Below are 56490 nucleotides of genomic sequence, written 5' to 3' on the forward strand. Positions count from 1 at the left end.
CGGCGCCAGCCTGCTGGCCGGGACGTCGATCTCCGACGGCTCCTACCGGGTGCAGACCGGCGGCAAGGACGTCGTCCCGATGTGCCTGCTGGGCACGTTCGCCCCCTACATCACCGTGCACGAGGCGTCGGTGATCAAGATCGACCCGAACATCCCGCTGGAGGTCGCCGCGCTGGTCGGCTGCGGCGTGACCACGGGCTGGGGCTCGGCGACCAAGGTGGCCGACGTCCGCCCGGGCGAGACGGTCGTGATCATGGGCGCCGGCGGCGTGGGCATGAACGCCGTCCAGGGCGCCGCGGCGGCCGGGGCGCTGCGCGTGGTGGTGATCGAACCGGTCGTCGCGAAGCACCAGTGGGCCAAGGACTTCGGCGCCACCCACGTGTTCTCCAGCGTCGAGGAGGCCACGCCGGTGGTCAACGAGATGACCTGGGGCCGGATGGCGGAGAAGGCGATCATCACCGTCGGCGACATCCAGGGGGAGGACATCCAGGCCGCGGTCTCGATGATCGGCAAGGGCGGCCGGGTCGTCGTCACCGGCATGGGCAACGCGGCCAACATGGACGTGAAGCTGAACCTGTTCGAGTTCACCCTGCTGCAGAAGGACCTGCAGGGCGCGATCTTCGGTGGCGCGAACCCGCGCGCGGAGATCCCGGCCCTGCTCGCCCTCTACCAGGCAGGTCAGCTCAAGCTCGACGGGCTGGTGACGCAGAAGTACTCCCTGGCCGAGATCAACCAGGGCTACCAGGACATGCGCGACGGCAAGAACATCCGCGGGATGGTCGTCTACACCGACGCCGACCGCTGACCGGACCCGCGCCCCGTCGGCGGACGGGGCGCGGGCCGCACGGCGGCACCCGCCTGCGCCGGGACCAGCGGGACGGCGGTGCGCAGCACGGCCGGGCCCAGCCGCAGGACGCCGTCCGACCGTGGTGCGCAGCGGACCCCCGCCCGCCCGCGGAGCCCGCGGTGTGCGCCGGGGGTGAGCGCGAGGTCCAGCCAGGCGCACGGGTGGGCCGGCCGCCCACCGGCCAGGACGACGACCCCCTCTCCGCAGTCCAGGCTGAACGGCTGGCCGCGCAGCACCTCGACCTCCGCACCCCGCAGGACGACGTTGCGCCGGGCGGCGAGCGGGTCCAACGGCCCGCTGCCCAGCTCGTCGCCCAGGTGGTCCAGCCCCTCGGCGGCGAGCACCGTCACCGAGGCGTCCCGGTGGGCGGGCCGGCCGAAGTAGCGGTCGCCGACGATGCCCAGCCCGGCCCGCACCTCGACCCGGTCGGTGCGCTCGACCGGTCCGGCCAGGGCAGGGTCGGGCCGGCCGTCCCAGCGGTGCGCCGGCGAGGCGAGCAGCCCGACGACCTCGACGTCGTAGCGGTACGGCAGGTCCTCGTCCGTCACCCGCCGATCGTCCCCCCTCGACTCCCTCGACCACCAAAATGGCCATTTTGGTGGTGGGCTCGGGGGGCAAAGTCGCGACTTTGGCCCGGGTGGGCGGCCGGGGCCGAGGACTGCGAACGTGGACGGCGTGGACCGCCAGACCGCCCTCGCCCGTGCCGCCGAGCAGCTCGACTCCGGCGCCTTCCTGACCGACCTGGCCCGCCGGGTCGCGCTGCCGACGGAGAGCGCCGACCCCGCCCGCGAGCCGGTGCTGCGGGAGTACCTGACCGCCGAGATGGTGCCGCTGGTGGAGCGGCTGGGCTTCACCGCGCGGATCGTGGAGAACCCGGTCTCACCGCGCCACCCCTTCCTGGTCGCGCGGCGGGTCGAGGACCCCGGGCTGCCCACCGTGCTCACCTACGGCCACGGCGACGTGCAGCCCGCCCACCCGGAGCAGTGGCGAGAAGGGCTCGATCCCTGGCGGGTCGTGGTCGAGGGCGACCGCTGGTACGGCCGCGGCGTCGCCGACAACAAGGGCCAGCACAGCGTCAACCTGGTCGCACTGGAGCAGGTGCTCGCCGTGCGTGACGACCGGCTGGGCTACAACGTCACGCTGCTGCTGGACATGGGCGAGGAGTTCGGCTCCCCCGGCCTGGACGAGGTCTGCGACCAGCTGCGCGACGAGCTCGCCGCCGACCTGCTGATCGGTTCGGACGGCCCGCGGGTCGCCGCCGACCGGCCCACCGTCTTCCTGGGCACCCGGGGTGCGGTGAACCTGACGCTGTCGGTGCGTGCCCGCGCCGCGGCGCACCACTCCGGCAACTGGGGCGGCGTGCTGAGCAACCCGGCCACGGTGCTGGCCAACGCGCTGGCCAGCCTGGTCGACGGCCGCGGCCGGTTGCTGGTCGAGGGCCTGCGCCCGGACGGCGTCCCCGAGCCGGTGCGGCGGGCGCTGGTGGACGTGCCGCTGGACCAGGGGCCGGACGCTCCCGCCATCGACCCGGAGTGGGGTGAGCCCGGGCTGACGCCCAGCGAGCGGCTGTTCGGCTGGAACACCCTCGAGGTGCTGGCGATGACCGCCGGTGACCCGGACGCCCCGGTCGGCGCCATCCCGCCGTCGGCCCGGGCACACTGCCAGCTGCGCTTCGTGGTCGGCACCGACGGCGGGTCGGTGGCCGACCAGGTGCGCGCCCACCTGGCCGCGGCCGGCTTCGGTGCGGTCGAGGTAAGCCAGGAGCTCGCTATGGCCGCCACCCGCCTCGACCCGGAGGACCCCTGGGTGACCTGGACGCTGGCCTCCCTGGAGTGCACCACCGGCGTCCGGCCGGCGTTGCTGCCCAACCTGGGCGGGTCGCTGCCTAACAGCGCCTTCGCCGATGTGCTCGGGCTGCCGACGGTCTGGGTGCCGCACTCCTACCCCGGCTGCGCCCAGCACGCCCCGGACGAGCACCTGCCGATCGGGCTGGTCCGGGAGGCGCTGCAGGTCATGGCCGGCCTGTGGTGGGACCTCGCCGAGCTCGCCCCCGCCTGGCCCCCGCCGTCCCACCCGGCCTGACCGACGACCACCACCAGAATGGCCATTGTGGTGGTGGGCTCAGGGGCCGAAGTCGCGACTTCGGCCCCTCCTAGCGGTCGGCGGTGCGGTGGATGGGGCCGGCGACCTCGGCCAGCCGCTCGCCGGTGCCGCCCCAGCGGCCGGCGATGATCTCCGCGGCGATCGAGACGGCGGTCTCCTCGGGGGTGCGGGCGCCGAGGTCCAGCCCGATCGGTGAGGCGAGCCGGACCAGTTCGTCCTCACCCAATCCGGCCTCGCGCAGCCGGGCCAGCCGCTCGTCGTGGGTGCGCCGCGACCCCATCGCGCCGACGTAGGCCACCGGCAGCCGCAGCGCGACCTCCAGCAGCGGGACGTCGAACTTCGGGTCGTGGGTGAGCACGCAGAGCACCGTGCGCTCGTCGATCGCCCCGGCGTCCACCTGGGCCTGCAGGTACTTGTGCGGCCACTCCACGACGACCTCGTCGGCGTCGGGGAAGCGGCGGGCGGTGGCGAACACCGACCGGGCGTCGCAGACGGTCACCCGGTAACCGAGGAACGACCCCACCCGGGCGACGGCGGCGGCGAAGTCGATCGCGCCGAACACCACCATCCGGGCCGGCGGGGCGAAGGAGGAGACGAACAGGGTCAGCTCGTCGCCGCGCCGCTCGCCGTCGTGGCCGTAGGTGAGGGTCGCCGTCCGGCCGGCGGCGAGCATGCCGCGGGCGTCGTCGGCGACGGCGTCGTCCAGCCGCTGGGCGCCGAGCGTGCCCGAGGCGCGGTCCGGCCAGAGCACCAGCCGCTTGCCGAGCCGGTCGGCCGGGCCCTTGACGCAGGTGACGACGGCGACCGGCTCGTGCGCACCCACCGACGCGGCCACGTCACCGAGCTCGGGGAAGGACTCGCGGGAGATCGCCTCCACGTAGACGTCGAGGATCCCGCCGCAGGTCAGGCCCACGGCGAAGGCGTCGTCGTCGCTCACCCCGTACCGCTCCAGGGTGGGCTCGCCGCTGGCGAGGACGTCCTGTGCCTCGGCGTAGACCGCGCCCTCGACGCAGCCGCCGGAGACGCTGCCCACCGCCGTCCCGTCCGGGCCGACCAGCATCGACGCCCCCGCCGGGCGCGGCGCGGAACGCCAGGTGCCCACCACGGTGCCCACGCCGACGGTCTCCCCCGCCTGCCACCACCCGACCAGGTCGTCAAGAACATCGCGCATGAGAGAACTCCTTCCGGCCTCGTCCAGAGGCTCGTCCCGAGCCCGCGAGGGATGAGGAGGACGAGGTCCTTCCACCTTCAGGCACGCGTGATCACTCCTGCCAGTTCCTCGAAGGCGGCCAGGCTGTGCCCGGCGACGAAGCAGTCCACCGACGGCAGCGCCGCCACCATCCCGCCGGTCAGCGGCTCGTAGCCGGCCCGGCCCTTGTGCGGGTTCACCCAGACGACGGCGTGCGCCAACCGGGCCAGCCGGGCCATCTGCTCGCCCAGCAGCTCGGGGCCACCACGCTCCCAGCCGTCGCTGCAGACCACCACGATCGCGCCGCGGGCGGTGCCGCGCTGGCCCCAGCGGTCCAGGAACGCCTTGAGCACCTCGCCGATCCGGGTGCCACCGGACCAGTCGGGGATCGCCGAACCGCTGGCGGCCAGCGCCTTGTCCGGGTCGCGCAGCCGCAGCTCGCGGGTCACCCGGGTCAGCCGGGTGCCGATGGTGAACACCTCGGTGCTGGCCGGCCGGGCCCGGACGGCGGCGTGCCCGAACCGCAGCAGCGCGTCGGCGTAGGGGCTCATCGACCCGGAGACGTCGATCAGCAGCACCACCCGACGCGGGCGCGGCCGGGCCCGGTGGTGCACCAGCCGGGTGATCTCGCCGCCGTCGCGCAGCGCCCGCCGGACGGTGCGGGCCCGGTGGATCGCCCCGTGCGCCGACGGGCTGCGCCGCCGTGACGCACGCATCGGGCTGGCCGGGACCAGCAGCGCGAACAGCCGGCGCAGCTGGTCGCGCTCGGCCACGGTCAGCTCGGCGACGTCGCGGTGCCGGAGCACCTCCTCGCCGCTGGCCTGGGTGGCCAGCTCGGTGGGCTCCCCGCCCTCCTGGCTGCCCTCGCCGGTCTGCAGCGGCGCGGACTGCGCGACCCGCTGCTCCTCCGCCCCCGACGGCCGCCGGGCCCGCGGCGCCTCGCCCCCGAAGTACGCGGCGAAACCGGCGTCGTAGCGCTCGAGGTCGTCGGGGCTGGCACAGAGGGTCAGCCGACCGGACCAGTAGACGGCGGTGGGGTCGAGGACGTCGAGGTGCGCGACCGCGGCGAGCATCGCCTCGACCCGGTCGGGGGAGGCGTCGACGCCGGCGTGCCGCAGCGTGCGGGCGAACCCGAGCACGGTCGTGACGACGTCCCGCTGCTCACCCGGCACCGAACAGCGCTCCCCGGGCGAGGGCGTGCACGCGGTCGGTGTCCTCCCGGTACTTCAGCACCGCCCCGAGGGTGCGGGCCGCGGTGTCCGGGTCGAGCTCACGGGCGCCCAGGGCGTGCAGGGCGGTCGCCCAGTCCATCGCCTCGGCGACCCCGGGCGGCTTGAGCAGGTCGAGCTCGCGGAGCCGGGCCGTGGCGCGGGCGACCTGACGGGCCAGCTCCTCGGTGACGTCGGGCAGCCGGCGGCGGAGGATCGCCACCTCGCGCTCGAAGTCGGGGTGTTCCAGCCAGTGGTAGAGGCAGCGGCGCTTGAGCGCGTCGTGCACCTCGCGGGTGCGGTTGGAGGTGAGGACGACGAGCGGCGGCGTCTGCGCCCGGATCGTGCCCAGCTCCGGGATGGAGATGGTGAAGTCGCTGAGCACCTCGAGCAGGAACGCCTCGAACTCGTCGTCGGCCCGGTCGACCTCGTCGATGAGCAGCACCGAGGGGGAGTCCTCCAGCGCCTGCAGCAGTGGGCGGGCCAGCAGGAACCGGCGGTCGTAGAGCGAGGCCTCCAGCTCCTCGGCGCGCTCGGCGGTACCGGCGGCCTCGGCAGCGCGCAGGTGCAGCAGCTGGCGGCCGAAGTCCCAGTCGTAGAGGGCGTGGCTGGCCTCCAGGCCCTCGTAGCACTGGAGCCGGTAGATCGGCCGGCCGGTGACGTCGGCGAGCGCCCGGGCCAGCGCGGTCTTGCCGACCCCGGCCTCGCCCTCCAGGAACAGCGGGCGGTGCATCACCAGCGCCAGGTAGGCCGCCGTCGCCAGGCCCTCGTCGGGCAGGTAGCCGGTGCCCTCCAAGGCAGCGGCCAGGGCTGCGGGGTCGGCGGGCAGCGTTGGCTCGGTCACAGGTCGCAGCATCCCATCCGCACCGCGATGGTGATCAGTCCGCCGTCATGACCGTCAGGTACTCGTCGTAGCTGGCGATGACGTCCTCCAGGTCGACGGTCTCCGGGAAGTCGGCGACGTCCTGGTGCCTGCGCAGGAACTGCACGGTGCGCAGGACCACGTCCTCCTCGTCGTCGGCGCCGAGCTGGTCCATCACCTCGGGGGTCACCTTGAACCAGGTGCGCACGTCCTCCAGCTCGCTCGGCTGGGTCACGAGGTAGCCGTGCTCACCCTGGGCATCGATCTCGATGTCGTCGGCCATGCACCCGCCCTACCCGCGTTGCTCACGCCAAACGCGGGTCGACCCGCCCCGCTGACCGTTGAGCCGCGCTGTGGCACGGCGCAACGGTCGGTCCAGCGGCTCAGGCTCGACAGCGGAGCTCAGGCTCGGCCGCGCGGCTCGGGGTCGGCCGGGTCAGGGCCGGTCCAGCAGGATGGGCCCATGCCGGACCTCTCCCTCGGTGACGACCTGCGGGCCTTCGTCGACACCTCCCCGTCCCCGTCGCACGCCGTCGCGGAGCTCGCCCGGCGGCTGCGCGCGGCGGGCTTCACCGAGCTCGGCGAGGCCGACCGGTGGGAGCTGGCGCCCGGCGGTCAGCACTTCGTCGTCCGGCACGGCAGCCTGATCGCGTTCCGGGTCGGCAGCACCTCCCCGGCCGAGGCGGGGCTGCGGCTGGTCGGCGCGCACACCGACTCCCCCACGTTCAAGGTGCGGCCGCGCGACGACGTCCGGCAGGCCGGGTACCGGCTGGTCGGCGTCGAGCCCTACGGCGGCGGGCTGTGGCACACCTGGCTGGACCGGGAGCTCACCGTGGCCGGCCGGGTGGCACTGCGCGGCGGCGGCACCGCACTGGTGCGGCTGCCCGGCGCGCCGCTGCGGCTGCCGTCGCTGGCGATCCACCTGGACCGCAGCGTGCGCGACGGCCTGAAGCTGGACCCGCAGCGGGAACTGGTGCCCGTCTGGTCCCAGGACCTGGGCACCGAGCCGGCCCTCCGGGAGGCGCTGGCCACCGAGGTGGGCGCGGCCGTGCAGGACGTCGTCGGGCACGACCTGGTGCTCGCCGACACCCAGCCCGCCGGTCGCACCGGCGCCGACGGCAGCTGGATCGCCGCGCCGCGGCTGGACAACCTGGCCAGCTGCCACGCCGGGGTGACGGCGCTGATCGCCGCGGCGGCCACCCGCCGCACCCAGCTGCTGGTCGCCAACGACCACGAGGAGGTGGGCAGCGGCTCGATGTCCGGGGCGCGCGGCAGCTTCCTGGAGGACGTCGTCCGCCGGCTGGTGGCGGTCCTGGACGCCGCTGACCCGCAGGCGCTCCCCCGGGCACTGGCGCAGTCCCGGCTGGTCTCGGCGGACATGGCGCACGCCGTCCACCCGACCCGTTCCGACCGGCACGAGCCCGGCCACCAGCCGCAGTTGGGCAGCGGGCCGGTGCTGAAGGTGAACGCCAACCAGGCCTACGCCACCGACGCGGTGACCAGCGGCTGGTTCGCCGAGCGCTGCGCGGAGGCGTCGGTGCCGGTGCAGTGGTTCGTCACCCGCGCCGACCTGCCCTGCGGGAGCACGATCGGCCCGCTGACGGCGACCCGGCTGGGCATCGCGACCGTCGACGTCGGCGCACCCATGCTGGCCATGCACTCGGCCCGCGAGCTGGCCTCGGCCCTCGACGTCCCGCTGATGGTCGGCGCGCTGACCGCCTGTTTCGCCGACTGACCGGTCCCCCGGGCGGGGTCAGGCGTCGAGGCGACTGCGGCCGGTGGCCCGGCCGACCCCGACGGCGACCAGCAGCGAGCCGAGGAACAGGCCCACGGCGACCAGCAGGGCGCCGACCATGAAGAGCCCGGTCTCGTCCTGCAGCGCGGCGTCGACCGTCCAGCAGAGGGTGAACGGCACGGTCACCACGAGCGCAGCGACGAGCGGCCGCTGCACCCACCCGGCCAGCACCGCCGCGGCCAGCAGCGTCAGCACGCAGCCGACGACCTGCCACTCCGCGTAGGGGCCGGAGGTGGTGCTGGTGGCCGGGTCGAACTGGTACTCCCGGTCCCAGGCGAGCCACGCGGCCCAGGCGAGCACGCTGAGCGCGGCCGCTCCGGCGGTCCAGGTGCGTCGACGTCCGGTCATGCGGCGGAGGATAGGGCGACAGGCGTCCGGCCGGTGGGACGCGCTCAGGCGCGAGCGGCGATCGCGGCGAGGTCCAGGCCGGCGTCCAGCGCCCCGTACCCGAGGCTGCGGTCGGCCCCGAGACGGGCCGCGACGAACCCGTCGGCGACGGCGGCCGGCGCCTCCCGGATCAGGACGGCCCCCTGCAGGGCGAGCGCCAGCGCCTCCACGACCCGGCGGGCGTGCTGCGGCGCGCTCCCCGGGTCGGCCTGCACCCGGCCGATCAGGGCCCGGGTGGCCTGCACGTGGGCGTCGAAGGCCCGGTGCTGGCCCAGCGCCGAGGCGACCTCTTCGTCGACGGCGGCCACCGACTCCGGCTCGCGGGCCAGCGCCCGGAGGACGTCGAGGGCGATCACGTTGCCCGAGCCCTCCCAGACCGCCATCACCGGCTGCTCCCGGTAGCGGCGGGCGAGCGGGAATGCCTCGGTGTAGCCGTTGCCGCCCAGGCACTCCAGCGCCTCGTAGGCGTGGTGCGGCCCGCGCTTGCACACCCAGTACTTCGCCACGGGGGTGGCGAGCCGGCGGAACGCGACCGACTCGGCGTCCTCGCTGTCGTACGCCGCGGCCACCCGCAGCGCCGTCCAGGTGGCGGCCTCGGCCTCCAGCTGCAGGTCGGCGACGACGGCGGTCATCGCCGGCTGGTCGATCAGGGTGGCGCCGAAGGCGCTGCGGTGCCGGGTGTGCCAGGCGGCCTCGGCGACGGCCTGCCGCATGCCGGCGGCGCTGCCCAGCACGCAGTCCAGCCGGGTCTGCCCGACCATCTCGATGATGGCGCGGACCCCGCGCCCCGCCTCCCCGACCAGCCAGCCGACCGTGTCCTCCAGCTCGATCTCCGAGGAGGCGTTCGACCGGTTGCCCAGCTTGTCCTTGAGCCGCTGGATGCGGAACACGTTGCGGTCACCGCCCGGCAGGACGCGGGGCACCAGGAAGCAGGAGAGGCCGGTGCTGGTCTGGGCGAGGACCAGGAACGCGTCGGACTGCGGGGCCGAGCAGAACCACTTGTGCCCGGTCAGCCGCCAGCTGCCGTCGCCGGCGTCGACGGCCCGGGTGGTGTTGGCCCGCACGTCCGAGCCGCCCTGCTTCTCGGTCATCGCCATGCCGAAGACCGCGGAGGACTTGGTGGCCGGGTCGCGCAGCTCGGGGTCGTAGTCCCGGGAGAACACCTTGGGCAGCCACACGTCGGCCAGCTCCGGCGCCGCGCGCAGCGAGGGGACGACGGCGTGGGTCATGCTCACCGGGCAGGCGTGCCCGGGCTCGACCTGGGCGAAGAGCATGAACACCGCCGCCCGGGCGACGTGCGCACCGGGCCGCGGCTCCGCCCAGCAGCTGGTGTGCGCGCCGTGCGCGATCGCCGCGGCGCTGATCCGGTGGTAGGTGGGGTGGAACTCGACCGCGTCGACCCGGTTGCCCCAGCGGTCGTGGCCGGCGAACACCGGCGGATGGGTGTTGGCGAGTTCGGCGTCCCGCTGGAAGTCGGCCTGCCCGACGAGCGACCCGACCTCGGCGAGGTGGTCGGCGGCCCATCCGGCGCCGTGGCGCTCGACCGCCTCGGTCAGGGCCGGGTCGGTCGAGTACTCGTCCAGGTCGACCCGCGGCGGCGCCTGGTTGAGGACCTCGTGCGTGCTGCTCACTGCGCCTCCTCACCGACGTGGTCCCGGTTCCCCAGGAGTGGACCACGGCGGTTCGCCGGATCGGCTGATCAGGCGTCCCGGGGTTCAGGGCTGCGAGCCCTGGGCAGGGCGAGAAGGGGCCTGCGACGGCGGGCCCGCCACGACGACGGAGAGGACGACGATGCAGGCGACCCTCGTGGTGCTGGGCGGGACGGGCGACCTCACCGGCCGCCTCCTCCTCCCGGGGCTGGCCCAGCTGGTCCAGGCAGGTGCGCTCGACGGCGACGTCAACGTGCTGGCGGTGGGCCGGGACGACTGGTCGGAGCAGGAGTACCGGGAGTGGGCGCGGGCCCGGCTCGCCGAGCACGCCGGCCACGTGCCCGAGGAGGCGCAGGACCGTCTGGTCGAGCTGCTCGGCTACGAGCGCGGCGACGTGACCGCCCCCGACGACCTGCGACAGGTGCTGGCCCGCGTGCCGGGCCGCCCGGTGGTCTACCTGGCCCTGCCGAACACCGTCTTCCTCCCCACCCTGGAGGCGCTGACCGAGGTCGAGCTGCCCGAGGGGACGACGATCGCCGTGGAGAAGCCCTTCGGCCGCGACGAGGCCGATGCCCGGGAGCTCAACGCCGTCCTGCACCGGCTGGTCCCGGAGGAGCGCGCGTTCCGCACCGACCACTTCCTGGCCAAGCAGACCGTGCTCAACGTCCTGGGGCTGCGCTTCGCCAACCGGCTGTTCGAGCCGGTCTGGAACGCCTCGCACGTCGACCGCGTCGAGATCGTCTTCGACGAGACGCTGGGCCTGGAGGGGCGCGCCGGCTACTACGACACGGCGGGCGCGCTGCGGGACATGCTGCAGAACCACCTGCTCCAGCAGCTGGCCCTCGTGGCGATGGAACCGCCGAACGCGGTCGACGGCGCCAGCCTGTCCGCCCGCAAGGCCGACGTCCTGCGGGCGGTCCGGCCCCCGGCCGACATGGCGCGGGACACCGTGCGCGGGCGGTACACCGCCGGGACCGTCCAGGGCCGGGAGCTGCCCGACTACACCAGCGAGGAGGGCGTCGACCCGGCGCGGGAGACCGAGACGCACGCCGAGTTCACGGTGACGATCGACAACTGGCGCTGGGCGGGCGTGCCGTTCCGGCTGCGCAGCGGCAAGGCACTGGGCGCGGGCCGGCGGGAGATCGCCATCTGGTTCAAGCCCGTGCCGCACCTGGCCTTCGGTGACCAGCAGCTCCAGCCGGACGTGCTGCGGCTGGGCCTCGACCCCGACCACGTCACGCTGGAGCTGAACCTCAACGGGGCCGGCGAGCCGTTCGATCTCGAGCGCCGCGCCCTGGACATCGACCTGCCCCCGAACGACCTGTCGGCCTACGGGCTGCTGCTGCGGGAGGTGCTGGCCGGGGACTCCACCCTGTCCATCAGCGACGTGGAGGCCGAGCAGTCCTGGCGCATCGTCGAGCCGGTCCTGGCTGCCTGGTCGGCGGGTGAGGTGCCGCTGCGGGAGTACCCGGCCGGGTCGGCCGGCCCTGACCACGGCTGAGCCGCCCCCTACGTCGGGGGCTCCAGCAGGAACAGCCGGTGGACCACCTCCGACCAGGCGGCCCGGACCTCTGCGGGCCGGTCGGCGACGAGGTCCCGGATGCAGGCGAGGACCTCGCGCCCCTCGCTGACGACGCCCTGGAACGCCAGGCCGAACACCAGGGACCGGATCTCGTCGAGCTGCAGGCCGGCATCGAGCAACGGCTGGACGACCCACTGGTGATCGTCCCGGGCGAGCGACTCCACACCAGACGTTCGCCGGCAGGTGCCGGGTCGGATGCAGACGCGCCGGGACCGGCGACAGCTCGCCGGTCCAGCGCACGTAGCGTGAAGGGCATGAGCCGCTCTCGCCGTGACCCCGGTACGCCTCCGGTACTGGCCCCCAACGGCCTGCGGGTCGTCGCCCTCGGTGGCCTGGGTGAGATCGGCCGCAACATGACCGTCTTCGAGCACGCCGGCAAGCTGCTGATCGTCGACTGCGGCGTGCTCTTCCCCGAGGAGCACCAGCCCGGGATCGACGTGATCCTCCCGGACTTCACCTCCATCCGGGACCGGCTGGACGACATCGTGGCCGTCGTCCTGACGCACGGGCACGAGGACCACATCGGCGGCGTCCCGTACCTGCTGCGGGAGCGGCGGGACATCCCCGTCATCGGGTCGAAGCTGACGCTGGCCTTCATCGAGGCCAAGCTCAAGGAACACAAGATCACCCCGGTGACCGAGCAGGTCGCGGAGGGCGACGAGCTGCGGCTCGGCCCCTTCGACCTGGAGTTCCTGGCGGTCAACCACTCCATCCCCGACGCGCTCGCCGTGGCCATCCGCACCGCCGCCGGCCTCGTGCTGCACACCGGCGACTTCAAGATGGACCAGTTCCCGCTGGACCAGCGGATCACCGACCTGCGCGGGTTCGCCCGGCTCGGCGAGGAGGGCGTGGACCTCTTCCTCACCGACTCCACCAACGCCGACGTCCCCGGCTTCACCACGTCGGAGGGTGAGCTCACCCCGGCGATCGACACGGTCTTCCGAACCGCCCCCAAGCGGGTCATCGTCTCCAGCTTCGCCAGCCACGTGCACCGCATCCAGCAGGTGCTCGACGCCGCGCACGAGCACGGCCGCAAGGTCGCCTTCGTCGGCCGGTCGATGGTCCGCAACATGGGGATCGCCCGCGACCTGGGCTACCTGCGGGTGCCCAAGGGCCTCGTCGTGGACATGAAGGTGCTGGAGAAGCTGCCCGCCGACCAGGTGTGCCTGATCTGCACCGGCTCCCAGGGCGAGCCCATGGCGGCGCTGTCCCGGATGGCCAACCGGGACCACGTCATCCGGATCGCCGAGGGCGACACGGTGCTGCTGGCCAGCTCGCTGATCCCGGGCAACGAGAACGCGATCTACCGGATCATCAACGAGTTCACCCGGATCGGTGCCAACGTCGTCCACAAGGGCAACGCCAAGGTGCACGTCTCCGGGCACGCCAGCGCCGGCGAGCTCGTGTACTGCTACAACATCGTCAAGCCGCGCAACGTCATGCCGGTGCACGGGGAGTGGCGGCACCTGCGGTCCAACGCCGACCTGGCGATCCGCACCGGCGTCGACCCGAACCGGGTCGTCATCGCCGAGGACGGCACGGTGGTCGACCTGGTCGACGGCCGGGCCACCATCACCGGCAAGGTGCCCGCCGGCAACGTCTACGTCGACGGCTCGACTGTCGGCGGGGCGACCGAGGCCTCGCTGAAGGACCGGCGCACCCTCGCGGAGGAGGGCGTGATCACCGTCGTGGCGATCGTCGACGCGAACACCGGGAAGCTCGTCGAGGCCCCCGACTTCCTCGCCCGCGGCTTCGTCCACGAGGCCGCGTCGTTCGACGCGGCCGTGCCGCTGATCGAGCGGGAACTGGACCGCGCGGCCGCCGACGGCGTCAAGGACGCCGCCCAGCTGGAGTCGCTGATCGCCAAGGCCGTCGGCAACTGGGCGAACCGGGCCCACCGCCGCACCCCGATGATCATCCCGGTGGTCATCGACGCCTGAGCCCGGCCGCTGGGCGGTCCGGCCTCATCGGGCGGGGGCCGACGCCTCCGATCGCGGCCCGCGGTGGCTCTCGATGCGGTTCCGCCCCCGGGCCTTGGCCCGGTAGAGGGCGCGGTCGGCCTGGGCGATGAGGGCCTCGACGTCCTCGTGCTGGGCAGTGGCGACGCCGAGGGAGACGGTGAGCCGGTCGGCGGTGGACGCGGACACCAGCCGCCGGATCCGGTCGGCGATCAGCAGGCTGCTGGCGTGGTCGGCGCTCAGGACGACGGCGAACTCCTCACCGCCGATCCGGTGCACGCCGTCCACGCTCCGGCAGGCCCGCTCCAGCGCGCGGGCGACGCAGACGAGGGCGCGGTCTCCGGCGGGGTGCCCGTGCTGGTCGTTGTACGCCTTGAAGTGGTCGATGTCGGCCAGCACGAGGGTGACCCCGGCCGGGTCCCCGAGACGGCGACGGCCGGCGATCCCCTGGAGGCGGGCGCGCAGGTCGTCGTCAAAGGCACCCCGGTTGCCCAGTCCGGTCAGGGCGTCGGTGCGACAGCGCCGCTCGAGCTCCTCGATGACCCGCCGGGAGCGCCGGGCGTGCCGGTGCAGCAGCACCAGGGCCGCCGTCCCGGGCAGCACGGTGACCAACCGGCCCGTGGCGGTCCCCGTCGACCACCGCGCAGGACCCCAGCCCTCCGGGCGGGGCGAGGCGACCAGCGGGAGCGCCGTCAGCGCCGTGATCTGCCAGGCGGTGCGCACCGCCCCCCGGGACGAGTGGTCGCTCACCTTGCCTGGTCGGCCGGCGGCAGCGTGCTCAGCGGCCGGCCCAGCGCCACGGCGCGGCCGATGGCCGTTCCGCGCGCGAGGGCGCTGCCGTCGGGCTGCGGCCTCATCGGCGGCGGCGTGCGGGCGATGAGCGACACCCCCGCCGCATCGGCGATGGCCCGCGCGGCGGGCTGCGGGGTCCGGCTGACGTCGACGACCAGGGACAGGTCGCCGACGTGCTGGGCGTCCGGGGTGGTCTCGTCGTCGACCCCCAGTCGCGCAGGCCAGCGGCTGCTGAGCGGCGTCAGCGTCTGACAGGCGGTGGGAGCCAGCAGCTCGCGCAGCCGGCTCGCCGCCAGCCGGCTCGCCCGGCCGAAGGGGCGGTAGATGCCGACGACCACGTCCTCGGGCGGCCCGGGCAGGTCACGCAGATGGGCGGCGGCCCGGTCGGCGAGCTCGACGAGGCCGTCGAGCTCGAGGCTCGGCGCCGGGGCCGACGTGGTCGTGTCGATGTCGGGGTGGAGAGAAATGGTCGTGCTCCGGTCTGGTCGGACGGGTTCGGTCGGGTGCGGGGTCAGCCGCCGACGGGCAGGTCGGGCAGGTGCCGCCAGATCTCCCGGGGACTGGTGAACTGCCGATCCGGGAGGGCGTCGAGCAGGAACAGGACCTCCTGGTCGGCACCGGTCGCCAGTGCGGCCTCCCGCATCTCGTCGCTGGTGACCGGGCCGTGGCCGAATGCGGCCTCGATGTGGTCGAGGACCTGGGTCCGGGTCGTCGTCATGGGTCTCCTCGGTGTCGGTCAGGTGCGCGACTGGGGGCGCACGGCACGGGGGCGGTACTCGGCCGGCAGCGGTGCGTTGGCGCGCTCCGACCGGAGCAGCGCCTCGGCGTCGCAGTTGGTGCAGCAGTGGGTCTCGGTCCACCCGACGACCGACAGCTGGGTGCCGCGGGAGAACTGGGTGAGCACCTGGGGTCGCAGCACCAGGTCGGTGCCGGCGCAGGTCGCGCACCGCAACTGGCGATCGCGCAGGAACCGGCCCCCACAGCTGCCACAGGTGATGCCGATGCCCTCCACACCGCGGTCGCCGACGAGGTCGTCGGTCTCGCCGCACTGCGGACACTCGATGTGCAGGGGCATGACGTCCTCCTCGGTCGGGAGCCACCCGCGAGCGGTCTCGACGCGAACCTACCCTTACGTAAAGGTCGAGTGCGCGTCAGTCGGACCCGCTCGACGCCCGGGCTCGCGAACCCCCGGGGGACCGCTCACGCACCGTGATGGCTTTCACAACTCGCCGTCGCATGCGGGTTGACCAGTGCCGATGCACGCCCGGCCGGCCGGCTGCGACAGACCGCGGAGCACCCCCACCGCACACTTCCCTCACGTGAGGGTTATGTTCTTGGCGACGAAGACGGGCACGGCGGCCCGTCGATCCGGACCACCGACGTTCCGGGCCCCGCCGCCGGCGGCTCCGCGCCCCGACGTCGGACCGATGAAGCGCGACGTCCTGGACGACGCGCCACCCCAGCTCTCCTGGCACCCCGCGGTGCCCCTCCGCCGCGCCTGCGGGCGCACGACCTGAAGACGGTGGTATGTCCTCTGCCCTGCCGGCGCTGCCCAAGCCGCGCCTGACCCGACCCACCTGGCTCTCCCCGAACGTCGCCCGCACCGAGGTCCTCGCCGGGATCGTCGTGGCCCTCGCGTTGATCCCCGAGGCGATCAGCTTCTCCATCCTGGCCGGGGTCGACCCCCGCGTCGGCCTGTTCTCCTCCTTCGTCATGGCCGTGGTGATCGCCTTCACCGGCGGCCGGCCCGCCATGATCACCGCTGCCACCGGGGCGATCGCGCTCGTGGTGGCACCGCTGGCGCTGCAGTACGGCGTCGAGTACCTGCTCGCCGCCGTCGTCCTGGGCGGCGTGTTCCAGGTGCTGCTGGGCCTGTCCGGCTTTGCCCGGCTGATGAGGTTCATCCCGCGCAGCGTCATGGTCGGCTTCGTCAACGCGCTGGCCATCCTGATCTTCACCGCGCAGCTGCCGTACCTCACCGACGTATCCTGGCTCGTCTACCCGATGGTCGCCGCCGGCCTGGCGATCATCTTCCTGCTCCCCCGACTGACCACCGCGATCCCGGCACCGCTGGTGTCGATCGTCGTGCTCACCGGGCTCACCGTCGCGGCCGCCCTCACCGTGCCGAACGTGGGCGACCAGGGCGAGCTGCCCGACAGCCTGCCCTTCTTCGGCATCCCGGCCATCCCGTTCACCTGGGAGACGCTGACGATCATCGCGCCCTACGCCCTGGGCGTCGCCTTCGTCGGGCTGATGGAGTCGCTGATGACGGCGAAGCTCGTCGACGACCTCACCGACACCCCCTCGAACAAGACCCGCGAGTCCTGGGGCCAGGGTGTCGCGAACATCGCCTCCGGGTTCTTCGGCGGCATGGGCGGCTGCGCGATGATCGGCCAGACGATGATCAACGTGAAGTCCGGCGCCCGCACCCGGCTGTCGACCTTCCTGTCCGGGGTCTTCCTGCTGATCATGGTCGTCGTCCTGGGCGACATCGTCGCGCTCATCCCGATGGCCGCACTGGTCGCCGTGATGATCTTCGTGGCGATCGCCACCTTCGACTGGCACAGCCTCCGCACCATCCACACCATGCCCCGCAGCGAGACGATCGTGATGGTCTCCACCGTGGCGGTCACCCTGATCACCCACAACCTGGCCATCGGCGTCGCCGTCGGCGTGCTGGTCGCCTGCGTGCTCTTCGCCCGCCGGGTGGCCCACCTCGTCGAGGTCACCAGCGTCTCCGACCCGGACGGCGACACCCGGGTGTACTCGGTCCACGGTGCGCTCTTCTTCGCCTCCAGCAACGACCTGTACACCCAGTTCGACTACGCCGGCGATCCCGAGAACGTCGTGATCGACCTGTCCGGCGCCCACGTCTGGGACGCCTCCACGGTCGCCGCCCTGGACGCGATCACCCACAAGTACGCGACCCGCGGGAAGCAGGTGGAGGTCATCGGGCTCAACGGGCACTCCGCCTCCCGCTACGAGCGGCACAGCGGACAGCTCGCCGGCGCGCACTGACCCCCGGCCGGCCCTGCGTACCACCGCGGGGCCGGCCGATCGACCTCCGAGGCGGTCGGCTGCTGGCCGCCCGGCCGTCTCGGAGCCCCCCTCGCTCGGCGTCATCAACTCTTCTTTTACGTTAGAGTTGACTGCAGATCGGGCCGTCGTAACGGCGCGATCTGGATCGGAGGCACCCCATGGGTGATCGGCACATGCAGATCGGCGAGGTCGCCGAGCGCACCGGGCTCAGCGTCCGCACCATCCGCTTCTACGAGGAGAGCGGCCTGGTCACCCCGACCGCACGCAGCAGCGGCGGCTTCCGGCTCTACACCGACGGCGACGTCGAGCGCCTGATGGTGATCCGCCGGATGAAGCCGCTGGACTTCAGCATCGAGGAGATCCGCGACGTGCTGCAGATCCTCGACGTCCTCCGCGGCCGAGAGCGGGGGACCACCACGCCGCCGGACCCCGAGCTCGTCGAACGGCTCGCCATGTACCGGGAGCTCGCCGACCAGCGCGTCGCCACGCTGCACACGCAGTGGTCGTCCGCCGCCGCGTTCGCCACCAGCCTGCGCCTCGAGGTCGAGCAGGTGCACGCACCGCAGGGCAGACCGCGATGACCGCCACCGCCACCCACGGGACGGCGGCGGACCCGGAACCGGCCGACGCCGCCACCGGTGAGGTGCTGGCGCAGGCCGCCCGGCGGCGGACGTTCGCGGTGATCAGCCACCCCGACGCCGGGAAGTCGACGTTGACCGAGGCCCTGGCGTTGCACGCGCGGGTGATCGGGCAGGCCGGTGCGGTGCACGGCAAGGCCGGTCGGCGGGGCACGGTGTCGGACTGGATGGACATGGAGAAGGCCCGCGGCATCTCCATCACCTCCGCGGCGCTGCAGTTCGAGTACCGGGACACCGTGGTGAACCTGCTGGACACCCCCGGGCACGCGGACTTCTCCGAGGACACCTACCGGGTGCTGACCGCCGTCGACGCGGCGGTGATGCTCATCGATGCGGCCAAGGGCCTGGAGGCCCAGACGATGAAGCTGTTCGCCGTCTGCCGGCACCGCGGCATCCCGGTGATCACGGTGGTGAACAAGTGGGACCGGCCGGGCAAGGACGCCCTGGAGCTGATGGACGAGGTCGCCGAGCGCACCGGGCTGGCGCCGACCCCGCTGACCTGGCCGGTGGGCATCTCCGGGGACTTCCGGGGGGTGCTGGACCGCCGCGACGGCACCTACCGCCGGTTCACCCGCACCGCCGGCGGGGCGACCATCGCCCCCGAGGAGACGCTCACCCCCGCCGCCGCCGAGGCCCGGGAGGGCATCGACTGGACCCGGGCGGTCGAGGAGGCGGAGCTGCTGGTCGCCAGCGGCGCAGACCACGACCAGGAGACCTTCCTGGCCGGCTACAGCACCCCGGTGCTGTTCGCCTCGGCCGTGTCGAACTTCGGCGTCGCCGCCCTGTTGGACACCCTCGTCGACCTGGCCCCCGCCCCGGCGGACCGGACCGACGCCGAGGGCCGGCCGCGGGCCCTGACCGATCCCTTCAGCGCCTTCGTGTTCAAGGTTCAGTCGGGCATGGACGCCGCCCACCGCGACCGGCTGGCCTACATCCGGATCTGCTCCGGGGTGTTCGAGCGCGGCATGGTCGTCACCAACAGCACCACGGGACGCCCGTTCGCCACGAAGTACGCCCAGCACGTGTTCGGCCGCGAGCGGGAGAGCATCGACCTCGCCCACCCCGGCGACGTCGTCGGCCTGGTCAACGCCGCTGCCCTGGGGGTCGGCGACACCCTGTTCACCGGCCCTCCGGTCACCTACCCACCGTTGTCGACCTTCGCGCCCGAGCACTTCGCCGTGGCCCGGGCGATGGACACCGGCCGGCACAAGCAGTTCCGGCGGGGGATCGACCAGCTGGAGTCCGAAGGGGTCGTGCAGGTGCTGCGCTCGGACCGCCGCGGCGACCAGGCACCCGTGCTCGCCGTCGTCGGCCCCATGCAGTTCGAGGTCGCCGCCCACCGGATGGAGCACGAGTTCCACTCCCCGGTCGCGCTGGAACCGCTGCCGTACACGGTCGCGGTGCGCACCGACGCCGACTCCGCCCCCGCGGTCGCCGCGGCGCGTGGCGTGGAGATCCTGGCGCGCGGGAACGGGGAACTGCTGGCACTGTTCCGGGACAAGTGGGACCTGCGCTCGCTCCAGCAGCGCAGCCCCGAGCTCACCATCGAGCCCATGGTGGCCGCACAGCTCGACTGAGTAGCCGCGCGACCGCGACACCCGTCCACGAGCAGTCGACGACGCCTGCCCTGTCTGCGCCGCAGACCCACCAGCCGCAGACCCACCAGGAGAGGCACTCCCACGTCCCGCTCGGCTCCCGCCCGCTCGCATGCCACGACCCGCAGCCCCCGCCGGGACGGCCCCCGTGGACCCGAGGGCTTCTACGGCTGGCACATGGTGGGCGTCTCGGCGGTCGCGCTGGCAGCCACCGCGCCCGGGCAGACCGCGGCGATCTCCGCGTTCATCGACCCGATGACCGAGAACCTGGGCATCAGCCGGTCGGCCATCTCCACCGCCTACCTGATCGGCACGCTGATCGGCGCTGCGGCCATGCCCCTGGTCGGGCGGGCACTGGACCGGTTCGGCACCCGGGCGACCATGGCCGTCATCGGCGCCGTCTTCGGCACGGTGCTGCTCGGCCTGGCCGCGGTCTCCGGCCTGGTCGGCCTGACCGCGGGCTTCGTCGGCGTCCGGATGGCCGGTCAGGGTGCCCTCGGGCTCACCGCGACGACCGCGGTCGCCGTCTGGTTCACCCGGCGCCGGGGGCTGGCGCTCGGACTCGTCTCCGCGACCGGTGCGGCGTGCATCTCCCTGGCGCCGATCGGGCTCGAGGCGCTCATCTCCGCCACCAGCTGGCGGACCGCGTGGGCGGTCGAGGGTGTGGCCGTGTGGCTGATCGTCGTCCCGCTGGCGCTGTTCGGCGTGCGCAACGACCCGGCGTCCCTCGGTCAGCGCCCGGACGGCGAGCAGGTCACCGATGCCGCCGCACCGGCGGCACCGGTGGGCCGCACGCTCGGCGAGGCGGTCCGGACGCCGTTCTTCTGGGTGGTCGTCTCGGGGGTCGCCGTCTCGGGGATGCTGTCCACCGCCGTCGCCTTCCACCAGATCGACCTGCTCGGCGAGCGGGGGCTGAGCGCTGGTGCCGCCGCGGCGAACTTCCTCCCGCAGACCGTGGCGTCCCTGCTGGCCACCTTGGCGATCGGTGCCCTCGTCGACCGGGTCAACAGCCGCTGGCTCACCAGCGCCTGCATGCTCGCCCTCACCGCCGGCCTGCTGTGGGGGACGTCGGTCGACCCGGGCTGGTCGGCGATCGGGTTCGGCGTGCTCATCGGCGCCTCCGGTGGCGCGATCCGCACCCTGGAGGCGGGCGCCTTCCCGCGCTACTTCGGGACCACCCACCTGGGCACCATCCGCGGGGTCGTGGCCGCGGTGAGCGTCGGCTCGACCGCCTTCGGGCCGGTGGCCTTCGCGGTGGTGCACGACGCCACCGACGGGTACGGCGCGGCCCTCCTCGGCGGAGCGGCCCTCCCGCTGCTGGTCGCACTGGCGGCCCTGGTGCTCCCCACGCCGACGCTGCCGGCACCCCCCGCCCCTACGCCGGAGGACGGCCCGATGCCGCCGGTGGACGCCGCACCCACGGTCGACCCCCTACCGCCGGTGGACGACTCGCCCGTCGTCACGGAGGAGTTCGGGTCCGCGCCTGCCACCGCCGGTCGACCCCAGGCCGAGCCGGGCTGAGCGCCGTCCCGGGCCGACGCCCGATGGTCGCTGTGACCAACCACCCGTCGTGGTGATGCAACAACTACCTCACGTCAGGGTTAGATTGTCCCGGGCGTTCGCGCGGAGGAGCCCGCGCTCGGGTCGCTGTCGACCTGCGACCGATGCCCTCCCGACCCTCGGTGCACCGCCGCACCAACCCCTCGTAGGCACGCGCTCGCGCGGACCCCCGCGCCGACGGCGCACGACCCGAAGACGGTGGCATGTCCCTCCCGACCGCACTCTCCGCACTCGGCCGCCCCGCGTGGCTGGCGCCGAAGGTGGCCCGCACCGAGATCCTCGCCGGGATCGTCGTGGCCCTCGCGTTGATCCCCGAGGCGATCAGCTTCTCCATCCTGGCCGGGGTCGACCCGCGGGTGGGGCTCTACTCGTCGTTCGTGATGGCCGTGGTCATCTCCTTCACCGGCGGCCGCCCGGCGATGATCACCGCCGCGACCGGGGCGATCGCGCTGGTGGTCGCGCCGCTGGCACTCGAGTACGGCGTGGAGTACCTGTTCGCCGCGGTCGTGCTCGGCGGTGTCTTCCAGGTGACGCTCGGGCTCGTCGGCTTCGCCCGGCTGATGCGGTTCATCCCGCGCAGCGTGATGGTCGGCTTCGTCAACGCGCTGGCCATCCTGATCTTCACCGCACAGCTGCCGTACCTGGTCGACGTCTCCTGGCTGGTCTACCCGATGGTCGCCGCCGGCCTGGCGATCATCTTCCTGCTCCCCCGACTGACCACCGCGATCCCGGCGCCGCTGGTGTCGATCGTCGTGCTCACCGGGCTCACCGTCGCGGCCGCCCTCACCGTGCCGAACGTGGGCGACCAGGGCGAGCTGCCCGACAGCCTGCCCTTCTTCGGCATCCCGGCCATCCCGTTCACCTGGGAGACGCTGACGATCATCGCCCCCTACGCACTGGGTGTTGCCTTCGTCGGGCTGATGGAGTCGCTGATGACGGCAAAGCTCGTCGACGACCTCACCGATACGCACTCCAACAAGACCCGCGAGTCCTGGGGCCAGGGTGTCGCCAACGTCGCCTCCGGCTTCTTCGGCGGCATGGGTGGCTGCGCGATGATCGGCCAGACGATGATCAACGTGAAGTCCGGCGCCCGTACCCGGCTGTCGACCTTCCTGTCCGGCGTCTTCCTGCTGATCCTGGTCGTCGTCCTGGGCGACATCGTGGCGATCATCCCGATGGCCGCGCTCGTGGCCGTGATGATCTTCGTGTCGATCGCCACCTTCGACTGGCACAGCCTGCGCACCATCCACCGGATGCCGCGCAGCGAGACCGTCGTGATGCTCTCCACCGTCGCGGTCACCCTCGCCACCCACAACCTCGCCATCGGCGTCGGCGTCGGCGTGCTGGTCGCCTGCGTGCTCTTCGCCCGCCGGGTGGCCCACCTCGTCGAGGTCACCAGCACCACCAGCCCGGACGGGACGACGCGCTTCTACGCCGTCCACGGCGCGCTGTTCTTCGCCTCCAGCAACGACCTCTACCAGCAGTTCGACTACGCCGACGACCCCGCCGACGTCGTCATCGACCTGTCCGGCGCCCAGGTCTGGGATGCCTCCACCGTCGCCACCCTGGACGCGATCACCCACAAGTACGAGACGCGCGGCAAGACCGTGCAGATCGTGGGCCTGAGCGAGCACTCGGCCGACCGCTACGAGCGGCACACCGGCCAGCTCGCCGGGGGGCACTGAGGTGGCCGGGCACGGCGAGCTCATGCAGATCGGCCAAGTGGCCGAGCGGATCGGGCTGAGCCTGCGGACCATCCGCTTCTACGAGGAGAACGGGCTCGTCGTCCCCACCAGCCGCACCGAGGGGGGCTTCCGGCTCTACAGCGAGGCCGACGTCGCCCGCTTCGAGGTGATCAAGCGGATGAAGCCGCTGGGCTTCTCGCTGGAGGAGATGCAGGAGCTGCTCACCCTGCTGCACGACCTCGAGCACGGCACGGGCGACCGCGAGCAGCTGCTGACCCGGCTGCGCGAGTTCCATGAGGCCGCCACGGCCCGGGTCGCCACGCTGCGCGACCAGCTGGCCGTCGCGGAGGGGTTCGCCGGCACGCTGGCCGTCCACCTGGAGACCCACCGCTAGGACGGGACGCGGGTCACCCGACCCGGCTTTGCATGGTCATACAGAGCAATGCATACTTGTGTCCATGTCCAAGGTGCTCACGTCCCTGCCCGTCGGCGAACGCGTCGGCATCGCCTTCTCCGGCGGTCTCGACACGTCGGTCGCGGTGGCCTGGATGCGCGAGAAGGGCGCCGTGCCCTGCACCTACACCGCGGACATCGGCCAGGCCGACGAGCCCGACATCGGATCGGTGCCCGGCCGCGCCAGCGCCTACGGCGCCGAGCTCGCCCGGCTGGTCGACTGCCGGGCCGCCCTGGTCGAGGAGGGGCTCGCGGCGCTGACCTGCGGGGCCTTCCACATCCGCTCCGGCGGCCGCAGCTACTTCAACACCACCCCGCTCGGCCGCGCGGTCACCGGCACCCTGCTGGTGCGGGCGATGCTGGCCGACGGCGTCCAGATCTGGGGCGACGGGTCGACCTACAAGGGCAACGACATCGAGCGGTTCTACCGCTACGGCCTGCTGGCCAACCCCGGGCTGCGGATCTACAAGCCGTGGCTGGACGCCGACTTCGTCACCGAGCTCGGCGGCCGCAAGGAGATGTCGGAGTGGCTGGTCGCCCACGGCCTGCCCTACCGGGACAGTGCGGAGAAGGCCTACTCCACCGACGCCAACATCTGGGGCGCGACGCACGAGGCCAAGACCCTCGAGCACCTCGACACCGGCATCGAGACGGTCGAGCCGATCATGGGCGTGAAGTTCTGGGACCCGACGGTGGAGATCGCCGCCGAGGACGTCACGGTCGGCTTCGAGTACGGCCGGCCGGTGACGCTCAACGGCAAGGAGTTCGCCACCCCGGTCGACCTGGTGCTGGAGGCCAACGCGATCGGCGGGCGGCACGGCCTGGGCATGTCCGACCAGATCGAGAACCGGATCATCGAGGCGAAGAGCCGGGGCATCTACGAGGCACCGGGGATGGCCCTGCTGCACGCGGCCTACGAGCGGCTGGTCAACGCCATCCACAACGAGGACACCCTGGCCACGTACCACAGCGAGGGCCGTCGGCTGGGCCGGCTGATGTACGAGGGCCGCTGGCTGGACCCGCAGGCGATGATGCTGCGCGAGTCGCTGCAGCGCTGGGTCGGCATGGCGGTCAGCGGTGAGGTCACCCTGCGGCTGCGGCGCGGCGAGGACTACTCGGTGCTGGACACCTCGGGCCCGGCCTTCAGCTACCACCCGGACAAGCTGTCCATGGAGCGCACCCAGGACTCCGCCTTCGGGCCGGTCGACCGGATCGGCCAGCTGACCATGCGCAACCTGGACATCGCCGACTCGCGGGCCAAGCTGGAGCAGTACGCCCGGATGGGCATGGTCGGTGGCGCCACCCCGACGTCCATCGGTGCAGCCCAGGCCGCCTCGACCGGCCTGATCGACGCCACCCAGCAGGGCGGCGCCGAGGCGATCGCCTCGCGCGGCCAGGTCTCCGAGCACGACGAGCTGCTGGACCGCGCGGCGATGGAGGCCGGCACCGACTGACCCGACCCTGGGAGACTCGGGAGGTGCCCTCCCCCCGCTGCCCGTGCGGCACCGGCCTGCCCTACGCCGAGTGCTGCGGCCGGCTGCACGCGGGGACGGCGACCGCGGGGACGGCCGAGCAGCTGATGCGCTCGCGGTACAGCGCCTTCGCGGTCGGGGTCGCCGGGACCCACCCAAGCAGTGCCGGGCCCCGGGACGTCGGTCGGGGCGGATGTTCCACGTGGAGCATCCGGCGCTCAGTCCAGCGAGACCCCGTCCACGTAGCGCCACTGGCCGTCCTCGCGGGCGAACCGGCTCTGCTCGTGCTGGGCTCCGCGCACCCCGCCGGCGCGGTGGTGGGCCCGGAACTCCACCGTGCCCCCCGGTGCCAGCAGGGTCCCCCCGGTGGTGGCCAGCACCTCCAGCCCCGTCCAGCGGACCGCCGGGTCGAGGTCGAGGGTGCGGGGCCGGGTGCTGGAGTGCCAGGTGCTCAGCAGGTACCCGGCGTCCCCGACCGCGAAGGCGCTGTACCGCGAGCGCATCAGCTGCTCGGCCGTCCCCGCGGTCGCCGTCCCCGCGTGCAGCCGGCCGCAGCACTCGGCGTAGGGCAGGCCGGTGCCGCACGGGCAGCGGGGGGAGGGCACCTCCCGAGTCTCCCAGGGTCGGGTCAGTCGGTGCCGGCCTCCATCGCCGCGCGGTCCAGCAGCTCGTCGTGCTCGGAGACCTGGCCGCGCGAGGCGATCGCCTCGGCGCCGCCCTGCTGGGTGGCGTCGATCAGGCCGGTCGAGGCGGCCTGGGCTGCACCGATGGACGTCGGGGTGGCGCCACCGACCATGCCCATCCGGGCGTACTGCTCCAGCTTGGCCCGCGAGTCGGCGATGTCCAGGTTGCGCATGGTCAGCTGGCCGATCCGGTCGACCGGCCCGAAGGCGGAGTCCTGGGTGCGCTCCATGGACAGCTTGTCCGGGTGGTAGCTGAAGGCCGGGCCCGAGGTGTCCAGCACCGAGTAGTCCTCGCCGCGCCGCAGCCGCAGGGTGACCTCACCGCTGACCGCCATGCCGACCCAGCGCTGCAGCGACTCGCGCAGCATCATCGCCTGCGGGTCCAGCCAGCGGCCCTCGTACATCAGCCGGCCCAGCCGACGGCCCTCGCTGTGGTACGTGGCCAGGGTGTCCTCGTTGTGGATGGCGTTGACCAGCCGCTCGTAGGCCGCGTGCAGCAGGGCCATCCCCGGTGCCTCGTAGATGCCCCGGCTCTTCGCCTCGATGATCCGGTTCTCGATCTGGTCGGACATGCCCAGGCCGTGCCGCCCGCCGATCGCGTTGGCCTCCAGCACCAGGTCGACCGGGGTGGCGAACGCCTTGCCGTTGAGCGTCACCGGCCGGCCGTACTCGAAGCCGACCGTGACGTCCTCGGCGGCGATCTCCACCGTCGGGTCCCAGAACTTCACGCCCATGATCGGCTCGACCGTCTCGATGCCGGTGTCGAGGTGCTCGAGGGTCTTGGCCTCGTGCGTCGCGCCCCAGATGTTGGCGTCGGTGGAGTAGGCCTTCTCCGCACTGTCCCGGTAGGGCAGGCCGTGGGCGACCAGCCACTCCGACATCTCCTTGCGGCCGCCGAGCTCGGTGACGAAGTCGGCGTCCAGCCACGGCTTGTAGATCCGCAGCCCGGGGTTGGCCAGCAGGCCGTAGCGGTAGAACCGCTCGATGTCGTTGCCCTTGTAGGTCGACCCGTCGCCCCAGATCTGGACGCCGTCGGCCAGCATCGCCCGCACCAGCAGGGTGCCGGTGACCGCGCGGCCGAGCGGGGTGGTGTTGAAGTAGCTGCGGCCGCCGGAGCGGATGTGGAAGGCCCCGCAGGTCAGCGCCGCGAGCCCCTCCTCGACCAGGGCGGCCCGGCAGTCGACCAGCCGGGCGAGCTCGGCGCCGTAGGCGCTGGCGCGGCCGGGCACCGATCCGATGTCGGGCTCGTCGGCCTGGCCGATGTCCGCGGTGTAGGTGCAGGGCACGGCGCCCTTCTCGCGCATCCAGGCCACCGCGACCGACGTGTCGAGACCGCCGGAGAAGGCGATGCCGACGCGTTCGCCGACGGGCAGGGACGTGAGCACCTTGGACATGGACACAAGTATGCATTGCTCTGTATGACCATGCAAAGCCGGGTCGGGTGACCCGCGTCCCGTCCTAGCGGTGGGTCTCCAGGTGGACGGCCAGCGTGCCGGCGAACCCCTCCGCGACGGCCAGCTGGTCGCGCAGCGTGGCGACCCGGGCCGTGGCGGCCTCATGGAACTCGCGCAGCCGGGTCAGCAGCTGCTCGCGGTCGCCCGTGCCGTGCTCGAGGTCGTGCAGCAGGGTGAGCAGCTCCTGCATCTCCTCCAGCGAGAAGCCCAGCGGCTTCATCCGCTTGATCACCTCGAAGCGGGCGACGTCGGCCTCGCTGTAGAGCCGGAAGCCCCCCTCGGTGCGGCTGGTGGGGACGACGAGCCCGTTCTCCTCGTAGAAGCGGATGGTCCGCAGGCTCAGCCCGATCCGCTCGGCCACTTGGCCGATCTGCATGAGCTCGCCGTGCCCGGCCACCTCAGTGCCCCCCGGCGAGCTGGCCGGTGTGCCGCTCGTAGCGGTCGGCCGAGTGCTCGCTCAGGCCCACGATCTGCACGGTCTTGCCGCGCGTCTCGTACTTGTGGGTGATCGCGTCCAGGGTGGCGACGGTGGAGGCATCCCAGACCTGGGCGCCGGACAGGTCGATGACGACGTCGGCGGGGTCGTCGGCGTAGTCGAACTGCTGGTAGAGGTCGTTGCTGGAGGCGAAGAACAGCGCGCCGTGGACGGCGTAGAAGCGCGTCGTCCCGTCCGGGCTGGTGGTGCTGGTGACCTCGACGAGGTGGGCCACCCGGCGGGCGAAGAGCACGCAGGCGACCAGCACGCCGACGCCGACGCCGATGGCGAGGTTGTGGGTGGCGAGGGTGACCGCGACGGTGGAGAGCATCACGACGGTCTCGCTGCGCGGCATCCGGTGGATGGTGCGCAGGCTGTGCCAGTCGAAGGTGGCGATCGACACGAAGATCATCACGGCCACGAGCGCGGCCATCGGGATGATCGCCACGATGTCGCCCAGGACGACGACCAGGATCAGCAGGAAGACGCCGGACAGGAAGGTCGACAGCCGGGTACGGGCGCCGGACTTCACGTTGATCATCGTCTGGCCGATCATCGCGCAGCCACCCATGCCGCCGAAGAAGCCGGAGGCGACGTTGGCGACACCCTGGCCCCAGGACTCGCGGGTCTTGTTGGAGTGCGTATCGGTGAGGTCGTCGACGAGCTTTGCCGTCATCAGCGACTCCATCAGCCCGACGAAGGCAACACCCAGTGCGTAGGGGGCGATGATCGTCAGCGTCTCCCAGGTGAACGGGATGGCCGGGATGCCGAAGAAGGGCAGGCTGTCGGGCAGCTCGCCCTGGTCGCCCACGTTCGGCACGGTGAGGGCGGCCGCGACGGTGAGCCCGGTGAGCACGACGATCGACACCAGCGGCGCCGGGATCGCGGTGGTCAGTCGGGGGAGCAGGAAGATGATCGCCAGGCCGGCGGCGACCATCGGGTAGACCAGCCAGGAGACGTCGACCAGGTACGGCAGCTGTGCGGTGAAGATCAGGATGGCCAGCGCGTTGACGAAGCCGACCATCACGCTGCGCGGGATGAACCGCATCAGCCGGGCGAAGCCGACGAGCCCGAGCGTCACCTGGAAGACACCGCCGAGCACGACCGCGGCGAACAGGTACTCCACGCCGTACTCGAGTGCCAGCGGCGCGACCACCAGCGCGATCGCCCCGGTCGCGGCGGTGATCATCGCCGGGCGGCCGCCGGTGAAGGAGATGACCACGGCCATCACGAACGACGAGTAGAGCCCCACCCGCGGGTCGACCCCGGCCAGGATGGAGAAGCTGATCGCCTCGGGGATCAACGCGAGGGCCACGACGATCCCGGCGAGGATCTCGGTGCGGGCCACCTTCGGCGCCAGCCACGCGGGGCGGCCGAGTGCGGAGAGTGCGGTCGGGAGGGACATGCCACCGTCTTCGGGTCGTGCGCCGTCGGCGCGGGGGTCCGCGCGAGCGCGTGCCTACGAGGGGTTGGTGCGGCGGTGCACCGAGGGTCGGGAGGGCATCGGTCGCAGGTCGACAGCGACCCGAGCGCGGGCTCCTCCGCGCGAACGCCCGGGACAATCTAACCCTGACGTGAGGTAGTTGTTGCATCACCACGACGGGTGGTTGGTCACAGCGACCATCGGGCGTCGGCCCGGGACGGCGCTCAGCCCGGCTCGGCCTGGGGTCGACCGGCGGTGGCAGGCGCGGACCCGAACTCCTCCGTGACGACGGGCGAGTCGTCCACCGGCGGTAGGGGGTCGACCGTGGGTGCGGCGTCCACCGGCGGCATCGGGCCGTCCTCCGGCGTAGGGGCGGGGGGTGCCGGCAGCGTCGGCGTGGGGAGCACCAGGGCCGCCAGTGCGACCAGCAGCGGGAGGGCCGCTCCGCCGAGGAGGGCCGCGCCGTACCCGTCGGTGGCGTCGTGCACCACCGCGAAGGCCACCGGCCCGAAGGCGGTCGAGCCGACGCTCACCGCGGCCACGACCCCGCGGATGGTGCCCAGGTGGGTGGTCCCGAAGTAGCGCGGGAAGGCGCCCGCCTCCAGGGTGCGGATCGCGCCACCGGAGGCGCCGATGAGCACGCCGAACCCGATCGCCGACCAGCCCGGGTCGACCGACGTCCCCCACAGCAGGCCGGCGGTGAGGGCGAGCATGCAGGCGCTGGTGAGCCAGCGGCTGTTGACCCGGTCGACGAGGGCACCGATCGCCAAGGTGGCCAGCAGGGACGCCACGGTCTGCGGGAGGAAGTTCGCCGCGGCGGCACCAGCGCTCAGCCCCCGCTCGCCGAGCAGGTCGATCTGGTGGAAGGCGACGGCGGTGGACAGCATCCCCGAGACGGCGACCCCCGAGACGACCACCCAGAAGAACGGCGTCCGGACCGCCTCGCCGAGCGTGCGGCCCACCGGTGCCGCCGGTGCGGCGGCATCGGTGACCTGCTCGCCGTCCGGGCGCTGACCGAGGGACGCCGGGTCGTTGCGCACGCCGAACAGCGCCAGCGGGACGACGATCAGCCACACGGCCACACCCTCGACCGCCCACGCGGTCCGCCAGCTGGTGGCGGAGATGAGCGCCTCGAGCCCGATCGGCGCCAGGGAGATGCACGCCGCACCGGTCGCGGAGACGAGTCCGAGCGCCAGCCCCCGGCGCCGGGTGAACCAGACGGCGACCGCGGTCGTCGCGGTGAGCCCGAGGGCACCCTGACCGGCCATCCGGACGCCGACGAAGCCCGCGGTCAGGCCGACCAGGCCGGAGACCGCGGCCAGGCCGAGCAGCACCGTGCCGAAGACGGCGCCGATGACGGCCATGGTCGCCCGGGTGCCGAACCGGTCCAGTGCCCGCCCGACCAGGGGCATGGCCGCAGCGCCGATCAGCGTGCCGATCAGGTAGGCGGTGGAGATGGCCGACCGGCTGATGCCCAGGTTCTCGGTCATCGGGTCGATGAACGCGGAGATCGCCGCGGTCTGCCCGGGCGCGGTGGCTGCCAGCGCGACCGCCGAGACGCCCACCATGTGCCAGCCGTAGAAGCCCTCGGGTCCACGGGGGCCGTCCCGGCGGGGGCTGCGGGTCGTGGCATGCGAGCGGGCGGGAGCCGAGCGGGACGTGGGAGTGCCTCTCCTGGTGGGTCTGCGGCTGGTGGGTCTGCGGCGCAGACAGGGCAGGCGTCGTCGACTGCTCGTGGACGGGTGTCGCGGTCGCGCGGCTACTCAGTCGAGCTGTGCGGCCACCATGGGCTCGATGGTGAGCTCGGGGCTGCGCTGCTGGAGCGAGCGCAGGTCCCACTTGTCCCGGAACAGTGCCAGCAGTTCCCCGTTCCCGCGCGCCAGGATCTCCACGCCACGCGCCGCGGCGACCGCGGGGGCGGAGTCGGCGTCGGTGCGCACCGCGACCGTGTACGGCAGCGGTTCCAGCGCGACCGGGGAGTGGAACTCGTGCTCCATCCGGTGGGCGGCGACCTCGAACTGCATGGGGCCGACGACGGCGAGCACGGGTGCCTGGTCGCCGCGGCGGTCCGAGCGCAGCACCTGCACGACCCCTTCGGACTCCAGCTGGTCGATCCCCCGCCGGAACTGCTTGTGCCGGCCGGTGTCCATCGCCCGGGCCACGGCGAAGTGCTCGGGCGCGAAGGTCGACAACGGTGGGTAGGTGACCGGAGGGCCGGTGAACAGGGTGTCGCCGACCCCCAGGGCAGCGGCGTTGACCAGGCCGACGACGTCGCCGGGGTGGGCGAGGTCGATGCTCTCCCGCTCGCGGCCGAACACGTGCTGGGCGTACTTCGTGGCGAACGGGCGTCCCGTGGTGCTGTTGGTGACGACCATGCCGCGCTCGAACACCCCGGAGCAGATCCGGATGTAGGCCAGCCGGTCGCGGTGGGCGGCGTCCATGCCCGACTGAACCTTGAACACGAAGGCGCTGAAGGGATCGGTCAGGGCCCGCGGCCGGCCCTCGGCGTCGGTCCGGTCCGCCGGGGCGGGGGCCAGGTCGACGAGGGTGTCCAACAGGGCGGCGACGCCGAAGTTCGACACGGCCGAGGCGAACAGCACCGGGGTGCTGTAGCCGGCCAGGAAGGTCTCCTGGTCGTGGTCTGCGCCGCTGGCGACCAGCAGCTCCGCCTCCTCGACCGCCCGGGTCCAGTCGATGCCCTCCCGGGCCTCGGCGGCGGCGGGGGTGAGCGTCTCCTCGGGGGCGATGGTCGCCCCGCCGGCGGTGCGGGTGAACCGGCGGTAGGTGCCGTCGCGGCGGTCCAGCACCCCCCGGAAGTCCCCGGAGATGCCCACCGGCCAGGTCAGCGGGGTCGGCGCCAGCCCGGTGCGCTCGGCGACCTCGTCCATCAGCTCCAGGGCGTCCTTGCCCGGCCGGTCCCACTTGTTCACCACCGTGATCACCGGGATGCCGCGGTGCCGGCAGACGGCGAACAGCTTCATCGTCTGGGCCTCCAGGCCCTTGGCCGCATCGATGAGCATCACCGCCGCGTCGACGGCGGTCAGCACCCGGTAGGTGTCCTCGGAGAAGTCCGCGTGCCCGGGGGTGTCCAGCAGGTTCACCACGGTGTCCCGGTACTCGAACTGCAGCGCCGCGGAGGTGATGGAGATGCCGCGGGCCTTCTCCATGTCCATCCAGTCCGACACCGTGCCCCGCCGACCGGCCTTGCCGTGCACCGCACCGGCCTGCCCGATCACCCGCGCGTGCAACGCCAGGGCCTCGGTCAACGTCGACTTCCCGGCGTCGGGGTGGCTGATCACCGCGAACGTCCGCCGCCGGGCGGCCTGCGCCAGCACCTCACCGGTGGCGGCGTCGGCCGGTTCCGGGTCCGCCGCCGTCCCGTGGGTGGCGGTGGCGGTCATCGCGGTCTGCCCTGCGGTGCGTGCACCTGCTCGACCTCGAGGCGCAGGCTGGTGGCGAACGCGGCGGCGGACGACCACTGCGTGTGCAGCGTGGCGACGCGCTGGTCGGCGAGCTCCCGGTACATGGCGAGCCGTTCGACGAGCTCGGGGTCCGGCGGCGTGGTGGTCCCCCGCTCTCGGCCGCGGAGGACGTCGAGGATCTGCAGCACGTCGCGGATCTCCTCGATGCTGAAGTCCAGCGGCTTCATCCGGCGGATCACCATCAGGCGCTCGACGTCGCCGTCGGTGTAGAGCCGGAAGCCGCCGCTGCTGCGTGCGGTCGGGGTGACCAGGCCGCTCTCCTCGTAGAAGCGGATGGTGCGGACGCTGAGCCCGGTGCGCTCGGCGACCTCGCCGATCTGCATGTGCCGATCACCCATGGGGTGCCTCCGATCCAGATCGCGCCGTTACGACGGCCCGATCTGCAGTCAACTCTAACGTAAAAGAAGAGTTGATGACGCCGAGCGAGGGGGGCTCCGAGACGGCCGGGCGGCCAGCAGCCGACCGCCTCGGAGGTCGATCGGCCGGCCCCGCGGTGGTACGCAGGGCCGGCCGGGGGTCAGTGCGCGCCGGCGAGCTGTCCGCTGTGCCGCTCGTAGCGGGAGGCGGAGTGCCCGTTGAGCCCGATGACCTCCACCTGCTTCCCGCGGGTCGCGTACTTGTGGGTGATCGCGTCCAGGGCGGCGACCGTGGAGGCGTCCCAGACGTGGGCGCCGGACAGGTCGATCACGACGTTCTCGGGATCGCCGGCGTAGTCGAACTGGGTGTACAGGTCGTTGCTGGAGGCGAAGAAGAGCGCACCGTGGACCGAGTACACCCGGGTGTCGCCGTCCGGGTCGGAGACGCTGGTGACCTCGACGAGGTGGGCCACCCGGCGGGCGAAGAGCACGCAGGCGACCAGCACGCCGACGGCGACGCCGATGGCCAGGTTGTGGGTGATCAGGGTGACCGCCACGGTGGAGACCATCACGATCGTCTCGCTGCGGGGCATGGTGTGGATGGTGCGGAGGCTGTGCCAGTCGAAGGTGGCGATCGCCACGAAGATCATCACGGCGACCAGTGCGGCCATCGGGATGAGCGCGACGATGTCGCCCAGGACGACGACCATGATCAGCAGGAAGACCCCGGACAGGAAGGTCGACAGCCGGGTGCGGGCGCCGGACTTCACGTTGATCATCGTCTGGCCGATCATCGCGCAGCCGCCCATGCCGCCGAAGAACCCGGAGGCGATGTTCGCGACACCCTGGCCCCAGGACTCGCGGGTCTTGTTCGAGGGGGTGTCGGTGAGGTCGTCGACGAGCTTCGCCGTCATCAGCGACTCCATCAGCCCGACGAAGGCGACGCCCAGGGCGTAGGGCGCGATGATCGTCAGCGTCTCCCAGGTGAACGGGATGGCCGGGATGCCGAAGAAGGGCAGGCTGTCGGGCAGCTCGCCCTGGTCGCCCACGTTCGGCACGGTGAGGGCGGCCGCGACGGTGAGCCCGGTGAGCACGACGATCGACACCAGCGGTGCCGGGATCGCGGTGGTCAGTCGGGGGAGCAGGAAGATGATCGCCAGGCCGGCGGCGACCATCGGGTAGACGAGCCAGGATACGTCGGTGAGGTACGGCAGCTGCGCGGTGAAGATCAGGATGGCCAGCGCGTTGACGAAGCCGACCATGACGCTGCGCGGGATGAACCTCATCAGCCGGGCAAAGCCGGACAGGCCCAGCAGCACCTGGAACACGCCGCCCAGGACGACGGCGGCGAGCAGGTACTCGACGCCGTACTGCAGCGCCAGCGGTGCCACCACGAGCGCGATCGCCCCGGTGGCAGCGGTGATCATGGCGGGCCGGCCGCCGGTGAAGGCGATCACCACGGCCATGACGAAGGAGGAGAACAGGCCGACGCGGGGGTCGACCCCGGCCAGGATGGAGAAGCTGATCGCCTCGGGGATCAACGCGAGGGCCACGACGATCCCGGCGAGGACCTCGGTGCGGGCGACGTTCGGGGAGAGCCAGGTGGGTCGGGTCAGGCGCGGCTTGGGCAGCGCCGGCAGGGCAGAGGACATACCACCGTCTTCAGGTCGTGCGCCCGCAGGCGCGGCGGAGGGGCACCGCGGGGTGCCAGGAGAGCTGGGGTGGCGCGTCGTCCAGGACGTCGCGCTTCATCGGTCCGACGTCGGGGCGCGGAGCCGCCGGCGGCGGGGCCCGGAACGTCGGTGGTCCGGATCGACGGGCCGCCGTGCCCGTCTTCGTCGCCAAGAACATAACCCTCACGTGAGGGAAGTGTGCGGTGGGGGTGCTCCGCGGTCTGTCGCAGCCGGCCGGCCGGGCGTGCATCGGCACTGGTCAACCCGCATGCGACGGCGAGTTGTGAAAGCCATCACGGTGCGTGAGCGGTCCCCCGGGGGTTCGCGAGCCCGGGCGTCGAGCGGGTCCGACTGACGCGCACTCGACCTTTACGTAAGGGTAGGTTCGCGTCGAGACCGCTCGCGGGTGGCTCCCGACCGAGGAGGACGTCATGCCCCTGCACATCGAGTGTCCGCAGTGCGGCGAGACCGACGACCTCGTCGGCGACCGCGGTGTGGAGGGCATCGGCATCACCTGTGGCAGCTGTGGGGGCCGGTTCCTGCGCGATCGCCAGTTGCGGTGCGCGACCTGCGCCGGCACCGACCTGGTGCTGCGACCCCAGGTGCTCACCCAGTTCTCCCGCGGCACCCAGCTGTCGGTCGTCGGGTGGACCGAGACCCACTGCTGCACCAACTGCGACGCCGAGGCGCTGCTCCGGTCGGAGCGCGCCAACGCACCGCTGCCGGCCGAGTACCGCCCCCGTGCCGTGCGCCCCCAGTCGCGCACCTGACCGACACCGAGGAGACCCATGACGACGACCCGGACCCAGGTCCTCGACCACATCGAGGCCGCATTCGGCCACGGCCCGGTCACCAGCGACGAGATGCGGGAGGCCGCACTGGCGACCGGTGCCGACCAGGAGGTCCTGTTCCTGCTCGACGCCCTCCCGGATCGGCAGTTCACCAGTCCCCGGGAGATCTGGCGGCACCTGCCCGACCTGCCCGTCGGCGGCTGACCCCGCACCCGACCGAACCCGTCCGACCAGACCGGAGCACGACCATTTCTCTCCACCCCGACATCGACACGACCACGTCGGCCCCGGCGCCGAGCCTCGAGCTCGACGGCCTCGTCGAGCTCGCCGACCGGGCCGCCGCCCATCTGCGTGACCTGCCCGGGCCGCCCGAGGACGTGGTCGTCGGCATCTACCGCCCCTTCGGCCGGGCGAGCCGGCTGGCGGCGAGCCGGCTGCGCGAGCTGCTGGCTCCCACCGCCTGTCAGACGCTGACGCCGCTCAGCAGCCGCTGGCCTGCGCGACTGGGGGTCGACGACGAGACCACCCCGGACGCCCAGCACGTCGGCGACCTGTCCCTGGTCGTCGACGTCAGCCGGACCCCGCAGCCCGCCGCGCGGGCCATCGCCGATGCGGCGGGGGTGTCGCTCATCGCCCGCACGCCGCCGCCGATGAGGCCGCAGCCCGACGGCAGCGCCCTCGCGCGCGGAACGGCCATCGGCCGCGCCGTGGCGCTGGGCCGGCCGCTGAGCACGCTGCCGCCGGCCGACCAGGCAAGGTGAGCGACCACTCGTCCCGGGGGGCGGTGCGCACCGCCTGGCAGATCACGGCGCTGACGGCGCTCCCGCTGGTCGCCTCGCCCCGCCCGGAGGGCTGGGGTCCTGCGCGGTGGTCGACGGGGACCGCCACGGGCCGGTTGGTCACCGTGCTGCCCGGGACGGCGGCCCTGGTGCTGCTGCACCGGCACGCCCGGCGCTCCCGGCGGGTCATCGAGGAGCTCGAGCGGCGCTGTCGCACCGACGCCCTGACCGGACTGGGCAACCGGGGTGCCTTTGACGACGACCTGCGCGCCCGCCTCCAGGGGATCGCCGGCCGTCGCCGTCTCGGGGACCCGGCCGGGGTCACCCTCGTGCTGGCCGACATCGACCACTTCAAGGCGTACAACGACCAGCACGGGCACCCCGCCGGAGACCGCGCCCTCGTCTGCGTCGCCCGCGCGCTGGAGCGGGCCTGCCGGAGCGTGGACGGCGTGCACCGGATCGGCGGTGAGGAGTTCGCCGTCGTCCTGAGCGCCGACCACGCCAGCAGCCTGCTGATCGCCGACCGGATCCGGCGGCTGGTGTCCGCGTCCACCGCCGACCGGCTCACCGTCTCCCTCGGCGTCGCCACTGCCCAGCACGAGGACGTCGAGGCCCTCATCGCCCAGGCCGACCGCGCCCTCTACCGGGCCAAGGCCCGGGGGCGGAACCGCATCGAGAGCCACCGCGGGCCGCGATCGGAGGCGTCGGCCCCCGCCCGATGAGGCCGGACCGCCCAGCGGCCGGGCTCAGGCGTCGATGACCACCGGGATGATCATCGGGGTGCGGCGGTGGGCCCGGTTCGCCCAGTTGCCGACGGCCTTGGCGATCAGCGACTCCAGCTGGGCGGCGTCCTTGACGCCGTCGGCGGCCGCGCGGTCCAGTTCCCGCTCGATCAGCGGCACGGCCGCGTCGAACGACGCGGCCTCGTGGACGAAGCCGCGGGCGAGGAAGTCGGGGGCCTCGACGAGCTTCCCGGTGTTCGCGTCGACGATCGCCACGACGGTGATCACGCCCTCCTCCGCGAGGGTGCGCCGGTCCTTCAGCGAGGCCTCGGTCGCCCCGCCGACAGTCGAGCCGTCGACGTAGACGTTGCCGGCGGGCACCTTGCCGGTGATGGTGGCCCGGCCGTCGACCAGGTCGACCACCGTGCCGTCCTCGGCGATGACGACCCGGTTCGGGTCGACGCCGGTGCGGATCGCCAGGTCGGCGTTGGACCGCAGGTGCCGCCACTCCCCGTGCACCGGCATGACGTTGCGCGGCTTGACGATGTTGTAGCAGTACACGAGCTCGCCGGCGCTGGCGTGCCCGGAGACGTGCACCTTGGCGTTGCCCTTGTGGACGACGTTGGCACCGATCCGGGTGAACTCGTTGATGATCCGGTAGATCGCGTTCTCGTTGCCCGGGATCAGCGAGCTGGCCAGCAGCACCGTGTCGCCCTCGGCGATCCGGATGACGTGGTCCCGGTTGGCCATCCGGGACAGCGCCGCCATGGGCTCGCCCTGGGAGCCGGTGCAGATCAGGCACACCTGGTCGGCGGGCAGCTTCTCCAGCACCTTCATGTCCACGACGAGGCCCTTGGGCACCCGCAGGTAGCCCAGGTCGCGGGCGATCCCCATGTTGCGGACCATCGACCGGCCGACGAAGGCGACCTTGCGGCCGTGCTCGTGCGCGGCGTCGAGCACCTGCTGGATGCGGTGCACGTGGCTGGCGAAGCTGGAGACGATGACCCGCTTGGGGGCGGTTCGGAAGACCGTGTCGATCGCCGGGGTGAGCTCACCCTCCGACGTGGTGAAGCCGGGGACGTCGGCGTTGGTGGAGTCGGTGAGGAAGAGGTCCACGCCCTCCTCGCCGAGCCGGGCGAACCCGCGCAGGTCGGTGATCCGCTGGTCCAGCGGGAACTGGTCCATCTTGAAGTCGCCGGTGTGCAGCACGAGGCCGGCGGCGGTGCGGATGGCCACGGCGAGCGCGTCGGGGATGGAGTGGTTGACCGCCAGGAACTCCAGGTCGAAGGGGCCGAGCCGCAGCTCGTCGCCCTCCGCGACCTGCTCGGTCACCGGGGTGATCTTGTGTTCCTTGAGCTTGGCCTCGATGAAGGCCAGCGTCAGCTTCGACCCGATGACGGGGATGTCCCGCCGCTCCCGCAGCAGGTACGGGACGCCGCCGATGTGGTCCTCGTGCCCGTGCGTCAGGACGACGGCCACGATGTCGTCCAGCCGGTCCCGGATGGAGGTGAAGTCCGGGAGGATCACGTCGATCCCGGGCTGGTGCTCCTCGGGGAAGAGCACGCCGCAGTCGACGATCAGCAGCTTGCCGGCGTGCTCGAAGACGGTCATGTTGCGGCCGATCTCACCCAGGCCACCGAGGGCGACGACCCGCAGGCCGTTGGGGGCCAGTACCGGAGGCGTACCGGGGTCACGGCGAGAGCGGCTCATGCCCTTCACGCTACGTGCGCTGGACCGGCGAGCTGTCGCCGGTCCCGGCGCGTCTGCATCCGACCCGGCACCTGCCGGCGAACGTCTGGTGTGGAGTCGCTCGCCCGGGACGATCACCAGTGGGTCGTCCAGCCGTTGCTCGATGCCGGCCTGCAGCTCGACGAGATCCGGTCCCTGGTGTTCGGCCTGGCGTTCCAGGGCGTCGTCAGCGAGGGGCGCGAGGTCCTCGCCTGCATCCGGGACCTCGTCGCCGACCGGCCCGCAGAGGTCCGGGCCGCCTGGTCGGAGGTGGTCCACCGGCTGTTCCTGCTGGAGCCCCCGACGTAGGGGGCGGCTCAGCCGTGGTCAGGGCCGGCCGACCCGGCCGGGTACTCCCGCAGCGGCACCTCACCCGCCGACCAGGCAGCCAGGACCGGCTCGACGATGCGCCAGGACTGCTCGGCCTCCACGTCGCTGATGGACAGGGTGGAGTCCCCGGCCAGCACCTCCCGCAGCAGCAGCCCGTAGGCCGACAGGTCGTTCGGGGGCAGGTCGATGTCCAGGGCGCGGCGCTCGAGATCGAACGGCTCGCCGGCCCCGTTGAGGTTCAGCTCCAGCGTGACGTGGTCGGGGTCGAGGCCCAGCCGCAGCACGTCCGGCTGGAGCTGCTGGTCACCGAAGGCCAGGTGCGGCACGGGCTTGAACCAGATGGCGATCTCCCGCCGGCCCGCGCCCAGTGCCTTGCCGCTGCGCAGCCGGAACGGCACGCCCGCCCAGCGCCAGTTGTCGATCGTCACCGTGAACTCGGCGTGCGTCTCGGTCTCCCGCGCCGGGTCGACGCCCTCCTCGCTGGTGTAGTCGGGCAGCTCCCGGCCCTGGACGGTCCCGGCGGTGTACCGCCCGCGCACGGTGTCCCGCGCCATGTCGGCCGGGGGCCGGACCGCCCGCAGGACGTCGGCCTTGCGGGCGGACAGGCTGGCGCCGTCGACCGCGTTCGGCGGTTCCATCGCCACGAGGGCCAGCTGCTGGAGCAGGTGGTTCTGCAGCATGTCCCGCAGCGCGCCCGCCGTGTCGTAGTAGCCGGCGCGCCCCTCCAGGCCCAGCGTCTCGTCGAAGACGATCTCGACGCGGTCGACGTGCGAGGCGTTCCAGACCGGCTCGAACAGCCGGTTGGCGAAGCGCAGCCCCAGGACGTTGAGCACGGTCTGCTTGGCCAGGAAGTGGTCGGTGCGGAACGCGCGCTCCTCCGGGACCAGCCGGTGCAGGACGGCGTTGAGCTCCCGGGCATCGGCCTCGTCGCGGCCGAAGGGCTTCTCCACGGCGATCGTCGTCCCCTCGGGCAGCTCGACCTCGGTCAGCGCCTCCAGGGTGGGGAGGAAGACGGTGTTCGGCAGGGCCAGGTAGACCACCGGGCGGCCCGGCACGCGGGCCAGCACCTGTCGCAGGTCGTCGGGGGCGGTCACGTCGCCGCGCTCGTAGCCGAGCAGCTCGACCAGACGGTCCTGCGCCTCCTCGGGCACGTGGCCGGCGTGCTCGGCGAGCCGGGCCCGCGCCCACTCCCGGTACTCCTGCTCCGACCAGTCGTCCCGGCCCACCGCCAGCACGTTGACGTCGCCGTCGAGCGCACCTGCCTGGACCAGCTGGGCCAGCCCCGGGAGGAGGAGGCGGCCGGTGAGGTCGCCCGTCCCGCCCAGCACCACGAGGGTCGCCTGCATCGTCGTCCTCTCCGTCGTCGTGGCGGGCCCGCCGTCGCAGGCCCCTTCTCGCCCTGCCCAGGGCTCGCAGCCCTGAACCCCGGGACGCCTGATCAGCCGATCCGGCGAACCGCCGTGGTCCACTCCTGGGGAACCGGGACCACGTCGGTGAGGAGGCGCAGTGAGCAGCACGCACGAGGTCCTCAACCAGGCGCCGCCGCGGGTCGACCTGGACGAGTACTCGACCGACCCGGCCCTGACCGAGGCGGTCGAGCGCCACGGCGCCGGATGGGCCGCCGACCACCTCGCCGAGGTCGGGTCGCTCGTCGGGCAGGCCGACTTCCAGCGGGACGCCGAACTCGCCAACACCCATCCGCCGGTGTTCGCCGGCCACGACCGCTGGGGCAACCGGGTCGACGCGGTCGAGTTCCACCCCACCTACCACCGGATCAGCGCCGCGGCGATCGCGCACGGCGCGCACACCAGCTGCTGGGCGGAGCCGCGGCCCGGTGCGCACGTCGCCCGGGCGGCGGTGTTCATGCTCTTCGCCCAGGTCGAGCCCGGGCACGCCTGCCCGGTGAGCATGACCCACGCCGTCGTCCCCTCGCTGCGCGCGGCGCCGGAGCTGGCCGACGTGTGGCTGCCCAAGGTGTTCTCCCGGGACTACGACCCCGAGCTGCGCGACCCGGCCACCAAGTCCTCCGCGGTCTTCGGCATGGCGATGACCGAGAAGCAGGGCGGCTCGGACGTGCGGGCCAACACCACCCGGGCCGTCGACGCCGGCGACGGCAGCTGGCGGCTGACCGGGCACAAGTGGTTCTGCTCGGCCCCGCAGTCCGACGCGTTCCTGGTCCTCGCCCAGACCAGCACCGGCCTCTCCTGCTTCCTGGTGCCCCGCGTCCTGCCGGGCGGTGACCGCAACGTGTTCCGCATCCAGCGGCTCAAGGACAAGCTGGGCAACCGGTCGAACGCCTCCTCGGAGATCGAGCTGGAGGACACGGTCGGCTGGCTGGTCGGGGAGGCGGGGCGCGGGGTCCGCGCCATCATCGAGATGGTCGGGCAGACCCGGCTGGACTGCGTGCTGGGCAGCGCCGCCGGCATGCGGCAGGCCGTCGCCGAGGCCGCCTGGCACACCCGGCACCGCAGCGCCTTCGGCGCCACCCTGATCGACCAGCCGGCGATGACCGCCGTCGTCGCCGACCTGCAGCTGGAGGCCGAGGCCGCCACCTGGACGGCGCTGCGGGTGGCCGCGGCGTACGACAGCGAGGACGCCGAGTCGGTCGCGTTCCGCCGGCTCGCCACCCCCGTGGCGAAGTACTGGGTGTGCAAGCGCGGGCCGCACCACGCCTACGAGGCGCTGGAGTGCCTGGGCGGCAACGGCTACACCGAGGCATTCCCGCTCGCCCGCCGCTACCGGGAGCAGCCGGTGATGGCGGTCTGGGAGGGCTCGGGCAACGTGATCGCCCTCGACGTCCTCCGGGCGCTGGCCCGCGAGCCGGAGTCGGTGGCCGCCGTCGACGAAGAGGTCGCCTCGGCGCTGGGCCAGCACCGGGCCTTCGACGCCCACGTGCAGGCCACCCGGGCCCTGATCGGCCGGGTGCAGGCCGACCCGGGGAGCGCGCCGCAGCACGCCCGCCGGGTCGTGGAGGCGCTGGCGCTCGCCCTGCAGGGGGCCGTCCTGATCCGGGAGGCGCCGGCCGCCGTCGCCGACGGGTTCGTCGCGGCCCGTCTCGGGGCCGACCGCAGCCTCGGGTACGGGGCGCTGGACGCCGGCCTGGACCTCGCCGCGATCGCCGCTCGCGCCTGAGCGCGTCCCACCGGCCGGACGCCTGTCGCCCTATCCTCCGCCGCATGACCGGACGTCGACGCACCTGGACCGCCGGAGCGGCCGCGCTCAGCGTGCTCGCCTGGGCCGCGTGGCTCGCCTGGGACCGGGAGTACCAGTTCGACCCGGCCACCAGCACCACCTCCGGCCCCTACGCGGAGTGGCAGGTCGTCGGCTGCGTGCTGACGCTGCTGGCCGCGGCGGTGCTGGCCGGGTGGGTGCAGCGGCCGCTCGTCGCTGCGCTCGTGGTGACCGTGCCGTTCACCCTCTGCTGGACGGTCGACGCCGCGCTGCAGGACGAGACCGGGCTCTTCATGGTCGGCGCCCTGCTGGTCGCCGTGGGCCTGTTCCTCGGCTCGCTGCTGGTCGCCGTCGGGGTCGGCCGGGCCACCGGCCGCAGTCGCCTCGACGCCTGACCCCGCCCGGGGGACCGGTCAGTCGGCGAAACAGGCGGTCAGCGCGCCGACCATCAGCGGGACGTCGAGGGCCGAGGCCAGCTCGCGGGCCGAGTGCATGGCCAGCATGGGTGCGCCGACGTCGACGGTCGCGATGCCCAGCCGGGTCGCCGTCAGCGGGCCGATCGTGCTCCCGCAGGGCAGGTCGGCGCGGGTGACGAACCACTGCACCGGCACCGACGCCTCCGCGCAGCGCTCGGCGAACCAGCCGCTGGTCACCGCGTCGGTGGCGTAGGCCTGGTTGGCGTTCACCTTCAGCACCGGCCCGCTGCCCAACTGCGGCTGGTGGCCGGGCTCGTGCCGGTCGGAACGGGTCGGGTGGACGGCGTGCGCCATGTCCGCCGAGACCAGCCGGGACTGCGCCAGTGCCCGGGGGAGCGCCTGCGGGTCAGCGGCGTCCAGGACCGCCACCAGCCGGCGGACGACGTCCTCCAGGAAGCTGCCGCGCGCCCCGGACATCGAGCCGCTGCCCACCTCCTCGTGGTCGTTGGCGACCAGCAGCTGGGTGCGGCGGGTGGCCGCCGCGGCGATCAGCGCCGTCACCCCGGCGTGGCAGCTGGCCAGGTTGTCCAGCCGCGGCGCGGCGATCCAGCTGCCGTCGGCGCCGGTGCGACCGGCGGGCTGGGTGTCGGCGAGCACCAGGTCGTGCCCGACGACGTCCTGCACGGCCGCGCCCACCTCGGTGGCCAGCGCCTCCCGGAGGGCCGGCTCGGTGCCCAGGTCCTGGGACCAGACGGGCACCAGTTCCCGCTGCGGGTCCAGCTTCAGGCCGTCGCGCACGCTGCGGTCCAGGTGGATCGCCAGCGACGGCAGCCGCAGCGGCGCGCCGGGCAGCCGCACCAGTGCGGTGCCGCCGCCGCGCAGTGCCACCCGGCCGGCCACGGTGAGCTCCCGGTCCAGCCAGGTGTGCCACAGCCCGCCGCCGTAGGGCTCGACGCCGACCAGCCGGTACCCGGCCTGCCGGACGTCGTCGCGCGGCCGCACCTTGAACGTGGGGGAGTCGGTGTGCGCGCCGACCAGCCGCAGCCCCGCCTCGGCCGGGGAGGTGCTGCCGACCCGGAACGCGATCAGGCTGCCGTGCCGGACGACGAAGTGCTGACCGCCGGGCGCCAGCTCCCACCGGTCGGCCTCGCCGAGCTCGGTGAAGCCCGCCGCGCGCAGCCGCCGGGCGAGCTCCGCGACGGCGTGCGACGGGGACGGGGAGGTGTCGACGAAGGCCCGCAGGTCGTCACCGAGGGAGAGGTCCGGCATGGGCCCATCCTGCTGGACCGGCCCTGACCCGGCCGACCCCGAGCCGCGCGGCCGAGCCTGAGCTCCGCTGTCGAGCCTGAGCCGCTGGACCGACCGTTGCGCCGTGCCACAGCGCGGCTCAACGGTCAGCGGGGCGGGTCGACCCGCGTTTGGCGTGAGCAACGCGGGTAGGGCGGGTGCATGGCCGACGACATCGAGATCGATGCCCAGGGTGAGCACGGCTACCTCGTGACCCAGCCGAGCGAGCTGGAGGACGTGCGCACCTGGTTCAAGGTGACCCCCGAGGTGATGGACCAGCTCGGCGCCGACGACGAGGAGGACGTGGTCCTGCGCACCGTGCAGTTCCTGCGCAGGCACCAGGACGTCGCCGACTTCCCGGAGACCGTCGACCTGGAGGACGTCATCGCCAGCTACGACGAGTACCTGACGGTCATGACGGCGGACTGATCACCATCGCGGTGCGGATGGGATGCTGCGACCTGTGACCGAGCCAACGCTGCCCGCCGACCCCGCAGCCCTGGCCGCTGCCTTGGAGGGCACCGGCTACCTGCCCGACGAGGGCCTGGCGACGGCGGCCTACCTGGCGCTGGTGATGCACCGCCCGCTGTTCCTGGAGGGCGAGGCCGGGGTCGGCAAGACCGCGCTGGCCCGGGCGCTCGCCGACGTCACCGGCCGGCCGATCTACCGGCTCCAGTGCTACGAGGGCCTGGAGGCCAGCCACGCCCTCTACGACTGGGACTTCGGCCGCCAGCTGCTGCACCTGCGCGCTGCCGAGGCCGCCGGTACCGCCGAGCGCGCCGAGGAGCTGGAGGCCTCGCTCTACGACCGCCGGTTCCTGCTGGCCCGCCCACTGCTGCAGGCGCTGGAGGACTCCCCCTCGGTGCTGCTCATCGACGAGGTCGACCGGGCCGACGACGAGTTCGAGGCGTTCCTGCTCGAGGTGCTCAGCGACTTCACCATCTCCATCCCGGAGCTGGGCACGATCCGGGCGCAGACGCCGCCGCTCGTCGTCCTCACCTCCAACCGCACCCGCGAGGTGCACGACGCGCTCAAGCGCCGCTGCCTCTACCACTGGCTGGAACACCCCGACTTCGAGCGCGAGGTGGCGATCCTCCGCCGCCGGCTGCCCGACGTCACCGAGGAGCTGGCCCGTCAGGTCGCCCGCGCCACGGCCCGGCTCCGCGAGCTCGACCTGCTCAAGCCGCCCGGGGTCGCCGAGGCGATGGACTGGGCGACCGCCCTGCACGCCCTGGGCGCCCGTGAGCTCGACCCGGACACCGCGGCCCGCACCCTCGGGGCGGTGCTGAAGTACCGGGAGGACACCGACCGCGTGCACGCCCTCGCCCGGGGAGCGCTGTTCGGTGCCGGGTGAGCAGCGGGACGTCGTCACGACCGTGCTCGGGTTCGCCCGCACGCTGCGGCACGCCGGCGTCGACGCCTCCCCCGACCGGGTCGAGGCGATGCTCGCCGCGGTCGCGCACCTCGACGTCCTCGACCCCACCGCCGTCTACTGGTCCGGTCGGCTGACCCTCTGTGCCAGCCCCGACGACCTCGAGCGCTACGACGCCGGTTTCGCCGCGTACTTCGGGGGCGAGGCGCCGCGGGCCCGGCGGCCGTCGGGGGCGGAGGAGCAGCGGGTCGCGCAGTCCGCGCCGCTGCAGACCGGCGAGGGCAGCCAGGAGGGCGGGGAGCCCACCGAGCTGGCCACCCAGGCCAGCGGCGAGGAGGTGCTCCGGCACCGCGACGTCGCCGAGCTGACCGTGGCCGAGCGCGACCAGCTGCGCCGGCTGTTCGCGCTGCTGGTCCCGGCCAGCCCGATGCGTGCGTCACGGCGGCGCAGCCCGTCGGCGCACGGGGCGATCCACCGGGCCCGCACCGTCCGGCGGGCGCTGCGCGACGGCGGCGAGATCACCCGGCTGGTGCACCACCGGGCCCGGCCGCGCCCGCGTCGGGTGGTGCTGCTGATCGACGTCTCCGGGTCGATGAGCCCCTACGCCGACGCGCTGCTGCGGTTCGGGCACGCCGCCGTCCGGGCCCGGCCGGCCAGCACCGAGGTGTTCACCATCGGCACCCGGCTGACCCGGGTGACCCGCGAGCTGCGGCTGCGCGACCCGGACAAGGCGCTGGCCGCCAGCGGTTCGGCGATCCCCGACTGGTCCGGTGGCACCCGGATCGGCGAGGTGCTCAAGGCGTTCCTGGACCGCTGGGGCCAGCGCGGCACCGCCCGCGGCGCGATCGTGGTGGTCTGCAGCGACGGCTGGGAGCGTGGTGGCCCCGAGCTGCTGGGCGAGCAGATGGCCCGGCTGGCCCGGTTGGCGCACGCCGTCGTCTGGGTGAACCCGCACAAGGGCCGGGCCGGCTACGAGCCGCTGACCGGCGGGATGGTGGCGGCGCTGCCGTCGGTGGACTGCTTCGTCGCCGGGCACAGCCTGGCCGCCTTCGAGGAACTGGCAGGAGTGATCACGCGTGCCTGAAGGTGGAAGGACCTCGTCCTCCTCATCCCTCGCGGGCTCGGGACGAGCCTCTGGACGAGGCCGGAAGGAGTTCTCTCATGCGCGATGTTCTTGACGACCTGGTCGGGTGGTGGCAGGCGGGGGAGACCGTCGGCGTGGGCACCGTGGTGGGCACCTGGCGTTCCGCGCCGCGCCCGGCGGGGGCGTCGATGCTGGTCGGCCCGGACGGGACGGCGGTGGGCAGCGTCTCCGGCGGCTGCGTCGAGGGCGCGGTCTACGCCGAGGCACAGGACGTCCTCGCCAGCGGCGAGCCCACCCTGGAGCGGTACGGGGTGAGCGACGACGACGCCTTCGCCGTGGGCCTGACCTGCGGCGGGATCCTCGACGTCTACGTGGAGGCGATCTCCCGCGAGTCCTTCCCCGAGCTCGGTGACGTGGCCGCGTCGGTGGGTGCGCACGAGCCGGTCGCCGTCGTCACCTGCGTCAAGGGCCCGGCCGACCGGCTCGGCAAGCGGCTGGTGCTCTGGCCGGACCGCGCCTCGGGCACGCTCGGCGCCCAGCGGCTGGACGACGCCGTCGCCGACGACGCCCGCGGCATGCTCGCCGCCGGCCGGACGGCGACCCTCACCTACGGCCACGACGGCGAGCGGCGCGGCGACGAGCTGACCCTGTTCGTCTCCTCCTTCGCCCCGCCGGCCCGGATGGTGGTGTTCGGCGCGATCGACTTCGCCGCCGCCGTCGCCCGGGTGGGGTCGTTCCTCGGTTACCGGGTGACCGTCTGCGACGCCCGGTCGGTGTTCGCCACCGCCCGCCGCTTCCCCGACGCCGACGAGGTCGTCGTGGAGTGGCCGCACAAGTACCTGCAGGCCCAGGTGGACGCCGGGGCGATCGACGAGCGCACGGTGCTCTGCGTGCTCACCCACGACCCGAAGTTCGACGTCCCGCTGCTGGAGGTCGCGCTGCGGCTGCCGGTGGCCTACGTCGGCGCGATGGGGTCGCGGCGCACCCACGACGAGCGGCTGGCCCGGCTGCGCGAGGCCGGATTGGGTGAGGACGAACTGGTCCGGCTCGCCTCACCGATCGGGCTGGACCTCGGCGCCCGCACCCCCGAGGAGACCGCCGTCTCGATCGCCGCGGAGATCATCGCCGGCCGCTGGGGCGGCACCGGCGAGCGGCTGGCCGAGGTCGCCGGCCCCATCCACCGCACCGCCGACCGCTAGGAGGGGCCGAAGTCGCGACTTCGGCCCCTGAGCCCACCACCACAATGGCCATTCTGGTGGTGGTCGTCGGTCAGGCCGGGTGGGACGGCGGGGGCCAGGCGGGGGCGAGCTCGGCGAGGTCCCACCACAGGCCGGCCATGACCTGCAGCGCCTCCCGGACCAGCCCGATCGGCAGGTGCTCGTCCGGGGCGTGCTGGGCGCAGCCGGGGTAGGAGTGCGGCACCCAGACCGTCGGCAGCCCGAGCACATCGGCGAAGGCGCTGTTAGGCAGCGACCCGCCCAGGTTGGGCAGCAACGCCGGCCGGACGCCGGTGGTGCACTCCAGGGAGGCCAGCGTCCAGGTCACCCAGGGGTCCTCCGGGTCGAGGCGGGTGGCGGCCATAGCGAGCTCCTGGCTTACCTCGACCGCACCGAAGCCGGCCGCGGCCAGGTGGGCGCGCACCTGGTCGGCCACCGACCCGCCGTCGGTGCCGACCACGAAGCGCAGCTGGCAGTGTGCCCGGGCCGACGGCGGGATGGCGCCGACCGGGGCGTCCGGGTCACCGGCGGTCATCGCCAGCACCTCGAGGGTGTTCCAGCCGAACAGCCGCTCGCTGGGCGTCAGCCCGGGCTCACCCCACTCCGGGTCGATGGCGGGAGCGTCCGGCCCCTGGTCCAGCGGCACGTCCACCAGCGCCCGCCGCACCGGCTCGGGGACGCCGTCCGGGCGCAGGCCCTCGACCAGCAACCGGCCGCGGCCGTCGACCAGGCTGGCCAGCGCGTTGGCCAGCACCGTGGCCGGGTTGCTCAGCACGCCGCCCCAGTTGCCGGAGTGGTGCGCCGCGGCGCGGGCACGCACCGACAGCGTCAGGTTCACCGCACCCCGGGTGCCCAGGAAGACGGTGGGCCGGTCGGCGGCGACCCGCGGGCCGTCCGAACCGATCAGCAGGTCGGCGGCGAGCTCGTCGCGCAGCTGGTCGCAGACCTCGTCCAGGCCGGGGGAGCCGAACTCCTCGCCCATGTCCAGCAGCAGCGTGACGTTGTAGCCCAGCCGGTCGTCACGCACGGCGAGCACCTGCTCCAGTGCGACCAGGTTGACGCTGTGCTGGCCCTTGTTGTCGGCGACGCCGCGGCCGTACCAGCGGTCGCCCTCGACCACGACCCGCCAGGGATCGAGCCCTTCTCGCCACTGCTCCGGGTGGGCGGGCTGCACGTCGCCGTGGCCGTAGGTGAGCACGGTGGGCAGCCCGGGGTCCTCGACCCGCCGCGCGACCAGGAAGGGGTGGCGCGGTGAGACCGGGTTCTCCACGATCCGCGCGGTGAAGCCCAGCCGCTCCACCAGCGGCACCATCTCGGCGGTCAGGTACTCCCGCAGCACCGGCTCGCGGGCGGGGTCGGCGCTCTCCGTCGGCAGCGCGACCCGGCGGGCCAGGTCGGTCAGGAAGGCGCCGGAGTCGAGCTGCTCGGCGGCACGGGCGAGGGCGGTCTGGCGGTCCACGCCGTCCACGTTCGCAGTCCTCGGCCCCGGCCGCCCACCCGGGCCAAAGTCGCGACTTTGCCCCCCGAGCCCACCACCAAAATGGCCATTTTGGTGGTCGAGGGAGTCGAGGGGGGACGATCGGCGGGTGACGGACGAGGACCTGCCGTACCGCTACGACGTCGAGGTCGTCGGGCTGCTCGCCTCGCCGGCGCACCGCTGGGACGGCCGGCCCGACCCTGCCCTGGCCGGACCGGTCGAGCGCACCGACCGGGTCGAGGTGCGGGCCGGGCTGGGCATCGTCGGCGACCGCTACTTCGGCCGGCCCGCCCACCGGGACGCCTCGGTGACGGTGCTCGCCGCCGAGGGGCTGGACCACCTGGGCGACGAGCTGGGCAGCGGGCCGTTGGACCCGCTCGCCGCCCGGCGCAACGTCGTCCTGCGGGGTGCGGAGGTCGAGGTGCTGCGCGGCCAGCCGTTCAGCCTGGACTGCGGAGAGGGGGTCGTCGTCCTGGCCGGTGGGCGGCCGGCCCACCCGTGCGCCTGGCTGGACCTCGCGCTCACCCCCGGCGCACACCGCGGGCTCCGCGGGCGGGCGGGGGTCCGCTGCGCACCACGGTCGGACGGCGTCCTGCGGCTGGGCCCGGCCGTGCTGCGCACCGCCGTCCCGCTGGTCCCGGCGCAGGCGGGTGCCGCCGTGCGGCCCGCGCCCCGTCCGCCGACGGGGCGCGGGTCCGGTCAGCGGTCGGCGTCGGTGTAGACGACCATCCCGCGGATGTTCTTGCCGTCGCGCATGTCCTGGTAGCCCTGGTTGATCTCGGCCAGGGAGTACTTCTGCGTCACCAGCCCGTCGAGCTTGAGCTGACCTGCCTGGTAGAGGGCGAGCAGGGCCGGGATCTCCGCGCGCGGGTTCGCGCCACCGAAGATCGCGCCCTGCAGGTCCTTCTGCAGCAGGGTGAACTCGAACAGGTTCAGCTTCACGTCCATGTTGGCCGCGTTGCCCATGCCGGTGACGACGACCCGGCCGCCCTTGCCGATCATCGAGACCGCGGCCTGGATGTCCTCCCCCTGGATGTCGCCGACGGTGATGATCGCCTTCTCCGCCATCCGGCCCCAGGTCATCTCGTTGACCACCGGCGTGGCCTCCTCGACGCTGGAGAACACGTGGGTGGCGCCGAAGTCCTTGGCCCACTGGTGCTTCGCGACGACCGGTTCGATCACCACCACGCGCAGCGCCCCGGCCGCCGCGGCGCCCTGGACGGCGTTCATGCCCACGCCGCCGGCGCCCATGATCACGACCGTCTCGCCCGGGCGGACGTCGGCCACCTTGGTCGCCGAGCCCCAGCCCGTGGTCACGCCGCAGCCGACCAGCGCGGCGACCTCCAGCGGGATGTTCGGGTCGATCTTGATCACCGACGCCTCGTGCACGGTGATGTAGGGGGCGAACGTGCCCAGCAGGCACATCGGGACGACGTCCTTGCCGCCGGTCTGCACCCGGTAGGAGCCGTCGGAGATCGACGTCCCGGCCAGCAGGCTGGCGCCGAGGTCGCAGAGGTTCTGGTGGCCGTTGGAACAGGGCGGGCACTGCCCGCAGGCCGGGATGAACGCGGTGACGACGTGGTCGCCGACGGCCAGCCCGGTGACACCGGGGCCCACCTCGGTGACGACGCCGGCGCCCTCGTGCCCGCCGAGCACCGGGTAGGAGCCGACCGGGGTGCCGCCGGTGACCAGGTGTTCGTCGGAGTGGCACAGCCCCGAGGCCGCCAGCTGCACGGTGACCTCGTTGGCCCGGGGGTCCCCGATCTCGATCTCCTCGATCGACCACTCCTGGCCGATTCCCCACAGGATGGCGCCCTTGGTCTTCAAGTCATGTCCTCCAGGTCTGCAGCGACCACGTCGTCGTTGATGTGGTCTCTCTCACAGCCTGCGGAGGCCGGTGGGTGCCGTCAAGGCGGGATGCCGGGGATCCCGGGCGGACAACGGTCCACGGCCGTGTGCGCAGGGGTGGCGGGCGACCGTGCGGTGCGTCACAGTGCAGCGACTCCGCACGCCCTCGATGGTGCGGACACTGCCGACGAGAGGCGTCAACGTGGACAACCTCGCTGTGCTCAGCCTGCTGGCCCTGCTCCCGATCCTGGTGGTCGGCGTGCTGCTGGCCGGCCTCCGGTGGCCCGCCAAGCGGGCCATGCCGATCGGCTTCGTGGTCGTGGTGCTCGTCGCCCTGTTCGCCTGGGAGATGAGCCCCACCGCGATCGCCGCCTCGGCGGTCCAGGGGCTGCTGCTGGCCCTCACGCTGCTCTACATCGTCTTCGGCGCGCTGCTGCTGCTGGAGACCCTCACCAAGAGCGGCGCGATGGCGACCATCCGCGCCGGCTTCACCAGCATCAGCCCCGACCGCCGGGTGCAGGCGATCATCATCGGCTGGCTGTTCGGCAGCTTCATCGAGGGCGCGTCCGGCTTCGGCACCCCCGCCGCCGTGGTCGCCCCGCTGCTGCTGGCGCTGGGCTTCCCGGCCATGGCCGCGGTCATGGTGGGACTGATCATCCAGAGCACGCCGGTGAGCTTCGGCGCCGTCGGCACGCCCATCCTGGTCGGCGTCAGCGGCGGGCTGACCGGTTCGGACGCCGTCGAGGAGCGGACGGCTTTCCTCGGCATCGAGTTCCCCGAGTTCCTGGAGCGGATCGGCTTCCAGGTGGCCGCCATCCACGCCACCATCGGCACGCTCATCCCGCTGATCCTCGCCTGCATGCTGTGCGGCTTCTTCGGCGAGCGGAAGCGGTTCGCCGACGGCCTGGCGATCTGGCCGTTCGCGCTCTTCGCCGCCTTCGCGATGACCGTGCCCTACGTGACCGTCGCCGCGGTGCTCGGCCCGGAGTTCCCGTCGCTGCTCGGCGGCCTGATCGGCCTGGTCATCGTGATGTTCGCGTCCAGCCGCGGCTTCCTCATGCCTAAGGAGACCTGGGACTTCCCGGCCCGGCAGCGGTGGGCGACCAACTGGATGGGCAACCTCTCCCCGGAGGACGAGAAGGACGTCGCCGGCAAGAAGATGAGCATCTGGCTGGCCTGGACGCCGTACGTCATCGTCGCCGCCCTGCTGGTGCTGAGCCGGACCATCGACCCGATCACCGAGTTCCTGACCACCGGCTGGCGGGTCGTCACCGTGGACGACATCTTCGGCACCGGCATCGCCCAGGCCCTGCAGATGGTCTACCTGCCCGGCTTCCTCTTCATCCTCACCTGCCTGATCACCTACGCCATCCACCGGATGCGGCCGGCCGACATCGCCGCGTCGTGGAAGGTGGCCGGCAGCCAGCTGGCCGGCGCGGCGGTGGCGCTGCTGTTCGCGCTGCCGCTGGTCCGGGTGTTCATCAACTCCGGCGCCGACTTCAACGAGTCCGGGCTGGCGTCGATGCCGCTGACCCTGGCCGAGGGCGCGGCGTCCATCGCGGGCGACACCTGGCCGGCCTTCGCGCCGTGGATCGGTGCGCTGGGGGCGTTCGTCGCCGGCAGCAACACGGTGAGCAACCTGATGTTCTCGCTCTTCCAGTTCTCCACCGGTGAGCAGATCGGGGTGACCCCGGAGACCGTCGTCGCCACCCAGGCGGTCGGCGGCGCGGCCGGGAACATGATCACGGTGCACAACATCGTGGCGGCGTCGGCCACCGTCGGCCTGATCGGGCGGGAGGGTGACCTGATCCGCAAGACCGTCCTGCCGACGATCTACTACTGCCTGATGGCCGGTGGCATCTCGCTGGTGCTGATCTACGGGTTCGGGGCCAACCTGAGCACGCTGTGGCTGGCCGTCCTCCTGGTCGCGATCGCCGCGCTGATCATCGCGATGCGGCGCTCGCCCGGGAAGCCGAACAACGAGCTCGTCGACACGGCCGGGTCGCCGGCGGACAGCCCCACGACCGGTGGGGCGCCCGGCGACGGCCGGGACCAGACGGACATGGTCCCCGACCCCAACGCCACCCGCGACGACCGCTGATCGACGGACACCCCGCCCCCGCCGGGGCGGGGTGTCAGTCGGGCAGGACGACGTCCAGGGTGAGCAGCTCGTGGGCGACCGTCCCCGTACCGCTCAGTCCGGCGAGTGCGGCGGTGCCCGAGCCGGCGACCACTCGGGCCCACTGGGTGGTCTCCACGCCCTCGCCCATGGCGGCTCCGTGCTCGAGCACGAAACTGCCCCGCCGGCCGGCCAGGGCGCCGGTGATCCGCTCCTGCGCCACGTACGAGGCGCCGCGCTCGCCCTGGGTGGTGAGCGCGTGGCCGGTGGCCGAGCCGGTGAGGTCGTCGCCCTGGTAGGTCTTCACCAGCACGACCCGCGCAGTGGCCGGCGCGCCGGGCTCGGCGGTCTCCGGGTCCGGGACCACGTCCCAGGTGTCGATGGTGAACGGCGCCGTCAGGTGCAGGTCCATGCCCGGCATCCTGGCCCGTGGCCTGCCGTCTGTCCTGGGGTGGGGCCACGGGCAGACTCATCGCCGTGACGGTGGTGGTGGTCGGCGCCGGGCCGGTCGGGGTGACGGCGGCGCTGCTGCTGGCCCGCCGGGGCATCGACGTCCTGGTGCTGGACCGGTACCCGGCCGCCTACCCGCAGCCGCGGGCGGTGCACCTGGACGACGAGTCGTTGCGGGTGCTGCAGGCCGCCGGCGTCGCCGACGCTTTCGCCGCGGTGAGCCGGCCGATGGCCGGGCTGCGCCTCCTGGACGGCGAGCACCGCACGCTCGTGGAGTTCGGGCGTGGGGACGGCGCGCACGGCTGGCCGCAGGCGTCGATGTTCAGCCAGCCCGACCTGGAGGCGGTGCTGCGCGACGCGCTGGCCGCCGAGCCTCGGGCCGAGCTGCGCGGCGGGGTCGAGGTGTTGCACGTGGAACAACCCGGACCGGTTCGTCTCACCGTCCGCGACCGGGCCACCGGCGTCGAGGAGGAGCTGGTCGCCGACGCCGTGCTGGGGTGCGACGGCGCGAACAGCACGGTGCGCCGGCTGATCGGTTCGTGGATGCACGACCTCGGCCCCTCCGAGCGCTGGCTGGTGGTCGACCTGGCCGCCGACGCCCCGCTGGACGTCTGGCCCGGCGTGCACCAGGTCTGCGACCCGGTCCGGCCGGCGACGTTCATGCCGATCGCCGGCGACCGGTACCGCGCGGAGTTCCGGCTGGCCGCGGGGGAGTCCGCCGCGGACCTCGACCTCCCGGCGCTGCTCGGCCGGTTCGGGGCGCAGGGGTGCACCGTCGTCCGGACCGCGGAGTACACCTACGCCGCCCAGGTGGCCGACCGGTGGCGGGACCGGCGGGTGCTGCTCTGCGGCGACGCCGCCCACCTGACCCCGCCGTTCATCGGCCAGGGGCTCGGCCTGGGGTTGCGCGACGTGCACCAGCTGACCTGGAAGCTGGCGGCGGTGCTGGACGGCGCGGACGACGCGCTGCTGGACACCCACCAGACCGAGCGGGCGCCGCACGCCCGGGCGCTGATCCGGGTCGCGCTGCTGCTCGGCCGGCTGATGACCGGCGGGGGCGACCGGGCGGTGCTGGTGCGCCGGGCGGTGCTGACCGGGGTGCGCCGGCTGCCGCGGCTGGCCGCCTTCGCCGCCGCCAGCCGGACGCCGCCGCTGCGTCGGGGGCCGCTGGTGCGCCGGCCCCTCGTCGCGCCCGGCTCCGCGGTCGGGACGCTCCTGCCGCAGCCGCCGGTCGCGGGCGCCCAGCGGCTGGACGACCTGCTCGGCCCCGGCTGGACGGTGCTCAGCTCCGGCGGGCCGGTGCCCGATGACTGGCCGGGTCCCGTCGTGCGGGCCGACCGGCTCGGCTCGCCGGAGCTGGTCCGCTGGCTCGGCAGGCGTTCGGTGCTGGTGCGTCCCGACCGGATCGTGGCCGCCGTCCACGGGTGAGGAACGGCGTGGCGTCCGGTGCCCGCGGACGCATCTGCGGCTGGGTGGAGTCGCATGCCGGGACGGACTGTCCGTGGTCGAGCTGGCGCGGATGTCCCGGGGCCGGACGAGAACAATCGGTCTCGTAAACGCGCAGGTCAGCCGCGCAATCGTGCCCATGACCAGGTGTGACGGCCGCGTCATGACGTTCACCCCATCGTGACCGTGCGTGGTCTTGTGTAGGCGCACGGTCACTGCCAAGGTCTGTCCTGAGCGCCTCCGGCCGGGGCGATCGCACGTCGTTCGATCCCGACTCCCTGCGTTCCCGGTGAGGTGTGCTGTGCCCGTTCCTGGTTCCCTGCTGTCCCGATCCCCTGGTGGGGGTCGTGCTCGTGCGCGGGCCCTCCGGCTGGCCACGGTCGGCGCCGTCACCGCCGCGGTGGTGATGGGGCAGGCCTCCGCCGTGCTGGCTGCTCCGGTGAGTGCGCCGGAAGTGTCTCTGGCGTTCACCGAGTCGGTGCAGCCGGTGCTTCGCGCCGCGACCACGACAGCTGGTTCGGGCGCCCCGTCGCTGGAGTTCTACGCCCGCACCGTGGGCGCGACGACGTGGAACCTGCTCGACGGCGCCACCGTCAACGGTGCCACCGGCAGTGCCTCGCTCCCCGCCGGCCGGCTGAGCATCCAGCAGTCCTTCGAGTACCGGGCCGAGCACTGTGACAGCACCGGTTGCACGTCGTCGGCGACGCTCACCGGTGCGGTGTCCTCCGATGTCGGCATCGGGCCCCGGCCTGGCGCTTCCGGGGTGCCGTTCTCGATCGGGGACCGGATCAACGCCCAGGTCGACCCCGGCAGCGGCAACCTGATGGTGAGCACCCCGCAGTTCACCGTTCCGCGGGTGGCCGGCGACCTGTCGGTGGGGGCGGTCTACAACAGCATCAGCAGGTGGAAGTCCCGGTTCCAGACGTCGTTGAGCTCTGGCTGGCGGCTGTCGACCGGCTCGGACGTGTACCTGCGTCATGAAGGGATCACCGGGGCCGTCACCTACTACGGCGAGAACGGCCTGACCGGGGTGTTCCTGCCGGCCGGCGGTGACACCTACACCCCCCCGGCCGGGTTCAAGATGGACCTGGCCGGCAACGCCACCGCGGGGTGGGCGCTGACCGACCACGCCTCCTTCGACAAACGGGTGTTCAACAGTGGTGGTCAGCTCACCGCCCTGACCGACCGCAACGGCAACTCCACCACCTTCGCCTACGACGGCGCCGCGCTCACCCGGATCGTCGGGGACTCCGGGCCGGTCGACGCCCGCACCCTGCAGGTCACCACCGCCGCCGGCGGCAAGCAGATCACCCGGATCCAGCAGTACCCGCAGTACGAGCGGGGCGGTAGCCCGCGGTGGGCGACCTACGCCTACAACCAGGCAGGTCAGCTGTCCTCGATCACCGACACCCTCGGCCGGGTCACCACCTTCTTCCACGGCCGCAGCGGGAACCTGAACTCCGTCACCGCCCCCGGCGGAGCGGTCACCCGCTTCACCTACGACGAGTTCGGCCGGGTGCTCACCGTCACCCAGCCGACCGAGGACTACGAGGTGAACGCGGTGACCCGCTTCGCCTACACCGCCACCTCGGTCCTGGTCGCCGATCCGACGACCAATCAGGCCGAGGGTGACCTGGTCGATGTTCCGCACACCACCTACGACCTGACTGGCGATGGCATGAAGCTCATCGCCAAGGTAACCGACCCGGCCGGCAATGCACGCGAGGCCAGCTACACCCCGTTCCTCGACGTCGCCAGCGCCAGCGACTCCGCCGGTGCCACCACCTTCGGCTACGACGCCGCGGTCAACGGTGGCGAGTCCCTGACCGGCATCACCGGAGCGAGCGGGGCGACCTCGTCGTTCAGCTACGGCAACAGCGGCCCCGCGCAGTT

The 56490-nt window shown here is 73.2% G+C and carries 53 protein-coding genes and 1 pseudogene (2 of these 54 running past the window's edge); 28 read left to right on the plus strand and 26 right to left on the minus strand.

Annotation, left to right across the window (positions count from 1 at the left end; genetic code table 11):
• On the plus strand, positions 1–805 hold the 3' portion of the coding sequence (locus G5C62_RS01290) for an NDMA-dependent alcohol dehydrogenase (RefSeq protein WP_036335589.1). The gene continues 323 nt to the left of window position 1, outside the view; only the last 805 of its 1128 coding nucleotides appear in the window; the start codon falls outside the window, past its left edge; its stop codon occupies positions 803–805.
• On the opposite strand, the gene G5C62_RS01295 is transcribed toward G5C62_RS01290, so the two are convergent.
• Positions 784–1395 (minus strand): MOSC domain-containing protein, encoded by a 612-nt coding sequence (locus G5C62_RS01295; RefSeq protein ID WP_164699763.1) that lies wholly within the window; start codon positions 1393–1395, stop codon positions 784–786. The two genes, G5C62_RS01290 and G5C62_RS01295, sit on opposite strands and share 22 nt — an antisense overlap.
• A 118-nt stretch (positions 1396–1513) precedes the next feature.
• On the opposite strand from G5C62_RS01295, the gene G5C62_RS01300 reads away from it, so the two are divergent.
• Entirely contained in the window at positions 1514–2929 is a 1416-nt protein-coding gene (locus tag G5C62_RS01300; RefSeq protein WP_241175650.1) for a M20 family metallopeptidase, read from the plus strand.
• Between the two features lie 70 nt (positions 2930–2999).
• On the opposite strand, the gene G5C62_RS01305 is transcribed toward G5C62_RS01300, so the two are convergent.
• The 4 genes from G5C62_RS01305 to G5C62_RS01320 form a co-directional block, all read right to left on the minus strand.
• Complete coding sequence (locus G5C62_RS01305; protein ID WP_164699764.1) at positions 3000–4121, minus strand: XdhC/CoxI family protein; 1122 nt, start codon at positions 4119–4121, stop codon at positions 3000–3002.
• A gap of 77 nt (positions 4122–4198) precedes the next feature.
• A complete protein-coding gene (locus tag G5C62_RS01310) occupies positions 4199–5311 on the minus strand; it encodes a VWA domain-containing protein (protein WP_206330422.1) in 1113 nt (370 codons plus the stop codon).
• On the minus strand, positions 5301–6191 hold the full coding sequence (locus G5C62_RS01315) for a MoxR family ATPase (RefSeq protein ID WP_206330423.1): 891 nt from the start codon (positions 6189–6191) through the stop codon (positions 5301–5303). Before G5C62_RS01315 ends, G5C62_RS01310 begins: the two co-directional genes overlap by 11 nt.
• 34 nt (positions 6192–6225) lie before the next feature.
• Entirely contained in the window at positions 6226–6492 is a 267-nt protein-coding gene (locus tag G5C62_RS01320; RefSeq protein WP_036335593.1) for a hypothetical protein, read from the minus strand.
• Positions 6493–6672: 180 nt separating this feature from the next.
• On the opposite strand from G5C62_RS01320, the gene G5C62_RS01325 reads away from it, so the two are divergent.
• Positions 6673–7944 carry a M18 family aminopeptidase gene (locus tag G5C62_RS01325; protein ID WP_164699766.1) on the plus strand — a complete coding sequence of 424 codons (1272 nt, stop codon included), beginning with the start codon at positions 6673–6675 and terminating at the stop codon, positions 7942–7944.
• A gap of 18 nt (positions 7945–7962) precedes the next feature.
• On the opposite strand, the gene G5C62_RS01330 is transcribed toward G5C62_RS01325, so the two are convergent.
• Both G5C62_RS01330 and G5C62_RS01335 read right to left on the minus strand, forming a co-directional pair.
• Positions 7963–8352, minus strand: coding sequence for a hypothetical protein (locus G5C62_RS01330; RefSeq protein WP_164699767.1), 390 nt, complete (start codon positions 8350–8352; stop codon positions 7963–7965).
• Positions 8353–8396: 44 nt separating this feature from the next.
• Positions 8397–10022: an acyl-CoA dehydrogenase family protein gene (locus tag G5C62_RS01335; protein WP_164699768.1), complete on the minus strand. Its 1626-nt coding sequence runs from the start codon at positions 10020–10022 to the stop codon at positions 8397–8399.
• A gap of 160 nt (positions 10023–10182) precedes the next feature.
• On the opposite strand from G5C62_RS01335, the gene G5C62_RS01340 reads away from it, so the two are divergent.
• Positions 10183–11541: a glucose-6-phosphate dehydrogenase gene (locus tag G5C62_RS01340; RefSeq protein ID WP_164699769.1), complete on the plus strand. Its 1359-nt coding sequence runs from the start codon at positions 10183–10185 to the stop codon at positions 11539–11541.
• A gap of 8 nt (positions 11542–11549) precedes the next feature.
• On the opposite strand, the gene G5C62_RS01345 is transcribed toward G5C62_RS01340, so the two are convergent.
• Entirely contained in the window at positions 11550–11786 is a 237-nt protein-coding gene (locus G5C62_RS01345; protein ID WP_036338336.1) for a hypothetical protein, read from the minus strand.
• A gap of 90 nt (positions 11787–11876) precedes the next feature.
• Between G5C62_RS01345 and G5C62_RS01350 the strand changes: the two genes are divergently transcribed.
• Positions 11877–13562 carry a ribonuclease J gene (locus G5C62_RS01350; RefSeq protein ID WP_164699770.1) on the plus strand — a complete coding sequence of 562 codons (1686 nt, stop codon included), beginning with the start codon at positions 11877–11879 and terminating at the stop codon, positions 13560–13562.
• A 24-nt stretch (positions 13563–13586) separates the two neighbouring features.
• Here the strand turns inward: G5C62_RS01350 and G5C62_RS01355 are convergent, their stop codons facing one another.
• The 4 genes from G5C62_RS01355 to G5C62_RS01370 all read right to left on the minus strand — a co-directional run bounded on the left by G5C62_RS01355 (position 13587) and on the right by G5C62_RS01370 (position 15447).
• Positions 13587–14330: a GGDEF domain-containing protein gene (locus G5C62_RS01355; protein WP_164699771.1), complete on the minus strand. Its 744-nt coding sequence runs from the start codon at positions 14328–14330 to the stop codon at positions 13587–13589.
• The gene (locus tag G5C62_RS01360; protein WP_164699772.1) at positions 14327–14710 is read right to left on the minus strand and encodes a hypothetical protein; all 384 of its coding nucleotides are present in this window, start codon (positions 14708–14710) and stop codon (positions 14327–14329) included. Before G5C62_RS01360 ends, G5C62_RS01355 begins: the two co-directional genes overlap by 4 nt.
• A 173-nt stretch (positions 14711–14883) precedes the next feature.
• Positions 14884–15090, minus strand: coding sequence for a DUF2795 domain-containing protein (locus G5C62_RS01365; RefSeq protein WP_164699773.1), 207 nt, complete (start codon positions 15088–15090; stop codon positions 14884–14886).
• 18 nt (positions 15091–15108) lie between these two features.
• Complete coding sequence (locus G5C62_RS01370) at positions 15109–15447, minus strand: hypothetical protein (protein WP_164699774.1); 339 nt, start codon at positions 15445–15447, stop codon at positions 15109–15111.
• A gap of 452 nt (positions 15448–15899) precedes the next feature.
• On the opposite strand from G5C62_RS01370, the gene G5C62_RS01375 reads away from it, so the two are divergent.
• The 8 genes and pseudogenes from G5C62_RS01375 to G5C62_RS28835 form a co-directional block, all read left to right on the plus strand.
• A complete protein-coding gene (locus G5C62_RS01375; RefSeq protein WP_164699775.1) occupies positions 15900–17390 on the plus strand; it encodes a SulP family inorganic anion transporter in 1491 nt (496 codons plus the stop codon).
• A 179-nt stretch (positions 17391–17569) separates the two neighbouring features.
• Positions 17570–17992, plus strand: coding sequence for a MerR family transcriptional regulator (locus G5C62_RS01380; protein WP_036339928.1), 423 nt, complete (start codon positions 17570–17572; stop codon positions 17990–17992).
• On the plus strand, positions 17989–19626 hold the full coding sequence (locus G5C62_RS01385) for a peptide chain release factor 3 (protein ID WP_164699776.1): 1638 nt from the start codon (positions 17989–17991) through the stop codon (positions 19624–19626). Before G5C62_RS01380 ends, G5C62_RS01385 begins: the two co-directional genes overlap by 4 nt.
• 195 nt (positions 19627–19821) lie before the next feature.
• Positions 19822–21165, plus strand: coding sequence for an MFS transporter (locus tag G5C62_RS01390; RefSeq protein ID WP_064972410.1), 1344 nt, complete (start codon positions 19822–19824; stop codon positions 21163–21165).
• Positions 21166–21407: 242 nt separating this feature from the next.
• Positions 21408–22889: a SulP family inorganic anion transporter gene (locus tag G5C62_RS01395; protein WP_164699777.1), complete on the plus strand. Its 1482-nt coding sequence runs from the start codon at positions 21408–21410 to the stop codon at positions 22887–22889.
• 22 nt (positions 22890–22911) lie between these two features.
• Positions 22912–23283, plus strand: coding sequence for a MerR family transcriptional regulator (locus tag G5C62_RS01400; RefSeq protein ID WP_081975299.1), 372 nt, complete (start codon positions 22912–22914; stop codon positions 23281–23283).
• A 64-nt stretch (positions 23284–23347) separates the two neighbouring features.
• Positions 23348–24796 (plus strand): argininosuccinate synthase, encoded by a 1449-nt coding sequence (argG, locus tag G5C62_RS01405; protein WP_164699778.1) that lies wholly within the window; start codon positions 23348–23350, stop codon positions 24794–24796.
• A gap of 23 nt (positions 24797–24819) precedes the next feature.
• Positions 24820–24948 (plus strand): annotated as a pseudogene (locus G5C62_RS28835) (SEC-C metal-binding domain-containing protein); the annotation flags it as partial.
• An 84-nt stretch (positions 24949–25032) separates the two neighbouring features.
• Here the strand turns inward: G5C62_RS28835 and G5C62_RS01415 are convergent.
• The 8 genes from G5C62_RS01415 to G5C62_RS01450 all read right to left on the minus strand — a co-directional run bounded on the left by G5C62_RS01415 (position 25033) and on the right by G5C62_RS01450 (position 34339).
• The gene (locus tag G5C62_RS01415) at positions 25033–25419 is read right to left on the minus strand and encodes a YchJ family protein (RefSeq protein WP_036335404.1); all 387 of its coding nucleotides are present in this window, start codon (positions 25417–25419) and stop codon (positions 25033–25035) included.
• Positions 25420–25442: 23 nt separating this feature from the next.
• Positions 25443–26891 carry an argininosuccinate synthase gene (argG, locus tag G5C62_RS01420; RefSeq protein ID WP_164699779.1) on the minus strand — a complete coding sequence of 483 codons (1449 nt, stop codon included), beginning with the start codon at positions 26889–26891 and terminating at the stop codon, positions 25443–25445.
• A gap of 64 nt (positions 26892–26955) precedes the next feature.
• Positions 26956–27327 (minus strand): MerR family transcriptional regulator, encoded by a 372-nt coding sequence (locus G5C62_RS01425; RefSeq protein WP_081975299.1) that lies wholly within the window; start codon positions 27325–27327, stop codon positions 26956–26958.
• Between the two features lie 22 nt (positions 27328–27349).
• On the minus strand, positions 27350–28831 hold the full coding sequence (locus G5C62_RS01430) for a SulP family inorganic anion transporter (RefSeq protein ID WP_164699777.1): 1482 nt from the start codon (positions 28829–28831) through the stop codon (positions 27350–27352).
• Between the two features lie 242 nt (positions 28832–29073).
• Positions 29074–30417, minus strand: coding sequence for an MFS transporter (locus G5C62_RS01435; protein WP_064972410.1), 1344 nt, complete (start codon positions 30415–30417; stop codon positions 29074–29076).
• 195 nt (positions 30418–30612) lie between these two features.
• Positions 30613–32250, minus strand: a complete 1638-nt coding sequence (locus tag G5C62_RS01440; RefSeq protein ID WP_164699776.1) for a peptide chain release factor 3 — start codon at positions 32248–32250, stop codon at positions 30613–30615.
• Positions 32247–32669 carry a MerR family transcriptional regulator gene (locus tag G5C62_RS01445; protein WP_036339928.1) on the minus strand — a complete coding sequence of 141 codons (423 nt, stop codon included), beginning with the start codon at positions 32667–32669 and terminating at the stop codon, positions 32247–32249. Before G5C62_RS01445 ends, G5C62_RS01440 begins: the two co-directional genes overlap by 4 nt.
• Before the next feature lie 179 nt (positions 32670–32848).
• A complete protein-coding gene (locus tag G5C62_RS01450) occupies positions 32849–34339 on the minus strand; it encodes a SulP family inorganic anion transporter (RefSeq protein WP_164699775.1) in 1491 nt (496 codons plus the stop codon).
• Between the two features lie 452 nt (positions 34340–34791).
• Here G5C62_RS01450 and G5C62_RS01455 point away from each other — a divergent pair, with 452 nt between their 5' ends.
• The 4 genes from G5C62_RS01455 to G5C62_RS01470 all read left to right on the plus strand — a co-directional run bounded on the left by G5C62_RS01455 (position 34792) and on the right by G5C62_RS01470 (position 36652).
• On the plus strand, positions 34792–35130 hold the full coding sequence (locus G5C62_RS01455; RefSeq protein ID WP_164699774.1) for a hypothetical protein: 339 nt from the start codon (positions 34792–34794) through the stop codon (positions 35128–35130).
• 18 nt (positions 35131–35148) lie between these two features.
• The gene (locus tag G5C62_RS01460; protein ID WP_164699773.1) at positions 35149–35355 is read left to right on the plus strand and encodes a DUF2795 domain-containing protein; all 207 of its coding nucleotides are present in this window, start codon (positions 35149–35151) and stop codon (positions 35353–35355) included.
• 173 nt (positions 35356–35528) lie between these two features.
• The gene (locus G5C62_RS01465) at positions 35529–35912 is read left to right on the plus strand and encodes a hypothetical protein (RefSeq protein WP_164699772.1); all 384 of its coding nucleotides are present in this window, start codon (positions 35529–35531) and stop codon (positions 35910–35912) included.
• Complete coding sequence (locus G5C62_RS01470) at positions 35909–36652, plus strand: GGDEF domain-containing protein (RefSeq protein WP_164699771.1); 744 nt, start codon at positions 35909–35911, stop codon at positions 36650–36652. The genes G5C62_RS01465 and G5C62_RS01470 overlap by 4 nt, the downstream gene beginning before the upstream one ends.
• A gap of 24 nt (positions 36653–36676) precedes the next feature.
• Here the strand turns inward: G5C62_RS01470 and G5C62_RS01475 are convergent, their stop codons facing one another.
• Entirely contained in the window at positions 36677–38362 is a 1686-nt protein-coding gene (locus G5C62_RS01475) for a ribonuclease J (RefSeq protein WP_164699770.1), read from the minus strand.
• A 90-nt stretch (positions 38363–38452) separates the two neighbouring features.
• On the opposite strand from G5C62_RS01475, the gene G5C62_RS01480 reads away from it, so the two are divergent.
• Positions 38453–38689, plus strand: coding sequence for a hypothetical protein (locus G5C62_RS01480; RefSeq protein WP_036338336.1), 237 nt, complete (start codon positions 38453–38455; stop codon positions 38687–38689).
• Positions 38690–38697: 8 nt separating this feature from the next.
• On the opposite strand, the gene G5C62_RS01485 is transcribed toward G5C62_RS01480, so the two are convergent.
• A complete protein-coding gene (locus tag G5C62_RS01485) occupies positions 38698–40056 on the minus strand; it encodes a glucose-6-phosphate dehydrogenase (protein WP_164699769.1) in 1359 nt (452 codons plus the stop codon).
• A 160-nt stretch (positions 40057–40216) separates the two neighbouring features.
• On the opposite strand from G5C62_RS01485, the gene G5C62_RS01490 reads away from it, so the two are divergent.
• Both G5C62_RS01490 and G5C62_RS01495 read left to right on the plus strand, forming a co-directional pair.
• A complete protein-coding gene (locus G5C62_RS01490) occupies positions 40217–41842 on the plus strand; it encodes an acyl-CoA dehydrogenase family protein (protein ID WP_164699768.1) in 1626 nt (541 codons plus the stop codon).
• Positions 41843–41886: 44 nt separating this feature from the next.
• A complete protein-coding gene (locus tag G5C62_RS01495) occupies positions 41887–42276 on the plus strand; it encodes a hypothetical protein (RefSeq protein ID WP_164699767.1) in 390 nt (129 codons plus the stop codon).
• A gap of 18 nt (positions 42277–42294) precedes the next feature.
• On the opposite strand, the gene G5C62_RS01500 is transcribed toward G5C62_RS01495, so the two are convergent.
• The gene (locus tag G5C62_RS01500; protein ID WP_164699766.1) at positions 42295–43566 is read right to left on the minus strand and encodes a M18 family aminopeptidase; all 1272 of its coding nucleotides are present in this window, start codon (positions 43564–43566) and stop codon (positions 42295–42297) included.
• A 180-nt stretch (positions 43567–43746) separates the two neighbouring features.
• Here G5C62_RS01500 and G5C62_RS01505 point away from each other — a divergent pair, with 180 nt between their 5' ends.
• From G5C62_RS01505 to G5C62_RS01520, 4 genes are all read left to right on the plus strand, one after another.
• Complete coding sequence (locus G5C62_RS01505; RefSeq protein ID WP_036335593.1) at positions 43747–44013, plus strand: hypothetical protein; 267 nt, start codon at positions 43747–43749, stop codon at positions 44011–44013.
• A gap of 34 nt (positions 44014–44047) precedes the next feature.
• The gene (locus G5C62_RS01510) at positions 44048–44938 is read left to right on the plus strand and encodes a MoxR family ATPase (protein ID WP_206330423.1); all 891 of its coding nucleotides are present in this window, start codon (positions 44048–44050) and stop codon (positions 44936–44938) included.
• Complete coding sequence (locus G5C62_RS01515; protein ID WP_206330422.1) at positions 44928–46040, plus strand: VWA domain-containing protein; 1113 nt, start codon at positions 44928–44930, stop codon at positions 46038–46040. Before G5C62_RS01510 ends, G5C62_RS01515 begins: the two co-directional genes overlap by 11 nt.
• Before the next feature lie 77 nt (positions 46041–46117).
• Positions 46118–47239 (plus strand): XdhC/CoxI family protein, encoded by a 1122-nt coding sequence (locus tag G5C62_RS01520; protein ID WP_164699764.1) that lies wholly within the window; start codon positions 46118–46120, stop codon positions 47237–47239.
• Positions 47240–47309: 70 nt separating this feature from the next.
• Here G5C62_RS01520 and G5C62_RS01525 read toward each other — a convergent pair whose 3' ends face one another.
• A complete protein-coding gene (locus tag G5C62_RS01525; RefSeq protein ID WP_241175650.1) occupies positions 47310–48725 on the minus strand; it encodes a M20 family metallopeptidase in 1416 nt (471 codons plus the stop codon).
• A 118-nt stretch (positions 48726–48843) separates the two neighbouring features.
• Here G5C62_RS01525 and G5C62_RS01530 point away from each other — a divergent pair, with 118 nt between their 5' ends.
• Positions 48844–49455, plus strand: a complete 612-nt coding sequence (locus G5C62_RS01530; protein WP_164699763.1) for an MOSC domain-containing protein — start codon at positions 48844–48846, stop codon at positions 49453–49455.
• Here the strand turns inward: G5C62_RS01530 and G5C62_RS01535 are convergent.
• Complete coding sequence (locus tag G5C62_RS01535) at positions 49434–50561, minus strand: NDMA-dependent alcohol dehydrogenase (protein ID WP_036335589.1); 1128 nt, start codon at positions 50559–50561, stop codon at positions 49434–49436. The two genes, G5C62_RS01530 and G5C62_RS01535, sit on opposite strands and share 22 nt — an antisense overlap.
• Before the next feature lie 223 nt (positions 50562–50784).
• Here G5C62_RS01535 and G5C62_RS01540 point away from each other — a divergent pair, with 223 nt between their 5' ends.
• Entirely contained in the window at positions 50785–52683 is a 1899-nt protein-coding gene (locus G5C62_RS01540; protein ID WP_064972398.1) for an L-lactate permease, read from the plus strand.
• Between the two features lie 34 nt (positions 52684–52717).
• On the opposite strand, the gene G5C62_RS01545 is transcribed toward G5C62_RS01540, so the two are convergent.
• Positions 52718–53113: a DUF3224 domain-containing protein gene (locus G5C62_RS01545; RefSeq protein ID WP_164699762.1), complete on the minus strand. Its 396-nt coding sequence runs from the start codon at positions 53111–53113 to the stop codon at positions 52718–52720.
• 65 nt (positions 53114–53178) lie between these two features.
• Between G5C62_RS01545 and G5C62_RS01550 the strand changes: the two genes are divergently transcribed.
• Both G5C62_RS01550 and G5C62_RS01555 read left to right on the plus strand, forming a co-directional pair.
• Positions 53179–54579 (plus strand): bifunctional 3-(3-hydroxy-phenyl)propionate/3-hydroxycinnamic acid hydroxylase, encoded by a 1401-nt coding sequence (locus tag G5C62_RS01550; protein WP_164699761.1) that lies wholly within the window; start codon positions 53179–53181, stop codon positions 54577–54579.
• A gap of 457 nt (positions 54580–55036) precedes the next feature.
• A protein-coding gene (locus G5C62_RS01555; RefSeq protein WP_164699760.1) for an RHS repeat protein crosses the window boundary here: on the plus strand, positions 55037–56490 show its 5' portion. 76 nt of this gene lie beyond the right edge of the window; only the first 1454 of its 1530 coding nucleotides appear in the window; the start codon lies at positions 55037–55039; the stop codon falls past the right edge of the window.

The sequence above is a fragment of the Modestobacter sp. KNN46-3 genome, assembly GCF_011039295.1.

Excerpts from the sequence above, each read along its gene's own strand:
- G5C62_RS01445 (WP_036339928.1), bottom strand. The coding sequence starts at position 32,669 with ATGGGTGATCGGCACATGCAGATCGGCGAGGTCGCCGAGCGCACCGGG.
- G5C62_RS01305 (WP_164699764.1), bottom strand. The coding sequence starts at position 4,121 with ATGCGCGATGTTCTTGACGACCTGGTCGGGTGGTGGCAGGCGGGGGAG.
- G5C62_RS01320 (WP_036335593.1), bottom strand. The coding sequence starts at position 6,492 with ATGGCCGACGACATCGAGATCGATGCCCAGGGTGAGCACGGCTACCTC.
- G5C62_RS01440 (WP_164699776.1), bottom strand. The coding sequence starts at position 32,250 with ATGACCGCCACCGCCACCCACGGGACGGCGGCGGACCCGGAACCGGCC.
- G5C62_RS01495 (WP_164699767.1), top strand. The coding sequence starts at position 41,887 with ATGACCGGACGTCGACGCACCTGGACCGCCGGAGCGGCCGCGCTCAGC.
- G5C62_RS01460 (WP_164699773.1), top strand. The coding sequence starts at position 35,149 with ATGACGACGACCCGGACCCAGGTCCTCGACCACATCGAGGCCGCATTC.
- G5C62_RS01430 (WP_164699777.1), bottom strand. The coding sequence starts at position 28,831 with ATGTCCCTCCCGACCGCACTCTCCGCACTCGGCCGCCCCGCGTGGCTG.
- G5C62_RS01520 (WP_164699764.1), top strand. The coding sequence starts at position 46,118 with ATGCGCGATGTTCTTGACGACCTGGTCGGGTGGTGGCAGGCGGGGGAG.
- G5C62_RS01395 (WP_164699777.1), top strand. The coding sequence starts at position 21,408 with ATGTCCCTCCCGACCGCACTCTCCGCACTCGGCCGCCCCGCGTGGCTG.
- G5C62_RS01380 (WP_036339928.1), top strand. The coding sequence starts at position 17,570 with ATGGGTGATCGGCACATGCAGATCGGCGAGGTCGCCGAGCGCACCGGG.
- G5C62_RS01365 (WP_164699773.1), bottom strand. The coding sequence starts at position 15,090 with ATGACGACGACCCGGACCCAGGTCCTCGACCACATCGAGGCCGCATTC.
- G5C62_RS01325 (WP_164699766.1), top strand. The coding sequence starts at position 6,673 with ATGCCGGACCTCTCCCTCGGTGACGACCTGCGGGCCTTCGTCGACACC.
- G5C62_RS01425 (WP_081975299.1), bottom strand. The coding sequence starts at position 27,327 with ATGCAGATCGGCCAAGTGGCCGAGCGGATCGGGCTGAGCCTGCGGACC.
- G5C62_RS01400 (WP_081975299.1), top strand. The coding sequence starts at position 22,912 with ATGCAGATCGGCCAAGTGGCCGAGCGGATCGGGCTGAGCCTGCGGACC.
- G5C62_RS01475 (WP_164699770.1), bottom strand. The coding sequence starts at position 38,362 with ATGAGCCGCTCTCGCCGTGACCCCGGTACGCCTCCGGTACTGGCCCCC.
- G5C62_RS01545 (WP_164699762.1), bottom strand. The coding sequence starts at position 53,113 with ATGGACCTGCACCTGACGGCGCCGTTCACCATCGACACCTGGGACGTG.
- G5C62_RS01455 (WP_164699774.1), top strand. The coding sequence starts at position 34,792 with ATGCCCCTGCACATCGAGTGTCCGCAGTGCGGCGAGACCGACGACCTC.
- G5C62_RS01505 (WP_036335593.1), top strand. The coding sequence starts at position 43,747 with ATGGCCGACGACATCGAGATCGATGCCCAGGGTGAGCACGGCTACCTC.
- argG (WP_164699778.1), top strand. The coding sequence starts at position 23,348 with ATGTCCAAGGTGCTCACGTCCCTGCCCGTCGGCGAACGCGTCGGCATC.
- G5C62_RS01450 (WP_164699775.1), bottom strand. The coding sequence starts at position 34,339 with ATGTCCTCTGCCCTGCCGGCGCTGCCCAAGCCGCGCCTGACCCGACCC.
- G5C62_RS01485 (WP_164699769.1), bottom strand. The coding sequence starts at position 40,056 with ATGCAGGCGACCCTCGTGGTGCTGGGCGGGACGGGCGACCTCACCGGC.
- G5C62_RS01370 (WP_164699774.1), bottom strand. The coding sequence starts at position 15,447 with ATGCCCCTGCACATCGAGTGTCCGCAGTGCGGCGAGACCGACGACCTC.
- argG (WP_164699779.1), bottom strand. The coding sequence starts at position 26,891 with ATGTCCAAGGTGCTCACGTCCCTGCCCGTCGGCGAACGCGTCGGCATC.
- G5C62_RS01500 (WP_164699766.1), bottom strand. The coding sequence starts at position 43,566 with ATGCCGGACCTCTCCCTCGGTGACGACCTGCGGGCCTTCGTCGACACC.
- G5C62_RS01330 (WP_164699767.1), bottom strand. The coding sequence starts at position 8,352 with ATGACCGGACGTCGACGCACCTGGACCGCCGGAGCGGCCGCGCTCAGC.
- G5C62_RS01350 (WP_164699770.1), top strand. The coding sequence starts at position 11,877 with ATGAGCCGCTCTCGCCGTGACCCCGGTACGCCTCCGGTACTGGCCCCC.
- G5C62_RS01390 (WP_064972410.1), top strand. The coding sequence starts at position 19,822 with ATGGTGGGCGTCTCGGCGGTCGCGCTGGCAGCCACCGCGCCCGGGCAG.
- G5C62_RS01375 (WP_164699775.1), top strand. The coding sequence starts at position 15,900 with ATGTCCTCTGCCCTGCCGGCGCTGCCCAAGCCGCGCCTGACCCGACCC.
- G5C62_RS01340 (WP_164699769.1), top strand. The coding sequence starts at position 10,183 with ATGCAGGCGACCCTCGTGGTGCTGGGCGGGACGGGCGACCTCACCGGC.
- G5C62_RS01385 (WP_164699776.1), top strand. The coding sequence starts at position 17,989 with ATGACCGCCACCGCCACCCACGGGACGGCGGCGGACCCGGAACCGGCC.
- G5C62_RS01435 (WP_064972410.1), bottom strand. The coding sequence starts at position 30,417 with ATGGTGGGCGTCTCGGCGGTCGCGCTGGCAGCCACCGCGCCCGGGCAG.